Source organism: Sphingomonas sp. 3-13AW, assembly GCF_049311085.1.
Lineage (GTDB): Bacteria > Pseudomonadota > Alphaproteobacteria > Sphingomonadales > Sphingomonadaceae > Sphingomonas.
Window position 1 is genome coordinate 1 of sequence record NZ_JASNVZ010000009.1, and the last position, 57671, is coordinate 57671.

Annotated in this window: 42 protein-coding genes and 1 tRNA gene (1 of these 43 running past the window's edge); 17 read left to right on the top strand and 26 right to left on the bottom strand. The window is 67.5% G+C overall.

Going from position 1 to position 57671, the window contains the following annotated elements; all coding sequences use genetic code 11:
* A partial coding sequence (locus QP045_RS11180; RefSeq protein WP_422515064.1) for an OmpA family protein occupies positions 1-394 on the top strand: 394 nt, incomplete at its 5' end.
* A gap of 239 nt (positions 395-633) precedes the next feature.
* On the opposite strand, the gene QP045_RS11185 is transcribed toward QP045_RS11180, so the two are convergent.
* A complete protein-coding gene (locus QP045_RS11185; protein ID WP_422515065.1) occupies positions 634-1383 on the bottom strand; it encodes a YgfZ/GcvT domain-containing protein in 750 nt (249 codons plus the stop codon).
* 40 nt (positions 1384-1423) lie between these two features.
* Between QP045_RS11185 and QP045_RS11190 the strand changes: the two genes are divergently transcribed.
* On the top strand, positions 1424-2752 hold the full coding sequence (locus tag QP045_RS11190) for a dihydroorotase (RefSeq protein ID WP_422515202.1): 1329 nt from the start codon (positions 1424-1426) through the stop codon (positions 2750-2752).
* A 61-nt stretch (positions 2753-2813) separates the two neighbouring features.
* Here QP045_RS11190 and QP045_RS11195 read toward each other — a convergent pair whose 3' ends face one another.
* Positions 2814-3548: a DUF1134 domain-containing protein gene (locus QP045_RS11195; protein ID WP_422515066.1), complete on the bottom strand. Its 735-nt coding sequence runs from the start codon at positions 3546-3548 to the stop codon at positions 2814-2816.
* 162 nt (positions 3549-3710) lie between these two features.
* On the opposite strand from QP045_RS11195, the gene QP045_RS11200 reads away from it, so the two are divergent.
* Positions 3711-3803, top strand: a tRNA-Ser gene (locus QP045_RS11200).
* Positions 3804-4056: 253 nt separating this feature from the next.
* On the opposite strand, the gene QP045_RS11205 is transcribed toward QP045_RS11200, so the two are convergent.
* From QP045_RS11205 to QP045_RS11225, 5 genes are all read right to left on the bottom strand, one after another.
* Positions 4057-6390, bottom strand: coding sequence for a glycoside hydrolase family 95 protein (locus QP045_RS11205; RefSeq protein WP_422515067.1), 2334 nt, complete (start codon positions 6388-6390; stop codon positions 4057-4059).
* 106 nt (positions 6391-6496) lie between these two features.
* Complete coding sequence (locus QP045_RS11210) at positions 6497-6865, bottom strand: reverse transcriptase-like protein (RefSeq protein WP_422515068.1); 369 nt, start codon at positions 6863-6865, stop codon at positions 6497-6499.
* Positions 6862-7401 carry a pseudouridine synthase gene (locus QP045_RS11215; protein ID WP_422515069.1) on the bottom strand — a complete coding sequence of 180 codons (540 nt, stop codon included), beginning with the start codon at positions 7399-7401 and terminating at the stop codon, positions 6862-6864. Before QP045_RS11215 ends, QP045_RS11210 begins: the two co-directional genes overlap by 4 nt.
* Positions 7398-9014: an NAD(P)/FAD-dependent oxidoreductase gene (locus QP045_RS11220; protein ID WP_422515070.1), complete on the bottom strand. Its 1617-nt coding sequence runs from the start codon at positions 9012-9014 to the stop codon at positions 7398-7400. The genes QP045_RS11215 and QP045_RS11220 overlap by 4 nt, the downstream gene beginning before the upstream one ends.
* A gap of 33 nt (positions 9015-9047) precedes the next feature.
* Positions 9048-9539 (bottom strand): MarR family winged helix-turn-helix transcriptional regulator, encoded by a 492-nt coding sequence (locus QP045_RS11225; protein ID WP_422515071.1) that lies wholly within the window; start codon positions 9537-9539, stop codon positions 9048-9050.
* Positions 9540-9659: 120 nt separating this feature from the next.
* On the opposite strand from QP045_RS11225, the gene QP045_RS11230 reads away from it, so the two are divergent.
* Positions 9660-9917 (top strand): hypothetical protein, encoded by a 258-nt coding sequence (locus QP045_RS11230; protein WP_422515072.1) that lies wholly within the window; start codon positions 9660-9662, stop codon positions 9915-9917.
* 12 nt (positions 9918-9929) lie between these two features.
* On the opposite strand, the gene QP045_RS11235 is transcribed toward QP045_RS11230, so the two are convergent.
* The 3 genes from QP045_RS11235 to QP045_RS11245 all read right to left on the bottom strand — a co-directional run bounded on the left by QP045_RS11235 (position 9930) and on the right by QP045_RS11245 (position 12857).
* Complete coding sequence (locus QP045_RS11235) at positions 9930-11738, bottom strand: DUF885 domain-containing protein (protein WP_422515073.1); 1809 nt, start codon at positions 11736-11738, stop codon at positions 9930-9932.
* Positions 11739-11805: 67 nt separating this feature from the next.
* Entirely contained in the window at positions 11806-12537 is a 732-nt protein-coding gene (locus QP045_RS11240) for an energy transducer TonB (RefSeq protein ID WP_422515074.1), read from the bottom strand.
* 47 nt (positions 12538-12584) lie between these two features.
* The gene (locus tag QP045_RS11245) at positions 12585-12857 is read right to left on the bottom strand and encodes a hypothetical protein (protein WP_422515075.1); all 273 of its coding nucleotides are present in this window, start codon (positions 12855-12857) and stop codon (positions 12585-12587) included.
* A 343-nt stretch (positions 12858-13200) separates the two neighbouring features.
* Here QP045_RS11245 and topA point away from each other — a divergent pair, with 343 nt between their 5' ends.
* On the top strand, positions 13201-15774 hold the full coding sequence (topA, locus tag QP045_RS11250; protein ID WP_422515076.1) for a type I DNA topoisomerase: 2574 nt from the start codon (positions 13201-13203) through the stop codon (positions 15772-15774).
* Between the two features lie 111 nt (positions 15775-15885).
* Here topA and QP045_RS11255 read toward each other — a convergent pair whose 3' ends face one another.
* Positions 15886-16854, bottom strand: a complete 969-nt coding sequence (locus tag QP045_RS11255) for a Gfo/Idh/MocA family protein (RefSeq protein WP_422515077.1) — start codon at positions 16852-16854, stop codon at positions 15886-15888.
* A gap of 233 nt (positions 16855-17087) precedes the next feature.
* Between QP045_RS11255 and QP045_RS11260 the strand changes: the two genes are divergently transcribed.
* The 6 genes from QP045_RS11260 (at position 17088) to QP045_RS11285 (ending at position 25146) form a co-directional block, all read left to right on the top strand.
* Entirely contained in the window at positions 17088-18602 is a 1515-nt protein-coding gene (locus tag QP045_RS11260) for an acyl-CoA carboxylase subunit beta (protein ID WP_422515203.1), read from the top strand.
* Positions 18583-19407, top strand: a complete 825-nt coding sequence (locus tag QP045_RS11265; RefSeq protein WP_422515078.1) for a hypothetical protein — start codon at positions 18583-18585, stop codon at positions 19405-19407. Before QP045_RS11260 ends, QP045_RS11265 begins: the two co-directional genes overlap by 20 nt.
* A complete protein-coding gene (mce, locus tag QP045_RS11270) occupies positions 19401-19817 on the top strand; it encodes a methylmalonyl-CoA epimerase (RefSeq protein WP_422515079.1) in 417 nt (138 codons plus the stop codon). The genes QP045_RS11265 and mce overlap by 7 nt, the downstream gene beginning before the upstream one ends.
* Positions 19804-22026, top strand: a complete 2223-nt coding sequence (gene scpA, locus QP045_RS11275; protein WP_422515080.1) for a methylmalonyl-CoA mutase — start codon at positions 19804-19806, stop codon at positions 22024-22026. Before mce ends, scpA begins: the two co-directional genes overlap by 14 nt.
* Positions 22023-23063 carry a biotin synthase BioB gene (gene bioB / locus QP045_RS11280; RefSeq protein ID WP_422515081.1) on the top strand — a complete coding sequence of 347 codons (1041 nt, stop codon included), beginning with the start codon at positions 22023-22025 and terminating at the stop codon, positions 23061-23063. Before scpA ends, bioB begins: the two co-directional genes overlap by 4 nt.
* An 85-nt stretch (positions 23064-23148) precedes the next feature.
* Entirely contained in the window at positions 23149-25146 is a 1998-nt protein-coding gene (locus tag QP045_RS11285; protein ID WP_422515082.1) for an acetyl-CoA carboxylase biotin carboxylase subunit, read from the top strand.
* 2 nt (positions 25147-25148) lie between these two features.
* Here QP045_RS11285 and QP045_RS11290 read toward each other — a convergent pair whose 3' ends face one another.
* Entirely contained in the window at positions 25149-25544 is a 396-nt protein-coding gene (locus QP045_RS11290) for an acyl-CoA thioesterase (protein ID WP_422515083.1), read from the bottom strand.
* A gap of 80 nt (positions 25545-25624) precedes the next feature.
* The gene (gene putA / locus QP045_RS11295; RefSeq protein WP_422515084.1) at positions 25625-28726 is read right to left on the bottom strand and encodes a bifunctional proline dehydrogenase/L-glutamate gamma-semialdehyde dehydrogenase PutA; all 3102 of its coding nucleotides are present in this window, start codon (positions 28724-28726) and stop codon (positions 25625-25627) included.
* Between the two features lie 134 nt (positions 28727-28860).
* Between putA and QP045_RS11300 the strand changes: the two genes are divergently transcribed.
* On the top strand, positions 28861-29313 hold the full coding sequence (locus QP045_RS11300) for an Lrp/AsnC ligand binding domain-containing protein (protein ID WP_422515085.1): 453 nt from the start codon (positions 28861-28863) through the stop codon (positions 29311-29313).
* A 3-nt stretch (positions 29314-29316) separates the two neighbouring features.
* Here the strand turns inward: QP045_RS11300 and glgA are convergent, their stop codons facing one another.
* The 13 genes from glgA to QP045_RS11365 form a co-directional block, all read right to left on the bottom strand.
* Positions 29317-30753, bottom strand: a complete 1437-nt coding sequence (gene glgA, locus QP045_RS11305) for a glycogen synthase GlgA (protein WP_422515086.1) — start codon at positions 30751-30753, stop codon at positions 29317-29319.
* Positions 30750-32006, bottom strand: coding sequence for a glucose-1-phosphate adenylyltransferase (gene glgC, locus QP045_RS11310; RefSeq protein ID WP_422515204.1), 1257 nt, complete (start codon positions 32004-32006; stop codon positions 30750-30752). The genes glgA and glgC overlap by 4 nt, the downstream gene beginning before the upstream one ends.
* A gap of 46 nt (positions 32007-32052) precedes the next feature.
* The gene (locus QP045_RS11315; RefSeq protein ID WP_422515087.1) at positions 32053-34482 is read right to left on the bottom strand and encodes a glycogen/starch/alpha-glucan phosphorylase; all 2430 of its coding nucleotides are present in this window, start codon (positions 34480-34482) and stop codon (positions 32053-32055) included.
* Positions 34483-34540: 58 nt separating this feature from the next.
* Complete coding sequence (gene treY, locus QP045_RS11320) at positions 34541-37000, bottom strand: malto-oligosyltrehalose synthase (RefSeq protein ID WP_422515088.1); 2460 nt, start codon at positions 36998-37000, stop codon at positions 34541-34543.
* Positions 36997-39003, bottom strand: a complete 2007-nt coding sequence (malQ, locus tag QP045_RS11325; protein WP_422515089.1) for a 4-alpha-glucanotransferase — start codon at positions 39001-39003, stop codon at positions 36997-36999. Before malQ ends, treY begins: the two co-directional genes overlap by 4 nt.
* Positions 39000-40712: a malto-oligosyltrehalose trehalohydrolase gene (gene treZ / locus QP045_RS11330; RefSeq protein ID WP_422515090.1), complete on the bottom strand. Its 1713-nt coding sequence runs from the start codon at positions 40710-40712 to the stop codon at positions 39000-39002. The genes malQ and treZ overlap by 4 nt, the downstream gene beginning before the upstream one ends.
* Positions 40709-42859 (bottom strand): glycogen debranching protein GlgX, encoded by a 2151-nt coding sequence (gene glgX / locus QP045_RS11335; protein WP_422515091.1) that lies wholly within the window; start codon positions 42857-42859, stop codon positions 40709-40711. The genes treZ and glgX overlap by 4 nt, the downstream gene beginning before the upstream one ends.
* Complete coding sequence (gene glgB / locus QP045_RS11340) at positions 42856-45042, bottom strand: 1,4-alpha-glucan branching protein GlgB (RefSeq protein ID WP_422515092.1); 2187 nt, start codon at positions 45040-45042, stop codon at positions 42856-42858. Before glgB ends, glgX begins: the two co-directional genes overlap by 4 nt.
* A complete protein-coding gene (gene treS / locus QP045_RS11345) occupies positions 45039-48287 on the bottom strand; it encodes a maltose alpha-D-glucosyltransferase (RefSeq protein WP_422515093.1) in 3249 nt (1082 codons plus the stop codon). The genes glgB and treS overlap by 4 nt, the downstream gene beginning before the upstream one ends.
* A complete protein-coding gene (locus tag QP045_RS11350) occupies positions 48284-51388 on the bottom strand; it encodes an alpha-1,4-glucan--maltose-1-phosphate maltosyltransferase (protein ID WP_422515094.1) in 3105 nt (1034 codons plus the stop codon). The genes treS and QP045_RS11350 overlap by 4 nt, the downstream gene beginning before the upstream one ends.
* Positions 51389-51534: 146 nt before the next feature.
* The gene (locus QP045_RS11355; RefSeq protein ID WP_422515095.1) at positions 51535-51786 is read right to left on the bottom strand and encodes a DUF2934 domain-containing protein; all 252 of its coding nucleotides are present in this window, start codon (positions 51784-51786) and stop codon (positions 51535-51537) included.
* Between the two features lie 175 nt (positions 51787-51961).
* On the bottom strand, positions 51962-52252 hold the full coding sequence (locus QP045_RS11360; protein WP_422515096.1) for a DUF6496 domain-containing protein: 291 nt from the start codon (positions 52250-52252) through the stop codon (positions 51962-51964).
* A 77-nt stretch (positions 52253-52329) separates the two neighbouring features.
* A complete protein-coding gene (locus tag QP045_RS11365; RefSeq protein WP_422515097.1) occupies positions 52330-52686 on the bottom strand; it encodes a hypothetical protein in 357 nt (118 codons plus the stop codon).
* Positions 52687-52815: 129 nt separating this feature from the next.
* Between QP045_RS11365 and glpX the strand changes: the two genes are divergently transcribed.
* The 5 genes from glpX to QP045_RS11390 form a co-directional block, all read left to right on the top strand.
* A complete protein-coding gene (gene glpX, locus QP045_RS11370; protein ID WP_422515098.1) occupies positions 52816-53781 on the top strand; it encodes a class II fructose-bisphosphatase in 966 nt (321 codons plus the stop codon).
* The gene (locus tag QP045_RS11375; RefSeq protein ID WP_422515099.1) at positions 53778-54527 is read left to right on the top strand and encodes a CPBP family intramembrane glutamic endopeptidase; all 750 of its coding nucleotides are present in this window, start codon (positions 53778-53780) and stop codon (positions 54525-54527) included. Before glpX ends, QP045_RS11375 begins: the two co-directional genes overlap by 4 nt.
* A gap of 47 nt (positions 54528-54574) precedes the next feature.
* Positions 54575-56437, top strand: coding sequence for a CocE/NonD family hydrolase (locus QP045_RS11380; protein WP_422515100.1), 1863 nt, complete (start codon positions 54575-54577; stop codon positions 56435-56437).
* Between the two features lie 110 nt (positions 56438-56547).
* A complete protein-coding gene (locus tag QP045_RS11385) occupies positions 56548-57063 on the top strand; it encodes a 2Fe-2S iron-sulfur cluster-binding protein (protein ID WP_422515101.1) in 516 nt (171 codons plus the stop codon).
* On the top strand, positions 57060-57671 hold the 5' portion of the coding sequence (locus QP045_RS11390; RefSeq protein ID WP_422515102.1) for an FAD binding domain-containing protein. The gene runs 366 nt beyond the window's last position; only the first 612 of its 978 coding nucleotides appear in the window; its start codon is at positions 57060-57062; the stop codon falls past the right edge of the window. The genes QP045_RS11385 and QP045_RS11390 overlap by 4 nt, the downstream gene beginning before the upstream one ends.

Sequence of the window (57671 nt, forward strand, 5' to 3'; positions counted from 1 at the left end):
ATGTACGGCCCCGGGGTGCAGACCGCCTCCGCCGGAGACGGTCTGCACCCCGGGGCCGTACATCGTGTTCTTCGAGTGGGACAAGTCGGACATCACGCCGGAAGCGGCCGGGATTATCGACAACGCCATCTCGAACTACCAGTCGTGCGGCAACGCGCAGGTCATGCTGGCGGGTCACACCGACACGTCGGGTTCGGCCCAGTACAACGTCGGCCTCTCGCAGCGTCGTGCGGACTCCGTCCGTGCGTACATGGAAGGCCGCGGCATTCCGTCGGGCGTCATCACGACGGAAGCGTTCGGCGAACTGCGTCCGCGCGTCGACACCGGTCCGGGTGTGCGCGAGCTCCAGAACCGTCGCGTGGAAATCACGTACGGTCCGGGTTCGGGCATGTAATTCGACCTTCGGTCGAATGGAAATTGGGGAGGTCGGGCAACCGGCCTCCCTTTTTCTTTGTTCTTGAAAGTCTTGGTAGCGTCACCTACCGCTCAGGGCGCCAGTGCTGCCAGGGGCGTCGGATCAGAGGCGGCCGCACAAACGATGCGGCACCGTGCTTTGCGACCGAGGGTACGCATCGATACTGCGGCGCAGCCTCCGGGGAGACGGGCACGTCGCGTCGGATCGCGGCAAGCGCCTTAGGAAAGGGGCTCCGCGAGGGCGTCGGATGCGACGGCTTCCGCCAGCCACGACGGCATCTTCGCATCGCCCAACGCATCAACGCGCCGGTGTTCCACCATCAACCCAAGGTCGGGGTATTGCACCCGCGTACGATCAGTGGGCTCGCCAAGCGGCGCCACCACGAGCCGCCGATTGACTTTCGACCGGTGGTGCATGCGCGCGGTGTTCTCCTGGCCGACATAGCAGCCTTTGGTGAAGCTCACGCCGCCAAGTTCGCCGGCATTGCATTCCAGCCAGAGCGTCTTGTCTTGGCCCAGCTCCGCGGTTCCCTCGGTCACGCCCAACGAGAGGCGGTGGGCCAGCCAACCCACGGCAGGCTCCGCGGCCGGGCCGAGCCATCGACGGCCGAGCTCCGGAAGCCGCGGATCGGGAACGCCCTGTTCCCCTTCGAGGCGCCAGTGAACGCCGCCGTCGACCGGCTCGACCGTGACCGGGCGACGCAGCCGGTAGAGGAGCAGTCGTCGCGCAAGCGCCTCCCTCTGGGATGCCTCGCAGTCGATCAGGATCGCGTCGCCATCATCCCATAGGATGAAGTCGAACAGCGCCTTCCCCTGCGGTGTCAGCAGTCCCGACCAGAGGGGGACGCCGGGGCGCACCGCCATCACATCCTGCGTCACAAGCCCCTGGAGGAAGGAACGTGCTTCCGTTCCGCCGACGCGGAGCAACGAGCGGTCGGCAAGGCAGGTGGCAGGTCTGGTTTCCGTCATGGCGGCAAGGTAGGGAGGCGGAACAGCAGACGAAAGGGCGATCGTGGCAAGCTTTGACCTGAAACTGGCGGGCGGCACCGTCCACCTGCCGAGCGGCCCCGCCGAGACGGACCTGTGGGTAACGGACGGCCGGGTGGCGCAGATCGGTGGGCAAGGAGATGCCGGCTCGGTGATCGATTGCACTGGGCTCGACGTGTTGCCGGGCGTGATCGACACCCAGGTGCATTTCCGCGAGCCGGGTCTCGTCCACAAGGAGGACCTGGAAAGCGGCAGCCGCGCGGCCGTGCTGGGTGGCGTCACGGCAGTGTTCGAGATGCCGAACACCAACCCGAACACCGACAACGCCGATGCGATCGCCGACAAGCTGGCCCGGGCCCGAAACCGGATGTGGTGCGATCATGCTTTCTACGTAGGTGCAACTGCGGAAAACGCCGATCAGCTGGCGGAGCTTGAACGGCTCCCCGGCACGGCCGGCGTCAAGATCTTCATGGGTTCGTCGACGGGCAACCTGTTGGTGGACGACGATGCCAACTTGATGCGTGCGCTGCGTTCGGGCCACCGCCGCGTGGCCATCCACGCGGAAGACGAGACGCGGATGAACGAGCGTGCGGGTGAGCGGGTAACGGGCGACCCGCGCTCTCACCCGGTATGGCGCGATGACGAGAGCGCCCTGATCGCGACACGGCGTATCCTGCGGCTCGCGCGTGAAGCGCGACGCCGGGTGCACGTGCTTCACGTCACCACGCCCGCCGAACTGGAGCTGCTCGGACAGAACAAGGATGTCGCTTCCTGTGAGGTGACGCCGCAGCACCTGACGCTGGCCGGCGAGGAGGCCTATCCGCGGCTCGGCACCTACGCCCAGATGAACCCGCCGATCCGGTCGGGCGCGCACCGCGACGGCCTGTGGTACTGGCTGAACCAGGGTGTTCCCGACGTGATCGGCTCCGATCATGCTCCCCACACGTCGGAGGAAAAGGACAGGCCCTATCCTGCAAGCCCGAGCGGCATGCCGGGCGTCCAGACACTGTTGCCGTTGATGCTGGATCATGTCGCGGCGGGGCGCATGACCCTCCAGCGGTTGATCGACATGACGAGCGCGGGTCCGCAACGGCTGTTCGGCCTAGTCGGCAAGGGCCGGATCGCGGTCGGCTACGACGCGGATTTCAGCGTCGTCGACCTAAAGAAGCGCTGGTCTGTGGAAGATCCGTGGCTTGCTTCCCGCGCGGGATGGTCGCCGTTTACGGGCGCGACCCTGACGGGAAAGCCGGTCGGGACGATCGTGCGCGGGCAGCAGGTGATGTGGGAAGATCAACTCGCCGCGCAGGCGACGGGCGCTCCGCTGCGGTTCGACGCCGTTGAGTTCGGCTAATCAACGAAACGGCCGCGGGGACATGCCCCGCGGCCGGATTGTCATAGCGAAGGGGCGCCGATCAGAAGGGCATCCACTTCGATTTCTCGGTGAACTTCATGTAGCCGACATTGGCGCCGAGTCGCCAACCCACGCCGAGCCGTACCGGGATCAACACCACGTCACCGCGACGCAGGTAGCTCGCCGAGAAGCCCCCTACGAAATAGGCGCGGCCTTCCGCTTGCGGGAAGCGGTTGTAGAGCTCCTGCGAATCGTAAAGATTGTAGACGAGCACGAAGACCTTCGTAGCGTCGCCGCCGAAGTCGAACCCGACAGATGGCCCGGTCCAGTACACCGGGCGCTGGCCCTCCACCCGGTGGCTCATCACGCCCGAGCCGTAGCGCAGGCCGACAATGAACGCGCCCGCTGCCTCGCGGCCCGCGATATAGGCGTTCGGTTCGCCCTGATCCTTGAGAATGTTCTCGAGGATTCCGGCGAGGCCTTCTGCACCCTTCCCGAACACGCCTTCTGCGGCGTCGATGAGGTCGTCCCGCTTGAACGTGTCCGCCGACGCCATGGTGGCACCAGGCGCTGCAGGGGCGGGTGCCGGGCGCGATGCCGGCTCCGCCTGCTGCGTCGAATATTCGGGCTGGGCAGCGACCGCAGGATCGGGTTGGGCCATGCTCTGCTGGGGGGCGGGAGCCGAATCGAGATCGCTGTCGATCGCATCATTGGGATCGACCGTGCGCATCTGCGCGGTCGCCGGCGCGGCCAGTGCCACCGCCACGCTCCCCAGCATCAGCCAAAACCTACGCATGCCACTTCCCCGAAAACTTCCTGACCATCTATTCGCCCCTGCCGCTTTCGCTGCAATGAATGGCGCGACGAGCCGAGTCCTACACGCGCTCGAAAAGGGATGCGACCCCAGTTGATCCCGGCCAACATGCTGTCTATAGCCGCGCCTTCAAGGCCGGTTCCCGGAGACGTGGGTGAGTGGCTGAAACCAGCGGTTTGCTAAACCGCCGTACCGGGATTACTGGTACCGAGGGTTCGAATCCCTCCGTCTCCGCCAAACTGCCGCGCCTTAAAGCACTTCGTGCTTGAGTGCCCGAGGCCGGATCGCTCCCTTACGTTCTTCCGCTTTTGAGGCTGGTGGCGAGTTGCCGCTTGGCAACCCTTCAACTCCCTTGCGCCTCGTGCGTCATCTCGGCTTACGAATGCAGGGCCGGACGTTTGTCGCTACTAAGGGCGGTCGAAAACATGTCGGTGGTCGGAGGCGGGGAAGTCCAGACGCACTGCCCACCCCCGCCGACGTCCATCAAGCCTCATGCGAAGGCGCTGTCGCGTAGCGTCACCGGCTTGTTCGGCTGCAATGCTACGGCGACGCTCTTGCCCGACGCGGTCAGTGTCCGGCGGCCGGCAATCTGCGGACGGAGCGTGACTCGCTCCAGCTTTCCTGAGCGCCAGGAAAGGTCGACCTCGCAGGCGCCCCGCGCGCGCAGCCCGCTGATGCTTCCGGTAGGCCATGCTCGGGGAAGCGCCGGCAGCAGGTCGATGACATCGCCGTGGCTCTGCATCAGCATTTCGACGACCCCCGCGGTGCCGCCGAAGTTTCCGTCGATCTGGAAGGGCGGGTGTGCGTCGAACATGTTGGGATACGTCCGCTCCGGTCCGAGGAGGAAGCGCAGCACGTCGTGTGCGTGATCCCCCTGCCGAAGCCTGGCCCACAGGTTGATCCGCCACGCCGTTGCCCAGCCGGTTGCGCGGTCTCCACGAAGCTCCAGGCTGCGCTGTGCTGCGGCGGCAAGATCGGGCGTGCCGGAAACCGTGATCTGGTGCGAAGGGTGAAGACCATAGAGGTGGGAGACGTGGCGGTGGTCCTGCTCCGGCGCGTCGGCGTCCCAATCCTCCTGCCATTCCTGAAGCTGGCCCTGTTTGCCGATCTTGTAGGGCGCCAGCCGGGCCATGGCGGCGCGCGCTTCCGCGATCAGGTCCGCATCGGTGCCGATCAGCGCGGCTGCAGTTGCGGTCTGCTCGAAAAGATCCCGCAGGATCGCCATGTCCATCGTTGGTCCAGCACACAGGGCGCCGCCATGGCCATGCTGGTTCTCCGGGCTGATCGACGGGTTGGTGACGAGGTACCCAGTGCGCGGGTCTTTCTGCAGTGTATCGAGGAAGAACCGCGTCGAGCCCGCGAGCAGCGGGTAGACCGACCGCAGATAGTCCAGGTCGCGCGTGTAGTCATAATGGTCCCACAGGTGCGTGCAGAGCCACGCACCACCGGTAGGCCACATCCCCCATTGCGCGCCGTCAATCGGTGCCGCCGCGCGCCAGATGTCGGTGTTGTGATGCGCAACCCAGCCCCGCGCGCCGTACATCTCACGCGCGGTGTGCTCGCCCGTGATTGCCAGTTCCCGCACGAGGCGCGTCAGCGGCTCCACGCATTCCGCCAGGTTGGTCGCGTGCGCGGGCCAGTAGTTCATCTCGGTGTTGATGTTGATCGTGTACTTCGACTCCCACGGCGGCCGCAGGCTGTCGTTCCACAGACCCTGGAGGGTCGCTGCCTGGCCGCCGGGCTGGGAACAGGAGATCAGGAGGTAGCGACCATAGTTGAAATACAGCGCCGCAAGCGCAGGGTCGTCGGATACCTGTGATGCGCGGATCCTCTCGTCCGTCGGACGCGCGGCGGCGGCCGAACTGCCAAGGTCGATCGAGACGCGACGGAACAGGCGTTGGTGCGCCAGGCTGGCATCTGCGGCAATCCGCGCGAACGGGCGCGACCGCGTGTGCGCCAGGGCCGCGGCCGTGAGCGCCAGCGGGTCGCCGGAAACGTCATCGAAGCGACGAAAGCTGGTGCCCATCGCGACCAGGAGCGTGACCGCATCCGCGCCCCGTACCGAAAGCTTGCCTTCGGGCGTGATCTCGACGCGTCCGCCTTCGTTGATTGCAAGCAATTGCGCCGCGAAGGTCAGCGCCCCGGGCACGCCCTGTGCCGCGGCATTGGCGCCGCTGAGCACCAGTCCCGAGGCTCCGTCCGGAACCGTCTTCGCCTGCGCGTGTGGCGAGGTGAGCGCGACATCGACCGAGAGCTTTCCCCGCCCCGCCGTAAGGCGCACGGCGATCACCTTGTCGCCTGGTGAGGCGATTACCTGCCGGACGTGCTCGACGCCGCCCGCAGTGAACCGGGTGGTAGCCATCGCCGCGTCGAGATCTAGCTCGCGTCGATAGCCCGTCGCTTCCCCGAGGCCGGGGAAGTCGAGCACCAGGTCGCCCAGCGTCTGGTACTGCATCTGCTTGCCGGGTTTGGCGAGCAGCGCCTGGTTGGTCAGTGCCTCCGCTTCCTTGATGCGGCCGGCCCATACCAGGTCGCGAACCTGCTGCAGCGCTGCCTTCGCTGCGGGATTTACGGGATCATAGGGGCCGCCAGCCCACAAAGTCCCCTCATTGAGTTGCAGCCGCTCCTGCGCGGTCCCGCCGAACACCATGGCGCCAAGGATGCCATTGCCGACCGGCAGCGCCTCGGTCCATTTGGCGGCGGGCTGGCGATACCAAAGCATCGACGTGGATGACGAACGCCGCGGTGCACTCTCTGCCGGGATCGCGGCGGCGACCCCCGTAGCGGCAGCCATCGCCAAGGTCTCACGTCGGGTCAGCGGCATTGCTCTTTTTCCTCAGGCTGCGTCGTCGGGTGCGACACAGCCATCGAGGTGCATGCGCCGTCAAGGCAAAGTGCTGGACCTAGACCTGTGACGACTGCACGCCGGGTCAGCGATCGTGCAGTCGCGCGAGGGCAATGCCGGCAAGGTTCTGGGCACGCTTGATGTAGCGGATGCGGACACGGCCGGGCGGCTGCGGCAGCGCACGCAAGGCCTGGAGATGGCGGAGGCAGGAGGGCGGACAGCGCACCGTCCCGTTCGCCTGGGCGATGACCGCGGCCGCATCGCCGAGCAGGACCGGATCGCTCGTGCCGAGTTCATGCGCGCGGCGCATGGCCGCGATCAGCGCCAGCCACTCCGCGTCCATGCTGCTGCCGGGACCGAGATCCTGCTGGACGTAGCTGCGGCCGCCGACCACCACCGCCAGTTCCATGCCCGCCGGGGCAGGGCGACAGCCGCCGTCGAAGAACAGCTTCATGCGGTGCGCCATTGACCCGGCGGAAGATCCGCCAGCGTCCACTCGCCGACGCTCCAGCGCACCAGTCGCAGCGTCGGATGGCCGACCGCTGCGGTCATGCGCCGCACCTGCCGATTGCGCCCCTCGCGGATGGTGAGCTTCAGCCAGCAGTCCGGGATGCTCGCGCGGTATCGGATCGGCGGGTTGCGCGGCCAGAGGGCCGGCTCGTCGATGCGCGCGACCTCTGCGGGGCGGGTGGGGCCATCGTTCAGCACCACGCCGGTCCGCAGCCGATCGAGCGCCGCGGCATCCACGTCCCCCTCCACCTGCACCAGATAGGTCTTGGGCAGCTTGAATTTCGGGTCGGCAATGCGCGCCTGGAGGCGACCATCGTCGGTCAGCAGCAGCAGGCCTTCGCTGTCGCGATCCAGCCGACCTGCGGGATAGACGCCGGGAAGGTCGATGAAGTCCGACAGAGTCGCGCGCGTCGTGAGGGAGCCGCGATCGGTGAACTGGCTCAACACGTCGAACGGCTTGTTGAACAGGATCAGCGTCATTTGGCGCCCAGGCTCTGCGCGACCGCCTCTGCTACCTTGATGCCGTCAACGGCAGCGGAAAGGATGCCGCCCGCATAGCCGGCACCCTCGCCGGCCGGGAACAGGCCGAGGGTGTTGAGGCTCTGGAAATCGTCGCCGCGGGTGAAGCGGACCGGCGAAGAGGTGCGCGTTTCCACGCCTGTCATCACCACGTCGGGGTGGTCATAGCCCTGGATCTGCCTGCCGAATACCGGCAGCGCCTCACGCATCGCGGAGATGACGAAGTCCGGCAGGCACTCCGCGAGATCAGTCGGGTGCACGCCGGGCCGGTAGGACGGAACCACCGAACCCAGCGAGGTCGACGGCCGCCCGGCCAGGAAGTCACCGAGCCGCTGCGCGGGCGCCTTGTAGTTGGAGCCGCCCGCGACAAAGGCGCGTGATTCCCAATGACGCTGAAGCGCCAGGCCGGCGAGCGGATCGCCGGGATAGTCCCGGGCAGGATCGATCGCGACGACGAAGCCGGAGTTCGCGTTGCGCTCGTTGCGGGAATATTGGCTCATGCCGTTGGTGGCGACGCGGCCCTCCTCGGAGGTGGCGGCAACCACGGTGCCACCCGGGCACATGCAGAAGCTGTAGACGGTGCGCCCGTTCGAGCAGTGGTGCGAGATGTGATATTCTGCGGCACCGAGAATGCGGTTGCCGGCATCCTGGCCAAAACGGGCACGGTCGATCCAGGACTGCGGATGTTCGATGCGCACGCCGATCGAGAAGGGCTTCGCCTCGGCATAGACGCCCGCCTGATGCAGCATCTCGAAGGTGTCGCGCGCGCTGTGGCCGATCGCCAGGACGACGCGCTCTGCCGCGAGGTACTCGCCGTCGTTGAGATGGAGACCGCGGATGCGTCGCTCGCCCGCCGCATCGGTCGAGACGTCGATGCCGTCGACGCGGGTGGAGAAACGGTATTCGCCGCCCAGGCCCTCGATGGTCTCGCGCATGCTCTCCACCATCGTCACCAGGCGGAAGGTGCCGATATGGGGGTGTGCCTCGGTCATGATCTCGGGCGGGGCACCGGCCTTGACGAACTCCGTCAGCACCTTGCGGTTCAGGTGCCGGGGATCCTTGATGCGGCTGTAGAGCTTGCCGTCGGAGAAGGTGCCGGCGCCGCCCTCTCCGTATTGGACATTCGATTCCGGGTTGAGGACGCTGCGCCGCCACAGGCCCCAGGTGTCCTTCGTCCGCTCGCGCACCACCTTGCCGCGCTCCAGGATGATCGGGCGAAACCCCGCCTGGGCGAGGATCAGCGCCGCGAACAGCCCGCACGGGCCGGTCCCGATCACTACCGGCCGAGGTGCGCCTGCGGGTGCGGTGCCGACGGGCTTGTAGCGCGTGTCCGGGGTCGGCTGGACGTCGGGATCGCGGCGGAACCGAGCCAGGACCACGGACTCGTTCTTCAGCGTGACGTCGACTGAATAGACGAGCAGGATGTTGGACCGGTCGCGCGCGTCATGGCCGCGGCGTACGATCGAATAGCGCAGCAGGTCGCGCGGCGTGATGCGCAGCCGCTTGTACAATGCCGCCGGCAGCGCCTCGTCGGCATGGTGGAGCGGTAGTTTCAATTCGGTGACGCGGATCATGGCCGCGCCCTTACATCGCAATCGCGGCGCTTGCTAACCTTGGGCGTCCTGCCCGGACTTAGCGCCGGGGTTCCAGCCCCCGATCTCGGAATACAGCGCATCACGGAGTTCCCGCGCCATGCTGTTGAGAGCCTTGAGCTGCTCGATCGACTGGCCGGAGGAGGACAGCAGTGCTTCCCCCAGGCATCCGGTCTGGGTGAGGAGGGTGCGGCCGGCGGGCGTGAGCGCGACGAGGACTTGCCGCTCATCCCTGGGGTTGCGGTTCCGCTGGACGAGGCCCGCCGCCTCCAGCCGCTTCAGCAGCGGCGTCAACGTGCTCGACTCGAGCGCCAGTCGTTCCGCAATGCCCCCGACGGTCTGCCCGTTTTCGCGCCACAGTATGTTGAGCACCAGATACTGCGGGTACGTCAGCCCGAGTTCGTCCAGCAGGGGCTTGTACAGGCGCTGGATCGCCATGCTGGCCGAATAGAGCCCGTAGCAGAGCTGATCTTCCAGCGGCAGCAGCTGGTCTGCACCTTTCGTCATCGTCGCTCCCGGGGTGTTGGCCTGGCTCCCCATATCGCGATAATTTTTCGGGGGACAAGCGGTACAGGGGAAGGGGCCGGGCGGCTGGACATTAGCATGCGGCCTGCCTAGGCGCGCGGCGTGGCCAAGAAATTCATCCTCACTGCGACCCTGTCGGACGGCTATGTGAAGACGATCGGGCCCACCTCGATCCCCTTCACCCATTATTGGCGCATCGTCGCCGAACTTGCCAACGGCAAGACCGAGGTGTTCTGGGGGCACGCCAAGTCGCTGGCAGAGGCGAAGAGCAAGCAGGCCGCAGCCGCCGAAGCGGCCACGACGCGCGGCTGGCGATCCTATGCGTTCGAAGTGGTCGAACTGGAGAAGACCCGCGGCTGACGCCGCCCGGCTTCAGGCGACGGCCCAGCGCTCCCGCACGACCCGCTCCAAGACTGCCAGCGGCATGGCTCCGTTCAGCAACACGGCGTGGAATTCCTTGAGGTCGAACTTGGGATTCTTCTGAGCTTCGGCACGCAGGCGAGTCCACATGGTGTGGCCGATCTTGTAGCTGCAGGCCTGCCCCGGCCAGACCGTGTAGCGGTCGATTTCGCCCTGGCTGCGTCCGCGTGCAATGCCGGTTGTGGCGATCAGATAGTCGGTCGCCTGTTCGCGGCTCCAGCGCTTGGCGTGCATGCCGCTGTCGACCACCAGCCGGGTCGCACGGAACAGCAGCGACTGGAGATAGCCGACCTGTCCCAGCGGATCGCCCTCGAACATCCCCATCTCGTCGGCCAGCTGCTCTGAATAGAGCGCCCAGCCTTCCGAATAGCCGCTGAAGAAGCCGCGCCGGCGAATCAGCGGGATCTGCGTGCTCTCCAGCGCGAGCCCCACCTGCAGGTGATGGCCGGGGGTTGCTTCATGATGGGTGAGCGTCGCCAGTCCGAATTTTGGCCGGTCGAACGTGTCGCGCAGATTGATGTAGTAGATCGCCGGGCGCGAACCATCGAGCGAGGCGTTCTGGTAATAGCCGCCGGGTGCGCCCGCCTGGATGGTCGGCGGCACCCGCCGAACCTCGACAGGGGCGGTGGGCAGCGTGGCGAAGACCTCCGGCAGACGCGCATGCATCGCCTGGATCTGCGTATTGAGCTGGGCGAGCAGCGCCTCTCTGCCCGGATCGGTGTTCGGAAAAAGCTGGTCGGGACGCTTGTTGAGCGCCACCAGCCGCTCGCCGACGCTGCCCTGGGACATGCCCTGCGACTTCAGGATTGCGTCGATGCGGCCGCTGATCTCCGCGACCTGCTCCAGGCCGAGACGATGGATCTCGTCGCCGGTCATCGCGACCGTGGTCGCCGCCTCGGCCGCAGCGGCGTAATAGGCGTCGCCGTCGGGCAGGCGCCAGCAGCCGGCATCGTGCACCGCCTTTGCGCGCAGTTCGGTCACCAGCGCGCGCTGGCGGTCGAGGGCCGGAAACACCTTCTCCTCGACGATGGCGGTGGCGCGGGCGACGCGGTCCTGCGGTAGCCCCGCCGCCTTCAGCTTGGCAGCAAAGCTGGCCACCATCACCGTCTGGTCAGCGGGCTTTTCCCGCGCGCTCGCCAGCTGCTTGAGCGTGGTGTCGAGGATGTAGTCTGGCGCGAACACGCCCCGTGCGGCATCGTGGCGCTGCCGCGCGCTGCTGTCGTCGATCGCTTTCGGGAACGCCTCGAGCCGGGCGAGATAGGCGTCCGCCTCGGCGGCGTCGCGGACGCGGACCTGCGAGTCCAGGAAGTCGGGCACGTCGCGATAGGGGCCGCTCAGCTGGCTCAGCACATAGGGGGCGAACCGGCCCAGGCTGCTGCCATAGGTAAAACGCTCTGCCCCTGCGATCGCGCGGGTGAGTTGATAGCTGACGATCTCATGATCGAGCTTCGACGCGGGAGACAGGTCGGCCGTCCTGACCCGCTGAAGTTCCGCAAGCTCCCGGCGGGTGCGGGCGAGCGCACGCGCCTGGTTGGCGGCGGATTCGTCATCGAGCTGGGACTTCAGGTGCGCCCGCTCGCCCGTGTCCAGGCCCAGCCGGGTGGCCTGCTCCGGCGATTCATCCAGCCGGGCGTAGAAGAAGCCGTCGAGCATCGCGCGAAAGGCTGCATCCGCATCCGCTGCGGCAACGCCTGCCCGTGCCGGTATCGCGCCCGCCAGTGCGAGGGCGGCAGTGCCCACCATGAAATCACGACGCTGCATGGCAGTTTCCCCCTGTTGCCCCCGGTTCGAGGTGCAGCTGTAGGGAAGGGACGGCCGCCCGTCACCCTCAGCGGCGCGGCTCCAGCCACCAATCCTGACGCCAGCCACGCAGTTCCTCGGTAGGACGCCCGGATGCGTCGCGGGCGGGGGCGTAGCGAAAGCGTGCCTCGATCAGGCGGCAGGTGGTGGTGTCGAGATCCGTTGAGCCGCTGGACCGGGTGATGGCGCAGCCCCTGGGCCGTCCGGTGGCATCGACCGTGAAGCGGACCGTGACGCTGCCTTCCACGCGAGCGCGCCGGGCAGCCGGTGGATAGTCGGAATCCCGGATCGCGCCGCGCAAAAGCCGCGCCGGGGCACCGCCGCCGCTCCCGGTTCCGTCGCCGGACGTGCCGCTGCCGGTGCCTTGTCCGACACCTCCCGCACCGGTGCCGGGACCGGGGACCGGGGCCGCACCTGCCGCCGCGTCCGACCCGGGACCGGCGATCGGGGCGGCGGCGAGGGGTGGGGGCTGCGGAATACGCACCGGCGGTGCCACCACTTCGGTGGGCCGGGCGTGCAGGTTCGCAGGCGCAGCGGCGCCGCTTTTCCGCTCCGGCCGTGGCGAAGGTTCAACCGCCCTCGGCGGGGGCGGCTGCGGCGGGACGGGCAGGTCGAAGGTCAGAAGGGTGCTGCCCGATTTCGTCACGGGCGTGAAGCTCAGCGCCGTCACCAGCGCGATGCCCAATCCTGCGTGCAGCAGCAGCACCGCGATCGCGGAGGCGACCCGATGCCGCCCTTGCTGATGATAGCCCTGACGCATGCCGCCCTAGATCGGCAGGGCGAGGGCCTGGTTTCAAGGCGTGCGCGTTACCGGTTTGCGCCGAGGGGTACGCGCAACGTCACCTTCTTCCACCCCCAGCGGACCACCATATCCTCGTCATCGTCCTGTGGGTCGGCCACCTCGCGAAGCCGCCAGCGGCCTTCCTCGGTAGAGGTGGAGGATCCGACATGCCGCAGGTCGAAAGATCCCGCCTCGAACGTCTTCGAGCGCATTGCCTGCCCTTCGTTTGCGGTTGGCGTTGCCATCGCCGCGGTGCCGCTGGAGGCCAGCACAAGGATCACTGCGGCAAAGATCTTCATGGCGATATCCAGGTTCCTGGTTGGGATGATGGTCCCTAGAAAGCCTGGCAGGCCGCCGATGTTCCGCTCCGTCGCTCCCGGCCGGCGCCGCAGGACATGGTACCTTGCCCGCGTGCACCCCCGGTAGTGATGTGGAAGGAGTGGTTGGAATGCGCGCCGCCGGCACCCTATCTTGCCCGACAGGCCGGCCTGTCATCCGGCCGGTTTGCCCGACACTTCATTTGTAGCCGCGGATGGCTGGAACAGGTCTTCGCCTGAGCCACGCCGCCGGATAGGGGCGCTTGACGCGGGGTACCGGCGATCCCCACTCTCGCGCGTACACGTAAGGACCTCGTACACCCCCATGCAGCTTGTCATCGTAGAGTCGCCCGCCAAGGCGAAGACCATCGAGAAGTATCTCGGCAAGGACTATCGCGTCCTGGCCTCCTACGGCCATGTCCGCGACCTGCCTGCCAAGGACGGCTCGGTTCATCCCGACGACGGCTTCGCGATGGAGTGGGAGACCTATGCCGACAAGTCGCGCCAGCTGAAGGCGATCGCGGACGAGGCCAAAAAGGCCGACCGACTGATCCTCGCCACCGACCCTGATCGCGAGGGGGAGGCGATTTCCTGGCACGTGCAGGAAGTGCTCGCCAAGAAGAAGGTGCTGCCCAAGGAGGTCGAGCGCGTCACCTTCAACGCGATCACCAAGCCCGCGATCCTGGCGGCCATGAAGGCCCCTCGCGAGCTCGATACCGACCTGATCGATGCCTATCGTGCTCGGCGCGCGCTCGATTATCTCGTCGGCTTCACCCTCTCGCCGGTTCTGTGGCGCAAGCTGCCGGGCGCCAAGTCGGCCGGCCGCGTCCAGTCGGTGGCACTGCGCCTCATCGTCGAGCGCGAACGGGAGATCGAGGGATTCACTGCCCAGGAATATTGGTCGGTGATTGCCCAGATGGAGCAGGACGGCCAGCCGTTCGACGCACGCCTGGTGAAGTTCGACGGCAAGAAGCTCGACCGGCTGTCGCTGGGCGACCAGGGCTCTGCCCTCGCCGCCAAGGAAGCGGTCGAGGCAGCGCGCCTGTCGGTGGTCTCGGTCGAGACCAAGCCTGCCACCCGCAATCCGCCGCCGCCGTTTACGACCTCCACCCTGCAGCAGGAGGCCGCGCGCAAGCTCGGCTTCTCCGCCAGCCACACGATGCGCATCGCCCAGTCGCTCTACGAGGACGGCGCGATCACCTATATGCGTACCGACGGCGTGCAGATGGACGGCTCCGCCATCGACGCCGCTCGCGGCGCGATCGCCAACCGCTATGACGGCAGCTACGTCCCCGACAAGCCGCGCCAGTATCAGACTAAGGCGAAGAACGCCCAGGAAGCGCACGAGGCGATCCGCCCGACCGACTTCTCTAAGGACCGTGCCGGTTCGGGCGACCACGCCCGGCTGTACGACCTGATCTGGAAGCGGGCACTTGCCAGCCAGATGGCGTCGGCCCGGCTGGAGCGCACCGCGGTGGAGCTGGAGGACGGCACCGGCCGGCTGGGGCTGCGCGCGACCGGCCAGGTGGTGCTCTTCCCCGGCTATCTCGCGCTGTACGAGGAAGGCCGCGATGACGCCGGCGACGAGGATTCGCGCCGCCTGCCGTTGCTGCGCGAGGGGGATGCCCCGGCCAAGAAGAACGTGAACGCCGAACAGCATTTCACCCAGCCGCCGCCGCGCTTCTCCGAAGCATCGCTGGTGAAGCGGCTGGAGGAACTCGGCATCGGCCGCCCCTCGACCTATGCCTCGATCATCCAGGTGCTCAAGGACCGTGCTTACGTTCGCGTCGAGAAGAACCGCTTTTTTGCCGAGGAAAGCGGCCGCCTCCTGACGGCGTTCCTGGAGCGCTTCTTCGAGAAATACGTCGGCTACGATTTCACCGCGGGTCTGGAGGAGGAGCTGGACGACGTGTCCGGCGGCCGCGCCGAATGGCAGGCGGTGCTTGAGGCGTTCTGGCGCGACTTCAAGCCACGCACGGTCGAGGTGATGGAGCAGCAGCCCTCGGCGATCACCGCCGAGCTCGACAAGTTCCTGGAGTCCTACCTGTTCCCGGCGAAGGCCGACGGCAGCGACCCGCGCCTGTGCCCGAACTGCGGCGAAGGCCGGCTGGCATTGCGCGGCGGCAAGTTCGGCGCTTTCGTCGCCTGCTCCAACTATCCCGAGTGCAAGTTCACCCGCCGCTTCGGTCAGCCGGGTGGCGAGGGCGCCGCGGAAAGCGGGCCGGAGGGCCTGGGCAAGGATCCGGAGACGGGGCTTGAGGTCGAGCGCAAGTCCGGCCGGTTCGGGCCCTATATCCAGCTCGGCGAGGGGGAGGGGGCCAAGCGCGCCTCCATCCCGAAGGACTTGCCGGATGGCGAGCTGACGCTGGAATGGGCGCTCAAGCTGCTGAGCCTGCCGCGCGTCATCGGCAATCACCCCGAAACGGGCGAGCCGATCGAGGCGGCGATCGGGCGCTATGGCCCGTACCTCAAGCACGCGGGCAAATATGCGCGGCTGCAGTCGACTGCCGAGGTGTTCGAGACGGGCATGAATGCGGCGGTGGTGAAGCTTGCGGAGGCGGCCGCCGGCCGACCTGCCCGTGGTGCTGCCCGCGAGCCGCTGCGGGTGCTCGGGGCACACCCTGAGAGCCAGGCGGAGATCAAGCTGATGGAGGGGCGCTACGGCCCCTATGTCACCGACGGCACCACCAACGCGACGCTGCCCAAGACGGTGGCGCCCGAGGCGCTGACGCTGGAAGAAGCCGCGCAGCTGATCGACGCACGCGCAGCTGCTGCACCCGCCAAGAAGGGCCGCAAGGCACCGGCAAAAAAGGCGGCGGCGAAGAAGCCTGCGGCCGCGAAAAAGCCGGCGGCCAAAAAGGCTCCCGCAAAGAAGACTGCAGCCAAAACGGGCGACTAAAGGCTCGCCACCCTCGGCCGATGCGGACCGAGGGCGGCCGCCCTTAAATGCAACACAGCGCGCGTACCCCGGGGTACGCGCGCTGTTTCGCTTTCCGGTTGGGGGGCGTGCTTACTCCTCGAACGCGCCGACTTCGGTGCGGCGGCCGAGCAGGAACGCGTCCGCCACGTGGCGGAACGGCGACAGGTCGACGTCGCTCTCGCGGCGGTCGAGCAGATCGGCGAAGCGGCGGTAGAGGCGGGCATATTCCGGCTCGTCGCCGACGTCCTGCTCCACGCCATCGACGTACATCTTTGAGGCACCCATCGACAGCTTCAGGTTGCCGCGGTCGGTCTCGACGTCGATGTCCCAGGTCTGGGGCCCGCGCTGGTCGAAGTCGAAGGCGACCTCCACCGGAATGCCCGCAGTGTCGGTGAACGACAGGTCGGCCGCAATCGGCGCCGGACGGTTCGACGGGAAGCGCAGCGCCGCCTCCTGCAGCAGCAGCGGGCGCGGCAGGATATGAGTGATGACGGACAGCGCGTTGATGCCCGGATCGAAGACGCCGATGCCCGGCTCCCAGATCCATGCCTGGCCCGGGTGCCAGACGCGCACGTCCTCCTTCCAGGTGACCTGCACGCGGCGGATGGTCCGCTCGGCCAGCCAAGCGCGCGCCGGCTCGACGCCGGCCGCCTCACGCGAGTGCCAGGTAGTGAAGAGCACGCGCCCTGCATCGCGCGCCAGCCGCACGAAGTCTTCCGCCTCGGACAGCGTCGCGGCCGGCGGCTTCTCGATCATCACGTCGAGGCCGTGCGAAAGCGCTTCCTCGATCAGCGCGAGCCGGCCGCGCGGCGGCGTGCAGATCGAGATCGCCTGCACATCCGGCACCGCCTGCATCATCTCTGCGATGGTGCGGTATCCGGGCACGCCCTCGGGCGGGGTGTGGCTGGTGACGGCCGCGACCAGCGCAAAGCGGCTGTTGGCGGCAAGATGCGGGATATGTTGGTCGCGCGCGATCTTGCCAATGCCGGCCAGCGCGATGCGGATCGTGCCGGCAGCGCCGTCGCCGCTGGTGGTGTTGGTATCCGGTGCCGTATTCAAACCGCGTTCCTCTCCGCTCCGGGCGCCATGTGACGGCTGCCCTGGTGAATAACTCAGACATATCGACGAGGGCGGCAGCGATCAATCGGGCGTCCGGTGGGTTGGCGCGCTTTTCGCACAGTGCATGCCCCTTGTTCCCTGCCCCCCGGGGCCGCTACCCTGCATCCGGGAACGCGCCCAGCCGCAGCGGCAAGGGGGTGCGCCCGGGTAAGGAGATGGGCTTGCTCACACAGATGCAGGAGCTGGAGCGGCGTCGGGCAGCGGCGCGTGCCGGCGGTGGCGAGAAGCGAGTCGCGGCGCAACATGCCAAAGGCAAGCTGACCGCGCGGGAGCGGCTGGACGTGCTGCTCGATCCCGGCAGTTTCGAGGAACTCGACATGTTCGTCGAGCACAATTGCGTCGACTTCGGCATGGAGACCCAGGTGATCCCCGGCGACGGCGTGGTGACGGGCTCCGGCACGATCAACGGCCGGCTCGTGTTCGTGTTCTCGCAGGATTTCACCGTGTTCGGCGGATCGCTGTCCGAGCGGCACGCTGCCAAGATCTGCAAGGTCATGGACATGGCGATGAAGGTCGGGGCGCCGGTGATCGGCCTCAACGACTCCGGTGGCGCCCGCATCCAGGAGGGCGTTGCGAGCCTCGGCGGCTATGCCGAAGTGTTCCAGCGCAACGTGCTCGCGTCGGGCGTGGTGCCCCAGCTCAGCCTCATCATGGGGCCGTGCGCGGGCGGCGCGGTCTATTCGCCGGCGATGACCGACTTCATCTTCATGGTGAAGGACTCGAGCTACATGTTCGTGACCGGTCCCGACGTGGTGAAGACCGTCACCAACGAGGTGGTGACCCAGGAGGAACTGGGCGGCGCGATCACGCACACGACGCGCTCTTCGGTGGCCGACGTGGCGTTCGAGAACGACATCGAGGCGCTGCTCGCCGCGCGCGACTTCATCGACCTGCTGCCCGCCTCGAACCGCGTCCCGGCACCCGAGCGGCCGACCGAAGATCGCTGGGACCGCGTCGAGGAGAGCCTCGACACCCTCGTGCCGCCGTCGGCGAACCAGCCGTACGACATGCATGAGTTGATCCGCAAAGTGGTCGACGAAGGCGATTTCTTCGAGGTGCAGCCCGCGCATGCCGGCAACATCCTGACCGGCTTCGGGCGGATCGAGGGGCGGACGGTCGGCTTCGTCGCCAACCAGCCGATGGTGCTCGCCGGGGTGCTCGACATCAACGCGTCCAAGAAAGCGGCGCGGTTCGTCCGATTCTGTGACGCGTTCGAGATCCCGATCGTGACCTTCGTCGACGTCCCCGGCTTCCTCCCGGGCGTCGCCCAGGAGCATAACGGCATCATCAAGCACGGTGCCAAGCTGCTGTTCGCCTATGGCGAGGCGACGGTGCCCAAGATCACCGTCATCACGCGCAAGGCCTATGGCGGCGCGTACGACGTCATGGCGTCCAAGCATCTGCGCGGCGATCTCAACTATGCCTGGCCTACCGCCGAGATCGCGGTGATGGGCGCAAAGGGCGCGGTCGAGATCATCTTCCGCGGCCGTACGCCGGAAGAGATCGCCGAGCACACCGCCGAATATGAGGCGCGCTTCGCCAACCCCTTCGTGGCCGCCTCAAAGGGGTTCATCGACGAGGTGATCCAGCCGCATGCCACCCGCCGGCGCATCGCGCTCGGCCTGCGCAAGCTGCGCGGCAAGAAGCTGGAGAACCCCTGGAAGAAGCATGACAACATCCCGCTCTAGGCGTCCGGCGGCACCTGCGCGGTCGGGTGCAGGAAGCCGGGTCCTTGCGACGACGATGGTGGCGGGGGTGACGCTGGGCGTCGGCGCGCTGCTGCTGTGGCCGCGCGAGGATGAGCGCGGTGCGCCTATCCAGGTCACGGCCGAAAAGCCCGCTTCCGTAGCGACTTTTGCCGCGCCCAGCGGCGTGCGGGCCCTGTCCGCCGCCCAGCAACTGGCGCTTGCCGCCCGGACGGTGTTCGGCCCGAGCGGCAAGGCGGCGTCGGTCCGGGACGGTGCCCAGCTTATCACGACGCCGGCGCGGCTGGTCTGGCGCGGCGACACTGCGGTGCTGATCAGCACGGCGGAGATGGTGGATGGCTGCCATGGATGCACCGGCGGGCTCGACATCGCCTATCTGAAGCCTGCGGGCGACCGCTTCACCCTTGTGCAGCGTTGGCCGGATGCCGTTCCGGGCTCGAGTTGGGGCGCACCGCCGGGCGAATGGTCGGTGTCCGACAAGTTCGGTGCCAACCCGGTGATCTATGCCAGCGGCGGCGGAACCTGGCAGGGCTATACCTGCAGTGTGTTCACGCTCACCGAACTCGGTGCGGGCGGTCCGGTCGGAATGGTGTCCGTGCCCGAGGGGTATGACGACAGTGGCGCGGGGACGACGCCTGCGACCACGCTCGAGGGCAAGATCGTGAATATCGTGCCGGATCGCGGATTTGATGTGAACTATACGGGTACCGAGAGCTTCACCGATCATTATGTCCGTCAGGGCGACAAATACGCCGCTCGTGGCGAGATACGGATGCGCACATGCTAGGACGAGTGAACCACGTCGGCGTCGCGACGCCCTCGATCGAGCAGTGGGCAGAGCGGTACCGCGTGCTGTTGGGCGCCGAAGCCGTCGGGGAGCCGTTCGACCTCCCCGCGCAAGGCGTGCGGGTCTGCTTCGTCGATGCGCCTAACACCCAGATCGAGCTGATCGAGCCGCTAGGCGAGGGGTCTCCGATCCACGGGTTCCTCGCCAGGAACCCGGCCGGGGGGCAGCATCACCTCTGCTACGAAGTGCCCGACATCCATCGTGCCAAGGCGTGGTTCGAGGAACAGGGGATGCGCGTCCTGGGCGAGCCCCGCATCGGGGCGCACGGCACGCCGATATTCTTCGTCCATCCCAAGGACATGGGCGGCGTGCTGACCGAAATCATGGAGAGCCCGCGTGGCGAACATTGAACCGGCGCAGCCGGGCGAGGATCCCGGCGTCGCCCCCGCTGACGGCGATCTTCCTGTAGGCGACGGGAAACCGACCCACAGTCGCGCGGACTGGGAGGCGCTCGCTGCCAAGGAAGTGAAAGGCCGCGACCTCGACTGGCACACGCCCGAGGGGATCACGGTCAAGCCACTCTACACGGCTGAGGACGTGACGACCGACCCCGGCCTGCCCGGTTTCGCGCCCTTCACCCGCGGCGTCCGCGCGTCCATGTACGCCGGTCGCCCCTGGACGATCCGGCAATACGCCGGCTTCTCGACCGCCGAGGAGTCGAACGCCTTCTACCGCCGCAACCTCGCGGCAGGGCAGAAGGGGCTGTCGGTCGCGTTCGATCTCGCCACCCACCGCGGCTATGACAGCGATCATCCCCGGGTGGTCGGTGACGTCGGCAAGGCGGGCGTTGCGATCGACACGGTCGAGGACATGAAGATCCTGTTCGACGGTATTCCGCTCGACCAGATGTCCGTCAGCATGACGATGAACGGCGCGGTGATCCCGGTGCTCGCGTTCTTCATCGTCGCGGCGGAAGAGCAGGGCGTCGCTCAGGAGAAGCTGGAAGGCACGATCCAGAACGACATCCTCAAGGAGTTCATGGTCCGCAACACCTATATCTACCCGCCCGAACCGAGCATGCGGATCATCTCGGACATCTTTGCCTATACTTCGACGCACATGCCGAAGTTCAACAGCATCTCCATCTCCGGCTATCACATGCAGGAGGCCGGGGCGACGCAGGTGCAGGAGCTTGCCTTCACCATCGCCGACGGCATGGAGTATGTCCGCTACGGTGTCGCGTCGGGCCTCGACATCGACAAGTTCGCCGGGCGTTTGTCGTTCTTCTTCGCGATCGGCATGAACTTCTTCATGGAAGTGGCGAAGCTACGGGCGGCGCGCGTGTTGTGGCACCGTGTGATGACGCAACTCGGCGCCAAGGACGAGCGCTCCAAGATGCTGCGCACCCATTGCCAGACCTCCGGCGTGTCGCTGACCGAGCAGGATCCCTACAACAACGTCATCCGCACCACGATCGAGGCGATGGCCGCGATGCTGGGCGGGACGCAGAGCCTGCACACCAACGCGCTGGACGAAGCGATCGCGCTTCCCACCGACTTCTCCGCCCGGATCGCCCGCAATACTCAGATCGTGCTGCAGGAAGAGACGGGGATGACCAAGGTCGTCGATCCGTTGGGCGGCAGCTATTATGTGGAAAGCCTGACCCAGCAGCTGGTCGATCAGGCTTGGGCGATCATCGAGCGCGTCGAGGCGGAAGGCGGCATGGCCACGGCGGTGGCCGCCGGCTGGCCCAAGGCGATGATCGAGGAGGCCGCCGCCGCCCGCCAGGCGCGCGTCGATCGCGGCGAGGACGTGATCGTTGGGGTCAACAAATACCGGTTGGAGAGCGAGGACCCTCTCGAGACGCTGGAAGTCGACAACACCCGCGTTCGCGAGGGCCAGATCGCCCGCATCAGCCGCGTCCGCGCCGAGCGCGACGAGGCCGCCTGTGACGCGGCGCTCAAGGCGCTGCGGGAAGGTGCCACCGGCGACGCGAACCTGCTTGCGCTTGCGATCGACGCGGCGCGGGCACGCGCCACGCTGGGGGAAATTTCCGCCGCGATGGAAGCGGGCTTCGGCCGCTACCGCACGCAACCGGTTCCTGTCCGCGGGATCTATGGCGCCGGCTATGGCGAGGATCGCCGCTGGGCGCAGGTGGTGGAGGGCGTTCGTGCTGTCGAACAGCGCATGGGTCGCAAGCCGCGGATGCTGGTCGCCAAGATGGGCCAGGACGGCCATGATCGCGGCGCCAACGTGATCGCCTCCGCATTCGGCGACATGGGGTTCGACGTGGTGTCCGGTCCGCTGTTCCAGACGCCCGACGAGACGGTGGTGCTCGCGATCGAGAGCGGGGTGGACGTCGTCGGCGCCTCCAGCCTGGCGGCAGGGCACAAGACGCTGATCCCCGAACTCATCCGTGGGCTGCGCGAGGCCGGACGCCACGATATCAAGGTTGTGGCCGGCGGCGTCATCCCGCCGCAGGACTATGACTATCTGCGCGACGCGGGCGTGCAGGGCATTTATGGACCCGGCACCAACGTGGTCGAATGTGCGGCGGACGTGCTGCGCCTGCTTGGCCACAACATGCCACCTGCCGGACTCGAGGACGCCGCCGAATGATCGAAACCCTGGAACGCCTCCAGCCCGCGACCGCGCCGGCGGTGCGCAACGACTGGACTCATGCAGAGATCGCGGCGCTGTTCGAGCTGCCGTTCCCCGAGCTGCTGTTCCGTGCCGCCGAGGTCCACCGCGCCAGCCATCGCGCCGACGAGGTCCAGCTTTCCACGCTGCTGTCGATCAAGACCGGCGGCTGCCCGGAGGACTGCGGCTATTGCAACCAGTCCGTCCATGCCGAGACGGGGCTGAAGGCGACCAAGCTGATGGACGTGCGCGCCGTGCTGCAATCGGCGGCGCAGGCGAAGGACAATGGCTCGTCCCGCTTCTGCATGGGCGCTGCGTGGCGCAACCCCAAGGACCGCGACATGCCCGCCATCATCGAGATGGTGAAGGGCGTACGGCAAATGGGCATGGAAACCTGCATGACGCTGGGCATGCTGACGCCGTCGCAGGCCGCGCAGCTCGCCGATGCCGGTCTCGACTATTACAACCACAACATCGACACGTCGCCCGAACGCTATGGCGAGGTCATCACCACCCGCAGCTTCCAGGAGCGGCTCGACACGCTGGATCACGTGCGGGAAGCCGGCATCAACGTGTGCTGCGGCGGCATCGTCGGCATGGGCGAGACGCGGGAGGACCGCGTGAGCTTCATCCACGCGCTTGCCACCCTGCCACAACACCCCGAGAGCGTGCCGGTCAATGCGCTGGTGCCGGTGAAGGGCACGGTTCTGGGCGACATGCTCGCCGACACCCCGCTCGCCAAGATCGACGATATCGAGTTCGTGCGTACCGTGGCGGTCGCCCGCATCACCATGCCGGCCAGCATGGTGCGGCTGTCGGCTGGGCGTGAGAGCATGTCGGACGCCACCCAGGCCTTGTGCTTCATGGCCGGTGCCAACTCGATCTTCACCGGCGACAAGCTGCTCACCACCGGCAATGCCGGTGATGACCGCGACGCGGCACTGTTCGCGCGTCTTGGGCTCCGGCCGATGCAGGTCGACGCAGCGGTCGCGGAGGAGGCGTGCGGATGCTGCTGATCCGGATCGCCGGCGTCGGTCGCCATATTCCAAAATTACCGACCGGTTGGCGTTCGTTACGCGCCAGCTACAAATAGGACCTCGCATGTTCACCAAGATCCTTGTCGCCAATCGAGGCGAAATCGCCTGCCGCGTGATGCGCACCGCCAGGCGGATGGGGATTGCAACCGTTGCGGTCTATTCCGACGCGGACAGCGACGCTCCCCACGTCCGGATGGCGGACGAGGCGGTGCGGTTGGGACCAGCACCTGCGGCGGACAGCTATCTGCAGGCAGAACTCATCCTGCTCGCGGCCAGGGAAACCGGCGCCGACTGCATCCACCCGGGCTATGGCTTCCTCTCCGAACGCGCCGACTTTGCGCGCGCCTGTGCCGAGGCGGGCATCGCCTTTGTCGGTCCGCCCCCGGCCGCGATCGCGGCGATGGGCGACAAGATCGAATCCAAGAAGCTCGCCAAGGCGGCAGGCGTCAACGTCGTACCCGGCTTCCTGGGAGAAATCGCCGATACCGAGGATGCGGTGCGGATCGCCGGGGAGATCGGCTATCCCGTGATGATGAAGGCATCGGCCGGCGGCGGCGGCAAGGGGATGCGGCTCGCCTGGTCCGAGGCGGACGTGCGCGAGGGGTTTGAGGCGACGAAGCGCGAGGGGCTGGCGAGCTTTGGCGACGACCGCGTGTTCATCGAGAAGTTCATCCAGAGCCCGCGCCATATCGAGATCCAGGTGCTGGGCGACCAGCACGGCAACATCGTCTACCTCGGCGAACGCGAGTGCTCGATACAGCGCCGCCACCAGAAGGTGGTCGAGGAAGCCCCGTCGCCGTTCGTCACGCCGGAGATGCGCCGCCGCATGGGCGAGCAGGCCGTCGCCTTGGCGCGCGCGGTCGGCTATTTCTCGGCCGGCACCGTCGAGCTGATCGTTTCGGGCGCCGATCCGACGGGCGAGAGCTTCTACTTCCTGGAAATGAACACCCGGCTCCAGGTCGAGCATCCCGTGACCGAGGAGGTCACCGGCCTCGACTTGGTCGAGCAGATGATCCGCGTCGCAGCCGGCGAGCCGCTTGCGTTCACCCAGGATGATGTGAAGCTCACCGGCTGGGCGATCGAGAACCGGGTCTATGCCGAGGATCCGTATCGCGGCTTCCTGCCTTCCACTGGCCGCCTGGTCCGCTACCGCCCACCGCCCGCGCGGGACGGCGTGCGCGTGGACGACGGCGTTCGCGAGGGTGGCGAGGTCAGCATCTATTACGACCCGATGATCGCCAAGCTCATCACCCATGCCGACACGCGAGAGGCGGCGATCGACGCGCAGATCCATGCGCTCGACCGGTTCGAGATCGACGGGCTGGGCACCAACATCGATTTCCTGTCGGCGCTGATGCAGCATCCACGTTTTCGCGAAGGTGCGCTGACGACCGGCTTCATTGCCGAGGAGTTTCCGGAGGGCTTCACGGGAGCGGCGCCTTCGCCCGAGCTGCAGCGTCAGCTTGCGGCAATGGCGAGCGTTCTCGACACCACGCTCGCGGCGCGGGGTGTGCGGATCGAAGGGCAGTTGGGACAGCCGCTGGTGCCGGCGACCGATCGCGTGGTCACATTGGGGGACGCGCGCTTCGAGACGCGGGTCGAGCCGTTCGAGGGCGGGCAGCTGGTACGCTTCGCCGATGGGGATACGATCGAGCTGGTCGGCCACTGGCGGCCGGGGGAGCCGCTGTTCGCGGCAACGCTCAACGACGAGCCACTGGTGGTGCGGGTCGCACGCGTGCGCGGTGGCTGGCGCCTCACGGCGCGCGGTGCCGTCCACTGGCTGAGCGTTCTTCCCCCGCATGTGGAGGCGCTGACCCGCCACATGATCGAGAAGACGCCGCCCGACCTTTCGCGGGTGCTGCTATCCCCGATGCCGGGGCTTCTCACGCGCCTGCACGTCGAGAGCGGCGATCCGGTGGAAGCCGGACAAGCGCTCGCCGTGGTGGAGGCGATGAAGATGGAGAACATCCTGCGCAGCCAGAAGGCGGGCATCATCAAGATCATCCACGCTACCGAGGGTCAGAGCCTGACCGTGGACGAGATCATCCTGGAGCTGGAATAGCCTCAGCCTGCGAGAAAGGGTGCCGCCACCTCGGGCGGCACCCGCAGGATCCGCGCGGTTTCCCGGTCGACGATCGCCCAGGTGGTCTTGGCCTCGACTCGCACGCGGCCATCATCCCCCAGGAAGCGCATGTGCCGGTCGAACCGGGCGCCTCGCGGCGGTTCGGTAACCCAGGTTTCGGCGGTCACACTCTCCCCCTCGCGGACGTTGCCGCGGTAATCGATCTCGTGCCGGGTCACGACCCAGAGGTAGCGCTGCTGGTGTTCGGGCGGGGCTACGGCTTCCCAATGCGCGGTGGCCACGTCCTGGATCCAGCGCACCCAGACCGCATTGTTGACGTGCCCGAGCTCGTCGATGTCGGCCGGGGTGGCGGTGATGCGGACGGTGAAGGGCGCCATGGCTGGTTCCTACCAATGCAGGCGCCCCGCCGTCGAACCACGCGCACTGCGCGGGACGACGGCTGCCGCCCCGTTCAGGCTTACAGGTTCAGCAGCGCGGGGTCGCCCCCCTGCGCGGTGATGTTGACCGAAACGGCACGTTCGGTCGCATAGCGCAGCAGCGCATGCGGCCCGCCGGCCTTGGGGCCGGTGCCCGACAGCCCCTCGCCGCCGAACGGCTGCACGCCCACGACCGCGCCGATGATCGAGCGGTTCACATAGACGTTGCCGGCCGGCACCAGGTCACGGACCTGCTCGGCAAAATGCTCGATGCGGCTGTGTACGCCCAGCGTCAGCGCATAGCCGGTGGCGGCGAGCTGACGGCCGATCGTCTCGAGCTCGTCGGCGCGATAGCGGTAGATGTGCAGGATCGGGCCGAACACTTCCTTGCCCAGGAAGTCGGCACGCGGCACCTCGGCGAGCACGGGGCCGAAGAAGTTGCCGCGTGTGCCCCAGATGCCTGGATCGACCCGCTTGAGGATTGTTGCCTCGCGTTCCAGCCGGGCAGCGTGCTCCTCCAGCATCGCCTGCGCCTCGCCGTCGATCACCGGTCCCACATCGGTGGCCGCATCGGCAGGGTCGCCGACCACCAGCGTATCGACCGCACCCACCAGCGTCGCGATCAGTTCGTCGGCCGACTCTTCGGGCACGAACAGCAGCCGCAGCGCCGAACAACGCTGCCCCGCCGACCCTAGCGCGGAGACGATGACGTCGTCGACGACCTGTTCCTTCAGCGCAGTCGTGTCGACGAACATCGCGTTCAGGCCGCCGGTCTCCGCAATGAACGGGAGGATGGCGCCCGGGCGGTTGGCGAGCTGGCGATTGATTGTCCAGGCGGTGTCGGTGCCGCCGGTGAAGGCGACGCCGTGCACCAACGGGTGGCCGACCAGCGCCGCCCCGACAGTGGCGCCGTCCCCCGGCAGCAGGGCGAGCAGGTCCGCGTCCAGCCCGGCGCGATGGAACAGGCGGATCGCTTCGGCCGCGACCAGCGGGGTCTGCTCTGCTGGCTTCGCGAGCACCGCATTGCCGGCCGCGAGCGCGGCGGCAATCTGGCCGGTGAAGATCGCCAGCGGGAAATTCCACGGGCTGATGCACACGAACGTCCCGCGCCCGCGCAGCTCCAGGTGGTTGGTCTCGCCGACCGGCCCGGTGAGCGGCTGCAGGCCGGAAAACTGCTTTTCCGCGAGGTGCGCGTAATAACGGCAGAAATCGACCGCCTCACGAACTTCGGCAACGCCGTCGTTGAGCGTCTTGCCCGCTTCCCGCGACAGCAGCGCCACGAACCGGTCCATTTCCGCCTCCAGCGCGTCGCCCATCGCGCGCAGCACGACGGCACGGCCGGCCCCGCCCTTGCGATCCCAGGCGGGCTGCGCCGCACGGGCGGTGCGGGCGGCGAGGTCGATGTCCTCGGTCGTCGCTTCGCTCACCGCACCGATCAGGCGGCTGCGATCGACCGGGCTGGTCATCGGCTGTGGCCCCTTGCCGGCACGCAGCACGCCGCCGACGATCGGGCCTGCCGAGATGGTGTCGGCGGCGCCGAGCTCGGCCGCCTGACGCGCGGTCGCGCGCTCGCTGTCCCGGCTATAGTCGCGGCCGAGCGGGTTGCGGCGGGTGGCGCCATAGATGTCGCCGGGCAGCGGCAGACGCAGGTGGCGTCCGGGCTGCGCCTGCACCGCCGCGATCGGATCACCCACCACGGTTTCAGCAGGCACCCGCTCGTCGAGCAGCGCGTGGACGAAGCTGGTGTTCGCGCCGTTCTCAAGCAGGCGACGGACCAGATAGGGCAGCAGTTCTTCGTGCCCGCCCACCGGCGCATAGGCGCGCAGCGTGAAGCGGTCGCCGGCCGAGCGGTACAGCGCCTCGCCCATGCCGTGCAGCCGCTGGTGCTCGATCCGCACCCCGGCCCGGTCCGCCATCCGCCGCACTGCTGCCAGCGTATGGGCGTTGTGGGTCGCAAACTGCGGATAGAGGCTGGGGGCGGCGCGGATCAGCTGGTCGGCGCAGACCAGATAGGAGAGGTCGGTCGCGGGCTTGGTCGTGAACACCGGATAGTCCGGGCGGCCGCCGACCTGCGCGCGCTTGATCTCGCTGTCCCAATAGGCGCCCTTCACCAGCCGCACCATGATGCGGCGGCCGCTCGCCTGCGCCAGCGCCTCGAGCCCCGCGATGACGGCGCGGCCGCGCTTCTGATAGGCCTGCACGACCACGCCCAGCCCGGTCCAGTCCCCCAGCTCCGGCTCGCGCACCAGCCGCTCGATCAGCTTGAGCGACAGCACCAGTCGCTCCGACTCCTCGGCGTCGATCGCGAGGTTGAGGTCGTATTTCGCGGCGATCTTCGCCAGCCGCACCATGCGTGGGTAGAGTTCCTCCCACACCCGCGCTTCCTGCACTGCCTCGTAGCGGGGGCAGAGCGCCGACAGCTTGACCGACACGCCATGGCCGTCCTCGGGCTTCAGTCCGGTGCCGCGCGCCCGGCCCACCGCCTCAATCGCATCGGCATAGATGCGCTCATAGCGTTCGGCGTCGGCGGCCGTGCGGGCGCCTTCGCCCAGCATGTCGAACGAGCAAAGATACCCCTCGCGCTTGGCGCGGGTGAGTGCGCCCTCGATCGTGCGGCCGAGCACGAACTGCTCGCCCATCATCTTGACCGCGGCGCCGACCGCCTGGCGGATCACCGGCTCGCCAACGCGCGCCGCGAGCCGCTTTGCCCAACCGGACAGGTCGCGCCGCGCTTCCTCGTCCACGTCGATCAGCTTGCCGGTCAGCATCAGCCCCCAGGTCGAGGCATTGACGAACAGGCTGTCGGAGCCGCCGAGATGGCTCGCCCAGTCGGCCGATCCGATCTTTTCGGCGATCAGCCGGTCGCGGGTCTCGGCATCGGGCGTGCGCAGCAGCGCCTCGGCCAGGCACATCAGCGCCAGCCCTTCCTTGGTGCCCAGCGAGAATTCCTGGAGGAAGCTCTCGACCACACCCTGCTTGCGGGTGGAGGCGCGCGCGGCCTTCACCAGCGCGACCGCATCCTTGCCGATCTGGCTGCGCTCCTCCAGCGACAGGGGGACGGCGCGCAGCAGGTCCGCGACCGTCTCCTCCTCGTCCTGGTACTGGAGGGCGTCGAGGTGGTTCCAGTCAAACGAACGAAGCATTCGGCTCTCCGGCGGGCAGAAGGTCTTTCAGGTTGCTTCCGGAGCTATGCGAAACACCACCGATTGTGCTTTGCATTTTGACGGGCCATGCCGAATTCCCGGGCCTTAAAGGCGGATTTGCCGAAGGATCTTCGATGGACGCAATGGATCGCAAGCTGCTGCGCGTGTTGCAGGAGGATGGGCGCATCACCAATCAGGCGCTGGCCACCCGCTGCGGCCTGTCCCCCGCCGCCTGCTTCGATCGGGTCAAGCGCCTGCGCACGAGCGGCGTCATCCTCGGCTATACCGCGCTGCTCGATCCCGAGCAGCTGGACCGCGCCCTGATGATCTTCGTCGAAGTGCTGCTCGACCGCACCACCGACGACGCCTTCGCAGCCTTTGCCGAGCATGTCCGGCGTGTGCCCGACGTGCTGGAGTGCCACATGGTCGCCGGCGGCTTCGACTATCTGCTGAAGGTGCGCGTCGCCGACATGGCCGCCTATCGCGCGTTCCTGGGGGACACGCTGGTGGCGATGCCCGGTATCCGGGAGACGCGAACCTACGCGGTGCTGGAGGAGGTCAAGGCGACGACCCGGCTGCCGCTCTAGGCGTCAGCCGAGCAACTGCCGGTACAACGCCGCATAGCGGGCGCCGCTGTTGTCCCACGAAAAGTCGGCAGCCATGCCGCGGCGCTGGATCTGCCGCCAGCGCGCCGGTTCGCGATGCAGCGCGATCGTGCGGGCGATGGCGCTGCGGAGCGCCTGGGGCGTGACGCCGTCGAACTGCACTCCCGTGGCGACTCCGGCGTCCAGTGCGGCAACATTGGCATCGATCACCGTGTCGGCCAGTCCGCCGGTCCGCGCCACCACCGGCACGCAGCCATAGGCGAGCCCATAGAGCTGCGTGAGGCCGCAGGGCTCGAACCGAGAAGGGATCAGGATCGCGTCAGCGCCGCCCTGCAGCAGGTGGGACAGCGGCTCGTCGTAACCGATCTCGACACCGATGCGGCCGGGATGGCGCGTCGCGGCGTCGCGGAACGCCTGTTCCAGCCCAGCATCGCCGGACCCCAGCATCGCAAGCCGTCCATCCATTGCGATGAGGTCGTCGAGCAGGCCGGCAAGCACGTCCATGCCCTTTTGCCAGGTAAGGCGGCTGATGACGGTGAAGATCGGCCCCGCGCCAGAGAGGCCGAAACGCTGTTCGACTGCCAGCTGGTTCGCGATCCGGGCCTCAAGATTGTCGGCGCTGTAGCGCGCGGCGAGCAGCGGATCGGTCGCGGGATTCCACACGGCGGGATCAATCCCGTTGAGGATGCCGGTCACGCGATCGCCCCGCGATGCGATCAGCCCCTCCAGCCCCATGCCGAACTCGGGCCTGCGGATTTCCTCCGCATAGGTGGGGCTGACGGTGGTGATCGCGTCCGCGGCCCATAGCCCTGCCTTCAACAGGCCGACCGAGCCGTAATATTCGACGCCTTCAATGCCCCACGCCTGCGGCGGCAGGCCCAGCTGCCCGAACACGCCGGCATCGAAGCTGCCCTGGAACGCGATATTGTGGATGGTCAGCACGCTTGGAACACGGCGAGCGTTCTGAGCGAAGTGCAGATAGGCCGGGGCGAGCCCCGCCTGCCAGTCATGCGCGTGGAGCAGGTCGAAGCGCTGGTTGCCGACCTTGCCCGACGCGAGGTCCGAAGCGGCACGCGACAGCGCAGCGAAACGGCGCCAATTGTCCGGCCAGTCGCGCCCCTGCGGATCGCCATAGGGACCGCCGTCGCGCGCGAATAGCGCTGGCGCATCCAGCACCAGCAGCGGCTGTTCGCCGAGCATCCCGGCAAACAGCCGCGCCTCCGCTCCCAGCAGATCGGGCCAGCGGTGCACGACCTCCGCGCCGCCGACATGCGCGAGCACCCTGGGATAGCCGGGGAGCAGCGTGGTGGTGGCGATGCCGTGCGGCGCCAGTGCATCGGGCAGCGCGCCGACCACATCGGCGAGCCCGCCGGTCTTGACCAGCGGATAGGCTTCCGACGCGACCGACAGCGCGTGGATCATGCCAGGCGGTCGATCATCGGCTGGGTGATCAGGCACACCCCGTTCTCGGTCCGGCGGAACCGCTGGGCGTCGAGGATCGGGTCCTCACCCACCACCAGCCCGTCCGGGATGCGGACGCCGGCATCGACCACGACCTTGGTCAGCCGCGCATTGCGCGCGATGTGACAGCGCGGCAGCACCACGGCCTGGTCGAGCATCGCAAAGCTGTGGGCACGCACCCCGGTGAAGACCAGGCTGTTGTGGATCGACGCGCCAGAGATGATGCAGTCGCCCGAAATGAGCGAGCTGATCGCCTCGCCGCGGCGACCTTCCGCATCGTGGACGAATTTGGCCGGCGGGGTGACCTCCGAATAGGTCCATAGCGGCCAGCTGCGATCATAAAGGTCGAGCTTGGGCACCACGTCGGTCAGGTCGATATTGGCTTCCCAATAGGCGTCGACCGTTCCGACATCGCGCCAATAAGCCTCCCGCTCCTCGGGCGCGCGCACGCAGGAGTCGGAAAAGCGATGCGCCACCGCGTTCCCGTGCCGGACGAGGTAGGGAATGATGTCCTTGCCGAAGTCGCGGGCCGACCCGGGATCGGCGGCATCCCGGCGCAGCTGCTCGATCAGCAGCGCCGTGTTGAAGACATAGATGCCCATGGATGCGAGCGCGACGTCCGGACGCCCCGGCATGGCCGGCGGATCGGCGGGCTTTTCCACGAAGTCGGTAATGCGGCTCTGGTCGTCGACTGCGATGACGCCGAAGCCGCTCGCCTCGAGCCGGGGTACCTCCATGCATGCGACCGTCACGTCAGCGCCGGTTTCGCAATGCTGCTGGAGCATCAGCTCATAGTCCATCTTGTAGATATGGTCGCCGGCCAGGATGACCATGTACTTCGGCGCATAGCTTTCGATGATGTCGATGTTCTGGAAGACGGCGTCGGCGGTGCCCTCATACCATTGGAATTCGCTGATACGCTGCGATGCCGGAAGAATGTCGAAGCCTTCGTTGCGCTCGGCCCGCAGGAAGTTCCACCCGCCCTGCAGGTGGCGGATCAGCGAATGCGCCTTGTACTGCGTCGCGACCCCGATCCGCCGGATGCCGGAGTTGATCGCGTTGGACAGCGCAAAGTCGATGATCCGGGACTTGCCGCCGAAATAGACCGCCGGCTTGGCGCGGACATCGGTCAGTTCCGCCAGGCGGCTGCCGCGTCCGCCGGCCAGCACATAGGCCATAGCGTCGCGTGCCAGCGGCTGCCCGCGCCTCTCGATCATCGTGTCTCTCCCGTCGGCTTTTGTTGTTATGGTTTCAGAACGCTCAGCCAGGCGTTCCGGTTCTCTGGGGCAGGGCAGGTACGTGCCAGATGTCGCGCGCATATTCGCGGATGGTTCGGTCCGATGAGAACCAGCCCATGCCCGCGACATTGCGAATGGCGGCCGCGCCCCAGCGTGCGGGGTCGCTCCATCGACGGTCCACCTCCCGCTGGGCTGCCGCATAGCTGTCGAAGTCGGCCGCCACGAAGAAACGGTCCTGGTCGTAGAGCTCCTGTACCAGGCCCGCATAGCGGCCCGGATCGTCGGGCGAAAAGACGCCGGAGGCGATCGCGGACAGCGCCTGGGCGAGCGGCGGTGAGCGGTCGACCCACTCGCGCGGATGATAGTTGCGGCTGCGCTCGGCGACCTGCTCGGCGGTGAGGCCGAAGATGACGATATTCTCGTCGCCGACCCGCTCCTTGATCTCGATATTGGCGCCGTCGAGCGTGCCGATGGTGAGGGCGCCGTTGAGCGCGAGCTTCATGTTGCCGGTACCCGACGCCTCCATGCCCGCGGTGGAGATCTGCTCCGATAGGTCGGCCGCAGGCATGATGCGTTCTGCCAGCGAGACATTGTAGTTGGGCAGGAACACTACCTTCAGCAGGCCGCCGACCGCGGGATCGGCGTTGATGCGTCGCGCGATGTCGTTGGCCAGCTTGATGATGAGCTTGGCGGTCCAATAGGTCGGTGCCGCCTTGCCCGCGAACAGCTTGACCCGGGGGACCCAGTCGCGCTCTGGATGGCTGCGGATCTGGTCATAGAGCGCTACTGTCTCGACGAGGTTCAGCAACTGGCGCTTATACTCGTGGATGCGTTTCACCTGGACGTCGAACATGGCGTCCGGGTCGAGCGACAGCTCCATTTCGGCCTTGATGTGCTGGGCCAGCGCCACCTTGTTGGCGCGCTTCACGCTCGCGAACCGCTCGCGGAAGCCCGCATCCTCGGCAAAGGGCGCGAGCAGCGACAGCTTGGCTGCGTCATCCTTGAACGCCGGGCCGATCGCGTCGGCGATCAGGCGGGTGAGCCCCGGGTTGCACTCGTGCAGCCAGCGGCGCGGCGTGATGCCGTTGGTCTTGTTGTTGATGCGGTCGGGATAGAGGCGATGAAGGTCGGCAAAGACCGTCTTCTTCATCAACTCGGTATGCAGCGCCGCCACGCCGTTGATGCTGTGCGCGCCGGCAAAGGCGAGGTTGGCCATGCGCACCCGGCGCTCGCCACCCTCATCGATCAGGCTGATCGCGGCGATGGCACGGTCGTCGATCCCAGGCGTCTCACGCGCTTCCTTCAGCAGCTTGGCATTGATGGCATAGACCAGTTGCATGTGCCGCGGCAGCAGCCGCTCGAACAGCGGCAGCGGCCAGCTTTCCAGCGCTTCCGGCAACAGCGTGTGGTTGGTGTAACCAAAGGTCGCCCGCGCAATGTCCCATGCCTCGTCAAACGGCACCTCGTACTGGTCGAGCAGCAGCCGCATCAGCTCCGCCACCGCCACCGCCGGGTGGGTGTCGTTGAGCTGGATGGCGGCCTTCTCCGGCAGGGTCGTGATGTCGCCGAAATATTGCAGGTGCCGCCGCACGATGTCCTGGATCGACGCGGAGGAGAAGAAATACTCCTGCCGCAGCCGCAATTCCTGGCCTGCGGGTGTCGAGTCCGCGGGATACAGCACCCGGACCAGCGTCTCGGCGGCGACTTGCCCGGAGAGCGCGCCCTGATGGTCGCCCGCATTGAACTGGTCGAGCCGGATGGGATCGAGCGCGCGTGCGGTCCACAGGCGCAGGGTGTTCACCCGCCGGCCGCGCCAGCCGACCACCGGCGTGTCGACGGCGATCGCCTCCACCGCTTCGGCCGGCTTCCAATGGGCGCGGCCCTCCTCGTTGCTGGTGACCTCGCCGCCGAAGCCGACCAGATAGGCGCTTTCCCACCGCTCGAATTCCCAGGGGTTGCCATAGGCGAGCCAGGTTTCGGGAAGTTCGACCTGCCAGCCACCATTGATCCGCTGGCGGAACATGCCGTTCACATAGCGGATGCCATAGCCATAGGCCGGCAGGCCCAGGCTCGCGAGGCTTTCCATGAAGCAGGCTGCCAGCCGCCCCAGCCCGCCGTTGCCCAGCGCGGCATCGGGTTCGATCTCCTCGATCTGGGTCAGGTCCACGCCCAGCGACGCAAGCGCATCCCGCACCTCGGCATCGCGGCCGAGGTTGGCGAGCGTATCGCGCAGCAGCCGGCCGATCAGGAACTCCAGGCTGAGGTAATAGACCCGCTTGGCCCCGGCCGCATGCGCCTCTCGCGTCGACTCCATCCAGCGATCGATGATGTCGTTGCGCAGCGTCAGGATCGTCGCGGCCATCCAGTCGTGCGGGTGTGCTGCCCGCTCGTCCTTGCCGATGCGATGTTTGAGCGTGTCGACGATCTGCGCTGCGAGCGGGGAATAGGTCATGGAAATGCCGTAACAAGGGGCAGGAAAGAAGCTTGTACCGCGCGAAGCCGCACTGTCATTACTGAATGATAACGACCGCGACAGGTTCATCACGAAGCAGCGCGGCGACATTCGTCTCCACGTCCTCCGGCAATCCTTCCAGCGCTGTGTCGCCCCACCATTGCGCGGGAGGGGCGGGCATGTCGGTGCCGGCAGTCGCTTCCGCCGTGCGCAGCGCGACGACTGCAAGCAGGGTCGCATCGCCGTGGTTGCGCGTGAAGGCAAGGACGTTACCGGCGCGCGCGCCACGAACTGGCACCGGACGATAATCGCCCGCCGCGAACAGGTCCGCGTGCTGCCGCCGCAGCCCCAGCAGGCGGGCGATCAGCGCCAGCTTTTCCGCGCCCTCACGTTCGGGGTCCGCAAGCAGTTGCCCGCGCAGCGCATAGTCGACCGGACGGCGATTGTCCGGATCGACGAGGCTGAAATCCGGCAGCTCCGTGCCCTGATAGCAGTCGGGCACGCCCGGCACCGTGTAGCGCAACGCCACCTGCGCCAGCGAATTGGCGCGTGCCGATGCCGCCGTGGTCACCAGAAAGGCTTGGAGATCGGCCAGGAAATCGCGGGACTTCGCCGGATCCAGCAACGTCCGCACCAGCGCCTCAGCGGCGCCTTCATAGGCTTCGTTGGGCGCTTCCCAAGACGAGCGGAGCTTGGCCTCGCGCACCGCCTTCTGCTGCCAGTTGACCAGCCGGTCGGCAAAGGCGGACAAGCCGTCGGCATCATCCACCGCGAGCCCGTCGGGCCAGGCGCCGAACAGCGTCTGGAACAGCATGTAGAGGTCTCCGGGCTCGACGCCGTCGGCATGGGGCGCGGCCATTGCGTGCCAGCGCAACACCGCCTCGCGCCAGGCATCGGGCAGTTCGCTCACAACCGCGAGCCGTGCGCGCACGTCTTCCCCGCGCTTGTGGTCGTGGGTGGCGGTAGCGAGCATGCTGTGCGGGAAGCGCTGGGCCCGTCCGACCGCGTCGGCATGGAACTCGTCGATGCCCGCAGAGAAGCGATTGGCGTCGAAGCCGACATCGTTGCGGGAGAGCAGGCGACCATAGCGATAGAAGGCCGTGTCCTCGACCGCCTTGGCAGCGATCGGCGCTGAGAGCTGCTGAAAGCGACGCACCGCCTCGGCCACCAGATCGGGATCGCCTGGCCCCGTGCCGGCGAGCCAGTCGAGGACGCGATCGACCACCGCTTCCTCGCCGGGCGGGATGTGCGCGGCGACACGGGTGCGTGCGATCTCCCGAATCTCCGCATCGCTCTCGGGCGCTGCGTCGCCGGTGCCATAGGTGCGATAGACCGGGAATACCCACAGCAGCCGTTCGACTGCACGGCGCAGCATGCCCCGGGTCAGCCCCTCCGTCTCCGGGGTGGCGGCGGCCAAGGTGGCGAACGCCTGGACGCAGCGGGTCAGCTGACCCTCAAAGGCCCACGCCAGCATATGGCGCCGGGCCTCGATCTCCTCGGCCTCGAAATCGGCCGGGCGACCGCTGATCTCTTCCCACAATCGATTGAGCGGTGCCTCGCCCTCCGGCGCGTGGAGCAGCGCGGTGACTTCCTCCATGAAGTCGTAGCCGCTGGTGCCGTCGACGCCCCAATCCTCCGAAAGCGGCTCGCCGCCGCCCAGGATCTTTTCGATCACGAAATAGGCGGGTCCGGGGGGCGCGTCTGCCGGGCGCGCCGTCGCATCGAGGCGCGCCCGCAGCGTGCGGCAATAACCAGCCGGGTCGGTAAGGCCATCGACATGGTCCACCCGCACGCCGTCGATCAGCCCCTCGGCATAGAGGCGCAAGGGGAGTGCGTGGACCGCCTCGAACACCTCCGGATCCTCGATGCGCAGGCCCGCAAGCTCGCTCACCGTGAAGAAGCGACGCCAATTCAGCGCGTCGTTCGCAGTCCGCCACGACGCAAGCCGATAATGCTGGCGCCCGAGCAGCGCCTGGATTTCGGATGGGTCGGTCGTGGCGCCGCCTGCCTGGTCCTCGTCGCGCAGCGGAATGCGCCGCTCGCCGTAGAGCGAGACGAAGCGCCGACCGTCCTCTACCACAATCGCGACGGCGCGCTGTTCGATGGCTTCCGACAAGGGCGTGCCGAGCACCGGCAGCAGGACCGGCTCGCGCCAGTCTATGTCGAAGAAGCGGGCATAGCCACTGTCCTGCCCATGGGCGAGCACGTCCATCCACCATGCGTTCTCGTCGCTCGCCACGCCCATGTGGTTCGGCACGATGTCGATGATGATGCCCATGTCGCGGGCGCGCAGCGCCTTCACCAGGCTGCGGAACCCCTCTTCGCCGCCCAGTTCCGGGCCGATCCGGGTCGGATCGACCACGTCATAGCCGTGGGTGGATCCGCTCTGCGCCGTCGTGATGGGGGAGGCGTAGACGTGGCTGATCCCCAATGTGTCGAGATAGGGAACCAGCGCCTCCGCATCGGCAAAGGTGAAGTCGCGGTGGAACTGGAAGCGATAGGTGGCGCGGGGTGTCATCCGTTCCTCATGCTGTTGATGCGGGCGACGCGGCGGGCGACTTCGGGCCGGTCGAGCAGCTCGGACGTGGGCGCCGGCATTCGCCGCCGCCAATTGGGATGTTCGTCGATGGTGCCGGGCAGATTCGGCTGCTCCACGGCGCCGATCAGATCCTCGATCGGCAGGATCGCGAGTTCGCAAGGCGTGCCCGCGATGAAGGCGAGCGCCGCGTCGACGGCAGCGGTCGGATCGTTCGCGGAAGGCTCCGGCGCGTCGGTGATCTCCGCGTCGGTAAATGCCTTCCACAGGAGCGTCCGTTCCTCGGCGCGGGTGGCGCGTTCCTCCGCCTCGACCGAGCCGGCACGGGTGCGTCCGAGGTCCCAGTTCCAGTCGATGTCGCGCCCGGTCCACCAGCCCGCGACCGTCGCGAGGTCATGGGTCCCGGTCATCGCGGCTGCCTCGGGCGACCAGCGATCGGGCGGGATGAAGCCATCCTGGTCCCGCTCGAACGGCAGCACGCGCATGCCGAGCATCCCGCGTTCGTCCATCTTCGGGCGGAAGCCCTCTGGCACGGTTCCCAGATCTTCGCCGATGACCACGGCGCGCGCGCGGTGCGATTCGATGGCGAGAATGCGCAACATGTCGTCCAGCGGCATCGTCAGATAGGCGCCATCGCGCGCCGATGCGCCTTCCGGCACCACCCATAGCCGGCGGAGACCCAGCGCGTGGTCGATGCGGATGCCGCCGGCATGGTCGAGCGCCGCGCGCAAGGTTGCGATGTACGGCTCGAACCCGGTGCGCTGGAGCGCCCGCGGCGAGAAGCCGGTGATCCCCCAGCTCTGTCCCTCGGGCCCCAGCAGGTCGGGCGGCGCCCCCAGGGACAGGCCGGTGAGCAGGTCGTCGCGCCGGCTCCAGGCGTGGCTGCCGCCGCCGTCCATCCCCACCGCCAGGTCGGCGATCAGGCCGAGCGCCATGCCGCCGTCGGTTGCGGAACGCTGGGCCGCGTCGAGGCTGCGCTTCGCCAACCACTGGCAGAAGAGGTAGAAGTCGACCTCTTCGGCATGGTCGGCCGCGAAGCGGGCAACCGCTGGACCTGCCGGGTCGTGGAACTCGGCGGGCCAGCCTTGCCAACCGGTGGCCCCGGTCGCCTGGAAGAAGTGCGCGTGGAGCGCATCGAACCGCGCGTGGCGGAGCAGTTCGTCGCCGCCCGCGCGTGCATAGTCAGCAACCGCCTCCCGCACGGACGCATCACGTCCTTCGAATGCGGCGCGGAGCACGCGCAATCGCGCCGGAATCGCCGTGCTCCAGTCGATCAGTTCGCCGGATGGCGCCTCATCCACCTGCGGGCCGGCGAGCGCAGGGTCTCCGTAGAGGATGTTGAGGAACAGGCGACTGGACGGAGCATAGGGGCTGTAGCGGCTGGCGTCGGCAGGAAACAGCGCGTGGACCGGGCTGATGGCCACCGCATCCGCTCCGGCCGCCGCGAACCTGCGGGCGCCGTCTGCCAGTGTACCGAAGTCCCCGAACGCGCGCGGCGTCGCGTCTCGAAGGCCGGGGATCTGGACCGCGGTTCCCCACAGCCGCGCCGCGCCGGCGGCGTCGGCAATGCCGAAGCAGCGGCGCGGCGCGATGGCGAGGCGGATGGCACGCGCGCCCTGCGCGAGTTGGTAGTAACCTGGCGTCGCCTCCGGCGGCATGCGGAGCCCGCCGTCGACGGGTGTGAGCGTAACGGAACGGCGGCTGCCGTCCTCCGCCACCAATTCGGCATTGCCCGCATCCAGGCACCCCGCCGGCAGCAGGATGGCCGCGGCGACATCTGCCGAGACGAAGCTGCACCCGGCCGCACGGTCTTCGGCCAGAAGGCGCCGGCTTTCCTCGATCACGCCCGCATTGTCGGCGGGAAGGCCGAGGGCGGCGAGCACCGCCACCAACGCCGGGTCCGCAACATGCTGCGGCCCGCCCGCTGCATCCTCCCAGTCGATCTGCAGGCCCGCTTCGATCGCAAGGCTGTGGAGTGGGGTCATGCCTCCATCCAGACCGCGACGCTGGCGGGCGCGCCCGGTTCGCCGCGTGCGAACAACGGGTTCGCAAGATCCGGAAAGGCCACGGGGCTGTCGCCTAGATTGAGGGCGATCGTCAGCCGGGCACCATCGCCCATCTGCCAGCGGGCAAGGACTGCGCCGTCGCCGATCGCTTCCGCCCCCAGGCTCCTGGTGCCTTTCAGGCGCGGCACGATGTGTGCGTGGCGCAGGCCGAGCAGCTCGCGATAGAGCGCGCGCCATGCGTCCGCCTCGGGCCCCGGATCCGGGCGCGAACGCTCAGAGGTGGCGGGCGCATTCGGATCGGGGATGCGCGCGCGCGCTGCCGGATCGGCAAACGCCTGGAACTTGGCGAATTCCTTGCGGCGTCCCTCCCGCACTGCATCGGCGAGTTCGTCGTGGAAATCGGTGAAGAACAGGAAGGGGGCCTCGCTGCCCTCGCTGTCGCCCATGAACAGCAGCGGGATCTGCGGGCCGAGCAGCAGCAGCGCCGTCGCGGCGCGAAGCTTGTCGGGATGGGCAAGCAGCGTCAGCCGCTCACCCATCGCGCGATTGCCGACCTGGTCGTGGTTCTGCAGGAACGCGACGAAGCTGGTGGGCGGCAGGTGGCTGCTCCTGCTGCCGCGCGGCTTGCCGTCGTGGTTGGGCGACCCTTCGCCCTGATAGATGAAGCCCTCGCTCAGGCACCGCGCCAGCCGTTCGGCCGGGCGGTCGGCGAAGTCCTGGTAATAGGCGCTGGTCTCGCCGGTCAGCAGCACATGCAGGACGTTGTGGAAGTCGTCGTTCCACTGCGCGTGGTAGCGGCCGGGGGCGAGGCGTTCGGCGTCGTTCTCCTCATTCTCCAGCACCAGATGGACGTGACGATCCTGGCCGACCGCTTCGCGCAATTCGGCTGCCATCCGATCGAGGAACGCGGGATTGCCGATCGCGTGGACCGCGTCGAAGCGCAGGCCGTCGACCCGATATTCCTCCAGCCACATCCGCGCATTGTCGACGAAGAAGCGGTGTACCGGCTCCGCATCCACCGCCACGGCACCGCCCCAGGGGGTGTGCACGTCTTCGTGGAAGAACTCCCTGGCATAGGCGCCGAGGTAATTCCCGTCCGGCCCGAAGTGATTGTAGACCACGTCCAGGAACACCATCAGCCCAAGCCCATGCGCACGATCGACGAGCGCCTTGAGATCGTCGGGACTGCCGTAGGACTCCGCCGGAGCATAGGGCAACACGCCGTCATAGCCCCAGTTGCGGGTGCCGCCGAATGCGTTGACGGGCATCAGCTCAATTGCGGTGATGCCGAGGTCCGCGAGCGCTGGAAGTCGCTCTGCCACGCCGGCAAAGCCGCCGAGGACGCCGACATGCACCTCCTCGATCACCGCCTCTTCCCAGGGGCGCCCGCGCCAATCGGGCGTCGCCCAGCGATAGCTGTCGGGGTCGACCACCACGCTCCACCCGTTCACGCCGCCCGCTTGCGCGCGTGAGGCCGGGTCCGGCACCGCCAGATCGGCATCCAGGCGGAAGCGGTAGCGCGTGCCGGCACCCACCGGCACCTCGGCCGAGAACCAGCCGTCTTCGGCACGATCCATCGCTACCGGGGCGTGGCCGTCGATCTCCAGCGTTACTTCCGGGCGGTCCGGTGCCCAAAGGGTGAAACGGGTTCGGCCTGCGGCGACAGGCGTCGCGCCCCAGCGGCTCACGCCGTTTCCTCCTCCGGCGTCGGTTCACCTTCGGCATCTGCCGGTCTCTCCGCAATGTCGGCGACCCAGCGGAGCAAGGCTGCGCTTTGCGGCCCGACCTCATAGGAGTTGCCGATCTCGAACGCCTTCTCGTCCGGCCGGCCGCTGTCGACCAGCACCGTGCGCGGAACATCCGGGGCCGGCAGGTTGAAGGTGATCGCGTCGCCCGATGCGTTAAACAGCATCGTCATCGCTTCGATGCGCCCATCCTCCAGCAGGCGCGCACGGCGCATCACCAGGGCACGTCCCTCGGGGTTGTTCCAGTCGTCCTGGCTGAGCGGCTGGCCCCGCTCGTCCCACCATTCCAGGTCGTTGATGTCGGTGCCGGGAAGCTTGTCGGCATAGAGGAAATTGCGGGCGCGCAGCAGCTCATGCTCATGGCGCAGCGCGATCAGCCGCGACGTGAACTTCAGCAGCGCCTTGCCCTCAGGGGTGTCGCGCTTGCTCCAGTCGACCCAGCCGATCTCGTTGTCCTGGCAATAGGCGTTGTTGTTGCCGCCCTGGCTGCGCCCGAACTCGTCGCCCGACAGCAGCAGGGGCGTGCCGAGCGACGTGAACAAGGTGGTGAGCATGGACCGCATCACGCGCTGGCGCGCTTCGTTGATCGCCACATTGTCGGTGGGACCTTCAACGCCCCAGTTGCGCGAGTAATTCTCGCTGTGGCCGTCGCGGTTGTCCTCGCCGTTCGCCTCGTTGTGGCGGTGCTCGTAGGCAACCGTGTCGGCGAGGGTGAAGCCGTCGTGGACGGCCACCGCGTTGACGCTTGCCCAGGGGCGGCGCGCCCGGCGGTCGAACAGGTCGCTCGATCCGGACACGCGTGCCGCCAGTTCGCCGCGCATCGAGGCGTCGCCGCGCCAGTATTTGCGGACGCCGTCGCGGAACTTGTCGTTCCACTCGGCAAAGCTCGGCGGGAAATTGCCGAGCTGGTATCCGCCCGGGCCGATGTCCCACGGCTCCGTCGACAGCTTCAGCCGACCGAGGACGGGATCCTGCCGAAGGACGTCGAAGAAGGCCGCGCCCGGGTTGAAGCCGTGCTCCTCGCGCCCAAGCGTCAGTCCCAGGTCGAACCGGAAGCCGTCGATACCGAACGAGGTCGCCCAATAGCGCAGCGAATCCGCCACCATCTGGATGACGCGCGCCTTCTCCAGGTTCAGCGTGTTGCCGGTGCCGGTGTCGTTGACGGTATAGCGCGGGTTGTCGCGCACCAGCCGGTAATAGGTCGCATTGTCGAGCCCGCGCCACGACAGCGTCGGGCCGCGCTCCGAGCCTTCGCAGGTATGATTATAGACGACGTCCATGATCACTTCGAGGCCGGCGGCGTGGAGCCGGCGTACCGCCAGTCGCAGCTCATTGTGGTTGCTGCCGGCGAAATACCGCTGCTCGGGCGCGAAATAGCTGAGGGTGTTGTACCCCCAGTAATTGTTCAGGCCCTTTTCCTGCAGGAACCGGTCCTGCACGAACGCGTGGATCGGCATCAGCTCGACCGCGGTCACGCCGAGCCGCTTGAGGTGATCGATCACGCGCGGGTGGCTGAGCGCCGCGAAGGTGCCGCGCTCCTGGGGTGCGACCTCTTCGAACAGCTTGGTCAGACCCTTGGCGTGCGCCTCATAGATCACGGTGTCCGACCAGGGGGTGTTGGGGCGGATGTCGCCGGACCAGTCGAAATGCGTGTCCACCACCACGCCCTTGGGCATGGCGGGGGCGCTATCGCGTCGGTCGAAGCTCAGGTCCTCGCGCCGCGAACGGACCTGATAGCCGTGGAGCGCGTCGGTCCAGCGGACCTCGCCGTGCAATTGCTTGGCATAGGGGTCCAGGAGCAGCTTGTTCGGGTTGAAGCGATGCCCTTCTTCCGGCGCATACCGGCCATAGGCGCGATAGCCGTACAGCAGCCCCGGGCGCGCTTCCGGCAGATAGCCGTGCCAGACTTCGTCGGTCCACTCGGTCAGTTCATAGCGCTTGATCTCGCGCCGGCCGGTTGGCTCGAAAATGCAGAGTTCGATCTTCTCGGCATTGGCGGAAAAGACCGCGAAGTTGACACCGAGACCGTCAAAGGTGGCGCCGAGCGGATAGGGCGAACCGGCTTCGAGCCGGTCGGGCAGGCTGTTCAACGAGGACCCCCTTCGAAACGTAGCACCACCGCCGCGAGCGGTGGCAGCACGACGGTTGCACTGGCCGGCTGGCCGTGCAGGGGCGTCGCGGAGGCGGTAACCATTCCGCCATTGCCGATGTTCCCGCCGCCGTAGATTTCGGCGTCGCTGTTGATGACTTCGCGCCAATTGCCCGCGCGCGGCAGCCCGATTTGATAGTTGTGGCGCGGTTCCGGCGTCATATTGAGCAGCACGACACAGGGCGGGTCGCGATCATTGCCAAAGCGCGCATAGACGAAGACGCTGTTCTCGGCGTCGTCCCCGACGATCCAGCTAAATCCCGCGGGATCAGCATCGCGGGCGTGCAGCGCCGGCTCGGCGAGGTAGAGCGCGTTCAGGTCGCGCACCAACCGCTGCATGGCGGCATGCCCCGGCTGGTCGAGCAGGTCCCAGCGAACCTGCGCATCGTGGTTCCACTCGGTGTCCTGGGCAATCTCGCAACCCATGAACAGCAGCTTTTTGCCCGGGTGGGTCCACATGAAGCCGTAATAGGCGCGCAGGTTTGCCAGCTTGCGCCAATGGTCGCCGGGCATCTTCCCCAGCAACGATCCCTTGCCGTGCACGACCTCGTCATGGCTCAGCGGCAGCACGAACTTCTCGGAAAAGGCATAGACCAGGCCGAAGGTCAGCTCGCCATGATGCCAGCGCCGGTACATCGGATCCCGCTCCACATATTGGAGCGTGTCGTGCATCCAGCCCATGTTCCATTTGTAGGTGAAGCCAAGGCCACCCTGGTCGAGCGGCGCCGTGACACCCGGCCATGCGGTCGATTCCTCCGCAAGCGTGATCGCGCCGGGGGAGCGTTCAGCCACCAACGCGTTCATACGCTTGAGGAACTCGACCGATTCCAGGTTCTCGCGCCCGCCATGGATGTTGGGCACCCACTCGCCGGCATTTCGGCTGTAGTCGCGGTACAGCATCGAGGCGACCGCATCGACGCGAAGCCCGTCGATGTGGAACGTCTCCAGCCACCAGGCGGCGGAGGCCAGCAGGAAGCCCGCCACTTCGCGCCGGCCCAGGTTGTAGATCAGCGTGTTCCAGTCCTGGTGGAACCCCTCGCGCGGGTCGGCATGCTCATAGAGGTGCGTGCCGTCGAAATTCGCAAGGCCATGTGCGTCGGTCGGGAAATGCGCGGGTACCCAGTCGAGGATCACGCCGATCCCGGACCGGTGGCACGCGTCGACGAAGCGCGCGAAATCCTCGGGAGAGCCGAAACGCGCAGAAGGGGCGAACTGCGACAGCGGCTGGTAACCCCAGGAGCCACCGAACGGATGCTCCATGATCGGCAGCAGCTCGACATGGGTGAAGCCCATATCGGCGACATAGGGGATCAACCGGTCGGTCAGCCCCTGCCAATCGAGGGTGCCGAGCGCGTCTCCGTCCGGGCGCAGCCAGGAGCCGGCGTGCACTTCGTAGATGGAAAGTGGGGCGTCCGCCGCCTGCCGGCGTCCGCGTTCCGCCATCCAGTCGGCGTCGTGCCAGCGGTAGTCGGGCGCGGCCGCGACGATCGAGCCCGTCGCCGGGGGAGCCTCGGTCTGGCGCGCCAGCGGATCGGCCTTTTGAACGACCTGCCCGTCCGCCCCCAGCACCTCGTACTTGTAGCGGGTGCCCGGGCCGATGCGCGGCACGAACAGCTCCCAGACCCCGGCGCCATGATGACGGCGCATCGGGTTGCGCCGGCCGTCCCAGCCGTTGAAGTCGCCGATCACCGACACCCGCCGCGCGTTCGGTGCCCACACCGCAAAGCTGACGCCTTCGACCCCATCCACGGTCCGTGGCTGCGCGCCGAACACCCGGCCCAGGTCCCAGTGCCGCCCCTCGCTGAACAGATGGAGGTCGAGGTCGCCCAGCACCGGGCCGAAGCCATAGGCGTCCTCGGTCTCCTGAACCCAGCCGCCGGGCCAGCGGATCGCGAGGCGATACGGCACGTCCTCGGAGAGCGTGCCCGTCCACAGGCCATCGTCTTCCCGCAGCTCGCCGAGCGGGCGGCCATTGTCGCGCGCGATCAGCGTGACGGCCTCGGCGCCCGGCTGGAAGGTGCGGACCACGGGCCGGCCGCCCTCATGGTGGCGGCCGAGCAAGGCGAACGGATCGTCGAGGGTCCCTGCGCGCAACGCGCCTGCGAGTGCGCCAACATCGGTCATGCGAAGTCCTCGTTGAGCAGGCGGGCCGCGGCGCGGGCCAGGCCCAGCGCCGGCACGGCGATCCAGTCGGGCCGATTGGCCGCCTCATACGCGACCTCATAGGCCGCCTTTTCCAGCAGGAAGAGGTCGAGCAGCGGCTCGCCGATGGCGGCGTTGGCGAGCGCATAGCCCGTCTCCGCCACGACTTCGCCATAGCCTTCCAGGAACGCTTCGATCGCCAGCTTCCCGAACCGCGCATAGCGTTGGCTGGCTCGCGCCTCCTCGCGCTCGGCGCTGAAGGGCAGGTTGCGCTCCGCCACCGCGGCCGCATAGTCGAACGACCGCAGCACGCCTGCGACGTCGCGCAGGGCAAGGTCCTTGGCACGGCGTTCCGTCAGCGTCTTCGTGGGTTCTCCCTCGAAGTCGATCAGCATCACGTCGCTGCCGGTTACCAGCACCTGGCCCAGGTGCAGGTCGCCGTGAATGCGGGTGCGCGCGCGGCCCTCGGCGGTCTGCGCGACCGCGCCGACCCGCTCCAGCAGCGCATCGCGTCGCTCGAGCAGGCGGGCGATCGCTGCGTCGACATCCTCGCTGCCGAGCGTCACCTCGCCCAGCATCGCCAGCGCGCGATCGAGCTGCCCGGCCACCCGCTTGCCCAGTTGGTCGGCGTCTTCCGCGCGCACCGGCTCCGGTGCGAACGCCGCATCCTCGCTGTCCCGCGCCAGGACGACGTGCATTTCTGCAAGGCGACGGCCGAAGTTGGCCGCGAAGTTGCGGTAGTTGGCAAAGCTCGCGTCTTCGTCGCTGGCCAGCCGCTCGAGCACGCCCAGCGTCCATTGCCAGCCGTCGCCCTGGTTGTAGACGAACGTCTGCGCCAGCATCACCAGCGTCTCGTCCCCGTCCTCGACGCGGGTCACCGTGCCGAGCATGGGCGGCACATTGGCAAAGCCGTGGGTGGTAAGGTGGTGGACCATCTCCACGTCCGGATGGGTGCCAGGGGCAAGCTTGCGCAGGAGCTTCAGAACCGCGCGCTGGCCGAGCACCACGGTGCTGTTCGACTGTTCGGCAGCGATCCACTCGGGCTTTGCTTCCGGATCGACGTCGAAGCTTTCGAACGGGGTGAAACGCAACGCGCCGCCTTCGATCGGAAGGACGAGGCCATCATGCAGGGCCTGCAGAACCGAGCGGCCGAAGCCTTCCAGCGCGAAGCCGTCGGTGAGCAGGCCGACCGTGCGGCCGCGACGTACCCGCGCCAGCGCCAGATTGGATGCGAACGGGCCGGTGTTGTCCCCTTCCCAGGCGATGCCGAGCGGGAGCGTGTAGGTCGCGGTGCCGCTTTCCGTCTCGACCTCGATCTCGGTCAGCAGCAGGTCGTCGGCGGTCGGGAGCGGGGTCGCACGGGAGAGCCGGACCGACGCGATCCGCTCATCCTTCGCACCGAACCAGCGGCGCTGGGGCAGATAGACCGGCAACAGGTCCTTCTCGAGCACGCCGCGGTTCGCGCCGAGCGTGATGTCGGAGAGCGCAGGACGGAGCACGAAGGTGTAGCGCTCGATCTCGCTCGCCGGCGCGGAGCTTGCCCAGGCCGGCCCGCTTTCCTCGGAGGCAAGCCGGAACCACAGGAACCCATAGGGCGGCAGCGTCAGCAGATAGGGAAGCTGGCCGATCTTGGGGAAGGGCGTGCTGCCCAGCAGTTCGACCGGGCTGCGGCCCTCGAACTCCGACAGGTCGAGTTCGACTGCCTGGGCGGTGCGGGAAAGGTTGGCGACGAACAGGATGGTGTCGTCTTCATATTCGCGCACATAGGGGAGGATCTTGCGATTGGCCGGCCGCAGGAAGCGCTGGGTGCCGCGCCCGAACGCCTTGTACTCGCGGCGCACCGCCAGCATCCGCTTCAGCCAGTTGAGAAGCGAGTGACGGTCGCGCTCCTGCGCCTCCACATTGACCGCCTGATAGCCATAGAGCGGGTCCATGATGGCCGGCAGGGCGAGTTCGGGCGGATCGGCGCGGGAAAAGCCGCCGTTGCGGTCGGGCGACCATTGCATCGGCGTGCGCACGCCGTCGCGGTCGCCCAGGTGGATGTTGTCGCCCATGCCGATTTCGTCACCATAATAGAGCACGGGGGTGCCCGGCATGGTGAGCAGCAGCGCGTTCATCAGTTCCACGCGGCGGCGGTCGCGCTCCATCAGCGGGGCGAGCCGACGGCGGATGCCCAGGTTGATGCGCGCGCGCCGATCGGCGGCATAGGTGTTCCAGAGATAGTCCCGCTCCGCGTCCGTCACCATTTCGAGCGTCAGCTCGTCATGGTTGCGCAGGAAGATCGCCCATTGGCACTTCTCGGGAATCTCCGGCGTCTGGCGCATGATGTCGGTGATCGGAAAGCGATCCTCCTGCGCCACCGCCATGTACATGCGCGGCATCAACGGGAAGTGGAACGCCATGTGGCATTCGTCGCCGGCGGTCCCATTGTCGGACCCGCCGAAATATTGCTGCGTGTCCTCCGGCCACATGTTGGCCTCGGCCAGCAGCATCCGGTCGGGATAGTGCGCGTCCAGATCCGCGCGGATCTTTTTCAGGACGTCGTGGGTCTCGGGCAGGTTCTCGTTGGACGTGCCGTCCCGCTCGATCAGATAGGGGATCGCGTCGAGCCGCAGCCCGTCCACGCCCAGGTCGAGCCAGAAGTGCATGACGGAGAGCACTTCCTCCAGCACGCGCGGATTGTCGAAGTTCAGGTCCGGCTGGTGGCTGTAGAAGCGGTGCCAGAAATAGGCCTGCGCCTCCTCGTCCCAAGTCCAGTTGGACTTTTCGGTATCGAGGAAGATGATGCGGGTGCCCGAATAGAGCCGGTCATTGTCCGACCACACGTAGAAGTCACGCTCGGGGCTGCCCGGTGGCGCCTTGCGCGCGGCCTGGAACCAGGGATGCTGGTCCGACGTGTGGTTGATGACCAGCTCGGTGATGACGCGCATGCCGCGCTCATGCGCCGCCGCGATAAAGGCGCGGGCATCGTCCATCGTGCCATAGTCGGGGCTGACGTCGCGATACTCGGCGATGTCATAGCCGTCGTCGCGGCGGGGCGAGGGGTAGAAGGGCAGCAGCCACAGCGTGTTGACGCCCAGGTCCGCGAGATAGTCGAGCTTCGACATCAGCCCCTGGAAGTCGCCGATACCGTCATTGTTGGCATCGAAGAACGACTTCACGTGCAGCTGGTAGATGACCGCATCCTTGTACCAGAGCGGGTCCTTGTCGGGGCTGACGGCGGTCATGCAATGTCTCCGGGCGCGATGCGCCAGATGCGATAGGGCTGCTCGGGGTCGAGGCGGATGGTCTGGGTCTTGCCGTACCAGCGGAAGCGATATCCGGCGGCCAGATCCTCCACGGCGATGCTGCCATCATCCGGAAGACCGAACTCCCAAAGCGGCAGTTCGAAGCCGGTCTCCTGCGCGTGATGGGGATCCAGGTTCACCATCACCAACAGCATCTCGCTGCCGTCGGGGGCGGGCTTGGCATAGAAGATGACGTGGTCGTTATAGGCCGGCAGGAACCGGGTATTGAGGTGCGTCTGCAGCGCCGGGTGGGCGCGGCGCAGCCGGTTCAACAGGGTAATGTCGGCAATGATGTTGCCCGGCGCCTGCCAGTCACGCGGCTTGACGATGTACTTCTCGGAATCGAGGAATTCCTCCTTGCCCGGGATCGGCGCCGCTTCGCACAGCTCGAAGCCGGAATAGACGCCGAACAGCCCTGAGAGGGTCGCCGCCAGCACCGCGCGGATGCGGAAGCCGGCGCGGCCGGAGGTCTGGAGGAAATAGGGATTGATGTCCGGGGTGTTGACGAAGAAGTGCGGCCGATAGAATTCCTTCGGCGCCGTGGTCGTCAGCTCGGTGACGTATTCCGTCAGCCCCTTCTTGTCGTCGCGCCAGGTGAAATAGGTATAGCTCTGCGAGAAGCCGATTTTGCCCAGGCGGTACATCATTGCCGGGCGCGTAAACGCTTCCGCCAGGAAGATGACCTCGGGGTGCTGCGCCCGCACCTCACCGATCATCCATTCCCAGAAGGGCAAAGGCTTGGTGTGCGGATTGTCCACGCGAAACGTCTTCACGCCGCGTTCGACCCACAGCAGGATGACGTCACGCAGCGCGATCCACAGCCCCGGAACGGCATCAGGCCCGTAGAAGTCCAGGTTGACGATGTCCTGATACTTTTTGGGCGGATTCTCGGCGTATTTCATCGACCCGTCGGGCCGCCACGCGAACCAGCCGGTATGCTCGGTCAGCCAGGGGTGGTCCGGCGAAGCCTGGATCGCGAAGTCGAGCGCGATTTCCAGCCCGTGCGCCTTTGCTGCCTCGACCAGTCGCGCAAAGTCCTCGGCCGTGCCCAGCTCCGGATGGATCGCGTCATGCCCGCCGTCGCTGCTGCCGATCGCATAGGGGCTGCCCGGATCTTCGGGGCCCGCGACCAGCGTATTGTTGGGGCCCTTGCGATGGGTGCGGCCGATCGGGTGGATCGGCGGGAAGTACAGCGTGTCGAAGCCCATGTCGCGCACGGCCGGCAGGCGCGCGATCACGTCGTCGAACGTGCCGTGGCGGGCGGGATCCTCGGTCTGCGAGCGCGGGAACAGCTCGTACCAGCTCGAGAAGCGCGCCGTCAGCCGCTCCGCATCGACGATCTGCGGTTCGGAGCGGAGCCGGTGCGGGCGATCGTCGGCAGCATCCATCAAGGCGGCGAGTTCGGGCGAGAGCAGAAGTGCCGCGCTGTCGGTGCCATCACCGGCTGCCTCCAGCCGCGCGTGCCAATCCGCAAGCGCCGTGCGCGCCTCGCCCTGAGACCGGGCGACGGCGTCGGCGACCAGTGCGCGACCCTCGGCATGGTCGACCGGCTGGGCGACGCCGGCGTCGAGCTTCTTGGTGAAGTCGCGCCGGAACCCGCCGAAACGGTCCAGCCAGCCTTCGACGGCATATTCGTAGCGGCCGATCCGCTCCAGCGGGAAGGCGCCGCGCCACAGGTCGTTGGGCAGTTGCGCCATGCGCGCAACGCGCCAGTTCGGCTCATCCACGGCGCGCCAATGGAGTTCGACCGCGAGTTGCTCATGCCCGTCGGCGTACACGGTCGCCTCGACCGGCACTTCCTCGCCGACCACGCGTTTCACCGGGAAGGGGCCGCCGTCGACGCGGGGATGGAGCTCTTCAATCACCAGCCGCGGTGAGGTTGTGCCCGCCGCCACGGCATCGCCAACGACCCGGGTCTGGATCGGTGTCGCGCGCCGGGCGGTAAGCAGCCGTACCTCTCCGCCCGCAAGCGGAGCGTCGCCGCTGCCGTCGGTCGCCAGCGGGGCGAAGCCTTCAAAGGTGCCGCCCATATATTCCCGGACCATCGCCGCGGAGGGCAGGGCTTGCGTGCTGTCGCCGCGGTTGACGAACACCAGCAGCGCGGCATCGGCGTTGCGCACGTCATCGGCATCCGCCCGCAGCCACACGCCGACGGGCGCCTGTGGTCCCGCGAGCGGGCGCATCTCGCCGCCGAAACGCTCGGCCGCCCGGGCGATTTCCAGCGCGTGGCGTACAGCCTGCGACGTTTCCTCGTTCGCGCCGAACAACGTGGCCGGAACCACGATGCCGTTCGCGGTCGCTGCCGCCACTGCAAGCGTGCGGGCCAAAGCGGCCGGCGCGTCCGCATTGCCGCTTGCCTCCGCCGGCACCTCGGCGAGCAGCGGGGCCTGGCCGCGCAGTTCCTCATATTCCTCGACCAGCCACGGGGCCCGCAGGTCCCACCATCCGAACGAAGAGGTGATCGCATCCAGCCCGGCCTTTGCCAGCGCGCGGACCTGCGGTCGCGACAGCTCGGGCGCCCCGGCGATGAAGCGCGCTTCCGGATGCCGTTCGCGCACGGCAGAAATGAGCTGCGCGAGCGTGTCTGCGGGCAGGCGGTCCGCCCCCATCAGCCGGAAGCCGGCAACGCCCGCGTCGATCAGGCTGGAGAGCCGTTCCACCAGGATCGGCAGCAGCAGCGCGGCGGCCTCCGGCGTGCGCAGGCGCGCGCGCGCTTCGCCAGTCGCGCGCGCCGGCAGGCGTGGATCGATGGGGCCCTCGCTGCCGTTGCCGGCCCGGCGGACGGAAAACGCCTCTGGATGGCTGGCAAGCAGCGGGTGATCGATCGGCGCCCGGTCGACTGCCAGCGCGATCAACGGCGCCAACCCGGTCTGTGCGCATGCATCCAGAAGCGCGGGCGGAACCAGATCGGTCTCGCCGAACACCGGAGCGGCGGCATGCCACAGCACGCCGTCGAAACCGGCAGCGGCTGCGTCGGCGAGCTGGTGCTCAGGGAAGGGGAAGGTTTCAATGGAGAGGAGGCGACGAACGAACTGCGGCAAAAGTGACCTCCATCACGGGAACCTGAGCTCAACATCGCCCAAGGCGCATCGTTCCACCCCCGCGCAAAGGATTGCGACGGAGCGTCCGGCGTCGCCGGCGATTGCCGAGCGGGTGCTCGCCGCCGTGGAACCGGGCGAGCGGGCGATCAGGCCTTTGGCGTGCGAGGTTTGCGCTTGGCCGGTGCGCCGTCACTCGCTGCCTTGGCACGCGGCGCGCGCTTGGTCTTGGGAGCTTGCGGAGCCGCGGGCGCCGGGTCTGTATCCGTGGAGGCGGCGACTTGAGCGTCGATCTCGCGGCAGGCTGCCTCCCAATGGCGCTCGTGCTCGCCCGCCGGCTGGCCCTCGTCCAGCCACATGGCGTGGGCCCGTTCGCGAATACGCTGCTCTCGGTCGCTCAACGTCAATCTCCAAGGTACGGCTCGTGCCGGGAATGTTGCCGCAGCCTTTGCGTTACGCAAGGCCGTCACTGGATCTGTTTGTCACCGGTCCCTGCCAGAAAAGGGCCAGAGGCGTAACGCATTCGTCGCTGATGACCATGGCATACAGTGCCGCGCACTCTGTGGTCTGCGCGAGTCAGCCTACTGCCCTTTGCAGTTGCGCCTTGCTCATCTTCGATCGTCCCGGGACGTCCTGCTTCTTTGCTTTCTCGTACAACTCGGCCTTGGTCGCGCCGCCGCCGCTCTGGCCGCGTTTGCGCGGAGTCGGGCTCTGCTGGTTGGAGGCGCCGGCCTCGCTGAGGCCAATCGCGATCGCCTGCTTCCGGCTCTTCACCTTCTGGCCGGAGCCGGACTCTAGGTCGCCTTCCTTGAATTCGTGCATGACCCGCTCGACGGTTTTCTGCTGGGCTTTGCTCTGCTTTGCCATGGCCGCTCTCCTGACGATGGACGTCGGGAACAACGCGCATGCCCGGGAATCGCCGCACGCCGTGCGCTGGAGGAGCGCTAGGGTGCGATCGGCCGCGGGCGGGAGACGCCGACGCCGCGGCTGTTGGCGGTCGCCGTCACCCCGACCATGCCGCAGCCTTCGTAGGATGCCGCAAGCCCGCAGCCGAGTGTCGGCATCTTTACCAGCCGGTTGCGTTCCGAAAGGGCGTCGACAGCCTTGGGGTCGCCGGGCGTGGCTTCCAGGATCGGCACCCGGAAGCGGTCGGCACCGCGCAAGGCGCAGACCACGATCTCGCCGGTATCCGCCGTCGGATCGCATCGATACTCGGCCCGGGTCGCGTCGCGATAGCGCGCCATCGCCGCCTCGACGCCCGCCTGCTGCGCCAATGCCACCAGCAGCAGATCGAAAGGCATCGGCATCTCCGTGGCACTTGGGACGGGCCAATAGTGCCGGATCTGCCGCGAATTGCCAGTGGCTTCCTCGACAAGCACCGGCGCCTCCCGTATCGCCCACCCATCATTATACGGAGCAGAAGCCAAGCCATGCAGACCGCCAGCAACGTTCTCGATCGGGTCCTCGTGCTGGAGATGGTCCGTGTGACCGAAGCCGCCGCCATCTCCGCCTCCACATTGGTGGGCCGGGGTGATGAAAAGGCTGCCGACGCGGCCGCCGTGGAGGCGATGCGCGAGGCGCTGAACGGCCTCGACATGGACGGCACCGTGGTGATCGGCGAGGGTGAGCGCGACGAGGCGCCGATGCTCTTCATCGGCGAGAAGGTCGGCACCGGCCATGGCCCGGCAATCGACATCGCGCTCGATCCGCTGGAAGGCACCACCATCTGCGCCAAGGCCGGGCCGAACAGCCTCGCGGTGCTGGCGATCGCCGAACAGGGCGGGCTGCTGAACGCCCCCGACGTCTATATGGACAAGATCGCGGTCGGTCCCGGCTATCCCGAGGGAGTGATCGACCTCGACAAGACGCCGACCCAGAACATCGAGGCGATCGCAGCGGCCAAGGGGGTAAAGCCCCGCGACATCATCGCCTGCGTCCTCGACCGGCCGCGGCATGAGGCGCTGATTGCCGAACTGCGCGCGATCGGCTGCGGCGTGATGCTGATCGGCGACGGCGACGTGGCGGGTGTGATCGCGACGACCGATCCGGAAACCACCATCGACGTCTATATGGGCACCGGCGGCGCGCCGGAGGGGGTGCTTGCCTGCGCCGCGCTGCGCTGCGTCGGTGGCCAGTTCAAGGGTCGGCTGCTGTTCCGCAACGATGACGAGCGCGCCCGTGCCGCCAAGTGGGGCGTGACCGACCTCGACAAGCAATATGACCTCACCGAACTCGCCCGGGGCGACTGCATCTTTGCCGCGACCGGCGTCACCGACGGGTCGCTGCTCGCCGGCGTGAAGCGCGTGCGCGGCAAGATGAAGACCGAGAGCGTGGTGATGCGCGCCAGCTCCGGCACGGTGCGCTGGGTCAAGGGCGAGCACCGCATCGACGCATGACCGGCGCGCTGCTCGCGCTGCTGCTCGCGAGCTACGCCTGGTTTCTGAAGGGCGCGGCGGTGCTCCGGCGCTGGCGCGGTCCCCCGGCACCGCGGTCGCGCCGCCAGCGGCTGCAGCGGTGGGTAGCGCGCGCCTGGCTGCTGTTCGGAGCGACGTCTTTGGTGGCGCTGGCGCTGCTTGGTCGGCTGGACGCCTTGTGGCGCCTGCCGGCCGAGTTCGTCCCCCTGTCACAGGTGACGCGCACGACCTTGCTTGGAGGGGATGCCGCGCCGGGTGATCCGGTGTTGCTCGCGGGCGCGGTGGTCGTCGGCATGGGCGGCGGAGCCCTCGTCGGCCTGGTGATCGCCTTCTGGCGCCGGCGGCGTGGCAAGGGCGACTTCCATATCGGACAGGTCGGGGCATTGCTCCCGCGCAGTCGCTCGGAGCTCGGCTGGGGCGCGGCGCTGGCGATGACCGCGGGCATCGTCGAGGAGCTGTTCTTCCGGCTCGCGCTGCCGCTGGTGATCACGCTGCTGACGGGCAGTGCGCTTGCGGGCTTTGCCGTGGCGACGCTGCTGTTCGGGCTGGCGCACGGGTATCAGCGCTGGCCGGGCATGCTGGCGACGACGGCAGCGGGCGCATTGTTCGTCGCGCTCTATCTCCATGGCGGCGCGCTGTGGCTGGCGATGCTCGCGCATGTGCTCCTCGACATGAACAGCCTCGTCCTGCGGCCGGCGTTTGCGGGGGCGTGGCGGACGAAGCATTGACAAGCGCGGCGTCCCCGCCCGACCAAAGGCGCGAAGGGGAGACGCGAATGCGACACGGGACTTTGGCGGGGCTGGCGGTGCTGCTTGCAAGCGTGGCCGCTGTTGGAACGGCACGGCCGCCGGTACAGGCCGCAAGCCAGCAGGCGCCGGCCGCGCGCTACAGCTATCAGCAGGTGATGGTGCCGATGCGCGACGGCACCCGGCTGCAGACGGTGATCCGCCGCCCGCTCGACAAGCCGGGCCCGCTGCCGATCCTGCTCACCCGCAGCCCCTATGGCGTTCCCCCTGCGACCGCGGTGGGGCCGCAGCGCGGCATGGAGTTCCTGGAGCAGGACGGATACATCCTCGTCAGCCAGAACATGCGCGGCCGCTTTGAAAGCGATGGCCAGTTCACCATGTCGATGGCGCTCCAGCCTAAAGGCGGGAAGGGCGTGGACGAGGCGACCGACGCCTATGACACGGTCGATTGGCTGGTGAAGAACGTCCCCGCCAACAACGGCCGGGTCGGCATGATGGGCGTTTCCTATCCGGGTTATGCCGCTGCCGTAGCACTGGCCAATCCGCACCCCGCGTTGAAGGCGACCAGCCCTCAGGCGGCATGGAACGACTGGTGGATCAACGACGACTTGCACCGCTACGGCGCGATGCGACTCTCTTATGCGACCGACTGGCTCTACCCGCTCCAGAACAACAAGAACGGCGACGACTTTAAATACGGCGCTTACGACACCTATGAGTGGTTCCTGAAGCTCGGCCCGGTCGAGAACCTCGACAAGCTCTACTTCAAGGGCACCGTGCCGCGGCTGACCCAGATGATCGAGCATCCGGACTATGATGCATTCTGGAAGGACCAGCATTGGACCGACCGGCTCGGCCGCACGAGCGTTCCCACGCTTCATGTCGCCGGCTTCTGGGATCAGGAGGATCCGCTCGGCACCTGGAAGATCTACGAGAAGATGGAGGCCGACGATCCCGGCCACAACAACATGATCGTCGGCGGTCCCTGGGCACATGGTACCTGGCGGAGCACCGGCAATGACATGGGCCATTTCGAGATCCCCGGCACCAGCGGGGATGACTTTCGTCGCGACATCGAGGCGCCGTTCTTCCGGCATTGGCTGCACGGCAAGGGCACGAAGCCGATGTTCGAGGCCAAGATGTTCCAGTCGGGCAGCTGGACCTGGAAGAGCTATGCCAAGTGGCCGGCACCCGGCACGACCCCGACCGCGCTCTACCTGCGCGCCGACGGTTCGCTGTCGTTCGACGATGCGGGCGGCGCGGCGCAGTGCCGCGAGTTCGTCTCCGACCCGGCCAACCCCGTACCTTTCCGCGAGCGGCCGATCTCGCCCACCTATCCATCGCCCGAGTGGCGGTGGTGGGAGGCGGCCGACCAGCGCTTCGTCGAGAATCGCCCGGACGTCCTCAGCTGGGTGAGCGCGCCGCTCGACCGGGACCTGACCGTCACGGGCGAGGTCGCGGCCACGCTGATGGCGTCCACCTCCGGCACCGACAGCGACATGGTGGTCAAGCTGATCGACGTCTATCCCGACGACGTTGAGCCCACGCCGTCGCCCGCCGAGATGGGGAATTACGCCAGGTCGCTCAACGGCTATCGCCTGCCGATCGCAATGGAGGTTCGGCGCGGCCGCTGGCTCGACGACTGGTCGAAGGCGAAGCCGCTGGTCTCGAACCAGGTTCGCGCGTGGGACGTGCCGCTGCGCGACCACGACCATGTTTTCAAGGCCGGCCACCGCATCATGGTGCAGGTCCAGTCGAGCTGGTTTCCGATGATCGATCGCAATCCGCAGAAGTTCGTGCCGAACATCTACAAGGCGAAGCCCGAAGACTTTGTGAAGGCAACGCAGCGGGTGTGCACGGGCAGCAAGGTAACGCTCCCCGTCATGCGGTGAGTTTCGTCCGGTGCGGCGGCGAATTCGTCGCACCGGCGCGTTGCGAGTAGATCGCAACGGGAAATAGAATCGCTGCGCGGCGTTGCTCCTTTTCCAGCGAGGAGCGCCCGATGCAGTTCAGGATCAACGGACAGACTTATGAGGCGGAGGTGGACGTGCGCACCTCGCTGCTCGACCTTGCGCGCGAGCATCTGGGGCTGACCGGCAGCAAGAAGGGCTGCGATCACGGCCAATGCGGAGCGTGCACGATGTTGGTCAACGGCCGCCGCATCAACAGCTGCCTGACCCTGGCGGTCATGCACCAGGATGACGAGATCACCACCATCGAGGGACTGGGCGAGCCCGGCAACCTCAGCGCGCTGCAGGCAGCGTTCGTCCGCCACGACGGTTTCCAGTGCGGCTATTGCACGCCGGGGCAGATCTGTTCGGCGACGGGCATGCTGGACGAAGTGGCAAAAGGCTGGCCCAGCCACGTCACCGAAGATCTGGATTCGGTCGCGTTCACCGATGCCGAGATCCAGGAGCGGATGAGCGGAAACCTGTGCCGTTGTTCGGCCTATCCCAACATCGTCGAGGCGATCCGTGAAGCAGCCGCCGAGACGCAGTTGGCGGAGGCGGCGGAATGAAGGCGTTTCACTACGCGCGCGCGAACTCGCCGGAAGAGGCAACCCGCGCCGGCGCGGTCGATGGCGCGAAGTTCATCGCGGGCGGCACCAACCTGCTCGACCTGATGAAGCTGCAGGTGGAGACGCCCGAGCAGATCGTCGACATCAGCCGGCTCGACCTGAATGCCGTCGAGGAAACCGAAGACGGCGGCCTCCGCATCGGGGCGCTGGTGCCGAACGCCGATCTCGCCGCGCACCCGCTCGTCCGGCAGCGCTACGAGGTGTTGTCGCGGGCCCTGCTTGCCGGCGCGTCGGGACAGCTGCGCAACAAGGCGTCGACCGGAGGCAATCTCCTCCAGCGGACGCGCTGCTATTATTTCTACGAGACGGCCGACGCCTGCAACAAGCGGACGCCCGGCAGCGGTTGCGCCGCGCGCGACGGGTTCAACCGCATCCATGCCGTACTGGGTACGTCGGCGGCGTGCATTGCGACCCATCCGTCCGACATGGCGGTTGCCATGCGGCTGCTGGACGCGACGGTGGTGACCCAGCTGCCGGACGGCGACCGCCGGCGTCTGCCGCTGGCGGACTTCTATCGCCTGCCGGGCGATACGCCGCACATCGAGAAT

What these genes read in the sequence shown, in the direction of transcription:
- QP045_RS11185 (WP_422515065.1), bottom strand. Translation starts at nt 1,383, where the DNA reads ATGACGGAAACCAGACCTGCCACCTGCCTTGCCGACCGCTCGTTGCTC.
- QP045_RS11195 (WP_422515066.1), bottom strand. Translation starts at nt 3,548, where the DNA reads ATGCGTAGGTTTTGGCTGATGCTGGGGAGCGTGGCGGTGGCACTGGCC.
- QP045_RS11205 (WP_422515067.1), bottom strand. Translation starts at nt 6,390, where the DNA reads ATGCCGCTGACCCGACGTGAGACCTTGGCGATGGCTGCCGCTACGGGG.
- QP045_RS11210 (WP_422515068.1), bottom strand. Translation starts at nt 6,865, where the DNA reads ATGAAGCTGTTCTTCGACGGCGGCTGTCGCCCTGCCCCGGCGGGCATG.
- QP045_RS11215 (WP_422515069.1), bottom strand. Translation starts at nt 7,401, where the DNA reads ATGACGCTGATCCTGTTCAACAAGCCGTTCGACGTGTTGAGCCAGTTC.
- QP045_RS11220 (WP_422515070.1), bottom strand. Translation starts at nt 9,014, where the DNA reads ATGATCCGCGTCACCGAATTGAAACTACCGCTCCACCATGCCGACGAG.
- QP045_RS11225 (WP_422515071.1), bottom strand. Translation starts at nt 9,539, where the DNA reads ATGACGAAAGGTGCAGACCAGCTGCTGCCGCTGGAAGATCAGCTCTGC.
- QP045_RS11235 (WP_422515073.1), bottom strand. Translation starts at nt 11,738, where the DNA reads ATGCAGCGTCGTGATTTCATGGTGGGCACTGCCGCCCTCGCACTGGCG.
- QP045_RS11240 (WP_422515074.1), bottom strand. Translation starts at nt 12,537, where the DNA reads ATGCGTCAGGGCTATCATCAGCAAGGGCGGCATCGGGTCGCCTCCGCG.
- QP045_RS11245 (WP_422515075.1), bottom strand. Translation starts at nt 12,857, where the DNA reads ATGAAGATCTTTGCCGCAGTGATCCTTGTGCTGGCCTCCAGCGGCACC.
- topA (WP_422515076.1), top strand. Translation starts at nt 13,201, where the DNA reads ATGCAGCTTGTCATCGTAGAGTCGCCCGCCAAGGCGAAGACCATCGAG.
- QP045_RS11260 (WP_422515203.1), top strand. Translation starts at nt 17,088, where the DNA reads ATGCAGGAGCTGGAGCGGCGTCGGGCAGCGGCGCGTGCCGGCGGTGGC.
- QP045_RS11265 (WP_422515078.1), top strand. Translation starts at nt 18,583, where the DNA reads ATGACAACATCCCGCTCTAGGCGTCCGGCGGCACCTGCGCGGTCGGGT.
- mce (WP_422515079.1), top strand. Translation starts at nt 19,401, where the DNA reads ATGCTAGGACGAGTGAACCACGTCGGCGTCGCGACGCCCTCGATCGAG.
- bioB (WP_422515081.1), top strand. Translation starts at nt 22,023, where the DNA reads ATGATCGAAACCCTGGAACGCCTCCAGCCCGCGACCGCGCCGGCGGTG.
- QP045_RS11285 (WP_422515082.1), top strand. Translation starts at nt 23,149, where the DNA reads ATGTTCACCAAGATCCTTGTCGCCAATCGAGGCGAAATCGCCTGCCGC.
- QP045_RS11290 (WP_422515083.1), bottom strand. Translation starts at nt 25,544, where the DNA reads ATGGCGCCCTTCACCGTCCGCATCACCGCCACCCCGGCCGACATCGAC.
- putA (WP_422515084.1), bottom strand. Translation starts at nt 28,726, where the DNA reads ATGCTTCGTTCGTTTGACTGGAACCACCTCGACGCCCTCCAGTACCAG.
- QP045_RS11300 (WP_422515085.1), top strand. Translation starts at nt 28,861, where the DNA reads ATGGACGCAATGGATCGCAAGCTGCTGCGCGTGTTGCAGGAGGATGGG.
- glgA (WP_422515086.1), bottom strand. Translation starts at nt 30,753, where the DNA reads ATGATCCACGCGCTGTCGGTCGCGTCGGAAGCCTATCCGCTGGTCAAG.
- QP045_RS11315 (WP_422515087.1), bottom strand. Translation starts at nt 34,482, where the DNA reads ATGACCTATTCCCCGCTCGCAGCGCAGATCGTCGACACGCTCAAACAT.
- treY (WP_422515088.1), bottom strand. Translation starts at nt 37,000, where the DNA reads ATGACACCCCGCGCCACCTATCGCTTCCAGTTCCACCGCGACTTCACC.
- malQ (WP_422515089.1), bottom strand. Translation starts at nt 39,003, where the DNA reads ATGACCCCACTCCACAGCCTTGCGATCGAAGCGGGCCTGCAGATCGAC.
- glgB (WP_422515092.1), bottom strand. Translation starts at nt 45,042, where the DNA reads ATGACCGATGTTGGCGCACTCGCAGGCGCGTTGCGCGCAGGGACCCTC.
- treS (WP_422515093.1), bottom strand. Translation starts at nt 48,287, where the DNA reads ATGACCGCCGTCAGCCCCGACAAGGACCCGCTCTGGTACAAGGATGCG.
- QP045_RS11360 (WP_422515096.1), bottom strand. Translation starts at nt 52,252, where the DNA reads ATGGCAAAGCAGAGCAAAGCCCAGCAGAAAACCGTCGAGCGGGTCATG.
- QP045_RS11365 (WP_422515097.1), bottom strand. Translation starts at nt 52,686, where the DNA reads ATGCCTTTCGATCTGCTGCTGGTGGCATTGGCGCAGCAGGCGGGCGTC.
- glpX (WP_422515098.1), top strand. Translation starts at nt 52,816, where the DNA reads ATGCAGACCGCCAGCAACGTTCTCGATCGGGTCCTCGTGCTGGAGATG.
- QP045_RS11375 (WP_422515099.1), top strand. Translation starts at nt 53,778, where the DNA reads ATGACCGGCGCGCTGCTCGCGCTGCTGCTCGCGAGCTACGCCTGGTTT.
- QP045_RS11380 (WP_422515100.1), top strand. Translation starts at nt 54,575, where the DNA reads ATGCGACACGGGACTTTGGCGGGGCTGGCGGTGCTGCTTGCAAGCGTG.
- QP045_RS11385 (WP_422515101.1), top strand. Translation starts at nt 56,548, where the DNA reads ATGCAGTTCAGGATCAACGGACAGACTTATGAGGCGGAGGTGGACGTG.